The sequence below is a fragment of the Cellulomonas endometrii genome (assembly GCF_949769265.1).
Lineage (GTDB): Bacteria > Actinomycetota > Actinomycetes > Actinomycetales > Cellulomonadaceae > Cellulomonas > Cellulomonas endometrii.
Window position 1 is genome coordinate 1 of record NZ_CATKPC010000013.1, and the last position, 57671, is coordinate 57671.

47 protein-coding genes and 1 tRNA gene (1 of these 48 running past the window's edge) are annotated in these 57671 nt (G+C 75.9%); 20 read left to right on the forward strand and 28 right to left on the reverse strand.

Going from position 1 to position 57671, the window contains the following annotated elements; genetic code table 11:
* Both QNH85_RS13820 and QNH85_RS13825 read left to right on the forward strand, forming a co-directional pair.
* Nucleotides 1–1441 (forward strand): DHA2 family efflux MFS transporter permease subunit (locus tag QNH85_RS13820; RefSeq protein ID WP_346016324.1); only part of this gene is annotated, 1441 nt, incomplete at its 5' end.
* Between the two features lie 37 nt (nt 1442–1478).
* Complete coding sequence (locus QNH85_RS13825) at nt 1479–1727, forward strand: hypothetical protein (RefSeq protein ID WP_213280675.1); 249 nt, start codon at nt 1479–1481, stop codon at nt 1725–1727.
* 61 nt (nt 1728–1788) lie between these two features.
* On the opposite strand, the gene QNH85_RS13830 is transcribed toward QNH85_RS13825, so the two are convergent.
* On the reverse strand, nt 1789–2223 hold the full coding sequence (locus QNH85_RS13830) for a PspC domain-containing protein (protein WP_282947318.1): 435 nt from the start codon (nt 2221–2223) through the stop codon (nt 1789–1791).
* Nucleotides 2224–2344: 121 nt separating this feature from the next.
* On the reverse strand, nt 2345–3073 hold the full coding sequence (locus QNH85_RS13835) for an HAD-IA family hydrolase (protein WP_282947320.1): 729 nt from the start codon (nt 3071–3073) through the stop codon (nt 2345–2347).
* Between the two features lie 450 nt (nt 3074–3523).
* Here QNH85_RS13835 and QNH85_RS13840 point away from each other — a divergent pair, with 450 nt between their 5' ends.
* From QNH85_RS13840 to QNH85_RS13850, 3 genes are all read left to right on the forward strand, one after another.
* On the forward strand, nt 3524–6499 hold the full coding sequence (locus QNH85_RS13840; RefSeq protein ID WP_282947322.1) for a helix-turn-helix transcriptional regulator: 2976 nt from the start codon (nt 3524–3526) through the stop codon (nt 6497–6499).
* Nucleotides 6500–6638: 139 nt separating this feature from the next.
* Nucleotides 6639–7328, forward strand: a complete 690-nt coding sequence (locus tag QNH85_RS13845) for an alpha/beta fold hydrolase (RefSeq protein ID WP_282947324.1) — start codon at nt 6639–6641, stop codon at nt 7326–7328.
* Nucleotides 7329–7476: 148 nt separating this feature from the next.
* Complete coding sequence (locus QNH85_RS13850; protein WP_282947326.1) at nt 7477–8685, forward strand: cobalamin-independent methionine synthase II family protein; 1209 nt, start codon at nt 7477–7479, stop codon at nt 8683–8685.
* A 90-nt stretch (nt 8686–8775) separates the two neighbouring features.
* Here QNH85_RS13850 and QNH85_RS13855 read toward each other — a convergent pair whose 3' ends face one another.
* Nucleotides 8776–11451 (reverse strand): phosphoenolpyruvate carboxylase, encoded by a 2676-nt coding sequence (locus QNH85_RS13855; protein ID WP_282947328.1) that lies wholly within the window; start codon nt 11449–11451, stop codon nt 8776–8778.
* A gap of 221 nt (nt 11452–11672) precedes the next feature.
* On the opposite strand from QNH85_RS13855, the gene tkt reads away from it, so the two are divergent.
* The 3 genes from tkt to ligD all read left to right on the forward strand — a co-directional run bounded on the left by tkt (nt 11673) and on the right by ligD (nt 15660).
* On the forward strand, nt 11673–13838 hold the full coding sequence (tkt, locus tag QNH85_RS13860) for a transketolase (protein WP_282947330.1): 2166 nt from the start codon (nt 11673–11675) through the stop codon (nt 13836–13838).
* 225 nt (nt 13839–14063) lie between these two features.
* On the forward strand, nt 14064–14498 hold the full coding sequence (gene nrdI / locus QNH85_RS13865; protein ID WP_282947463.1) for a class Ib ribonucleoside-diphosphate reductase assembly flavoprotein NrdI: 435 nt from the start codon (nt 14064–14066) through the stop codon (nt 14496–14498).
* Between the two features lie 49 nt (nt 14499–14547).
* Complete coding sequence (gene ligD, locus QNH85_RS13870) at nt 14548–15660, forward strand: non-homologous end-joining DNA ligase (protein WP_282947332.1); 1113 nt, start codon at nt 14548–14550, stop codon at nt 15658–15660.
* 116 nt (nt 15661–15776) lie between these two features.
* On the opposite strand, the gene QNH85_RS13875 is transcribed toward ligD, so the two are convergent.
* A complete protein-coding gene (locus QNH85_RS13875) occupies nt 15777–16595 on the reverse strand; it encodes a sulfurtransferase (RefSeq protein WP_282947465.1) in 819 nt (272 codons plus the stop codon).
* A gap of 283 nt (nt 16596–16878) precedes the next feature.
* On the opposite strand from QNH85_RS13875, the gene QNH85_RS13880 reads away from it, so the two are divergent.
* From QNH85_RS13880 to QNH85_RS13890, 3 genes are read left to right on the forward strand one after another with little or no spacing between them, the layout of a single operon-like run.
* Nucleotides 16879–17901: a 3-oxoacyl-ACP synthase III gene (locus tag QNH85_RS13880; protein WP_282947334.1), complete on the forward strand. Its 1023-nt coding sequence runs from the start codon at nt 16879–16881 to the stop codon at nt 17899–17901.
* The gene (locus QNH85_RS13885; protein WP_282947336.1) at nt 17898–20558 is read left to right on the forward strand and encodes an alpha/beta fold hydrolase; all 2661 of its coding nucleotides are present in this window, start codon (nt 17898–17900) and stop codon (nt 20556–20558) included. The genes QNH85_RS13880 and QNH85_RS13885 overlap by 4 nt, the downstream gene beginning before the upstream one ends.
* Nucleotides 20555–21535 carry an NAD-dependent epimerase/dehydratase family protein gene (locus QNH85_RS13890; protein ID WP_282947337.1) on the forward strand — a complete coding sequence of 327 codons (981 nt, stop codon included), beginning with the start codon at nt 20555–20557 and terminating at the stop codon, nt 21533–21535. Before QNH85_RS13885 ends, QNH85_RS13890 begins: the two co-directional genes overlap by 4 nt.
* Here QNH85_RS13890 and QNH85_RS13895 read toward each other — a convergent pair.
* The 10 genes from QNH85_RS13895 to tmk form a co-directional block, all read right to left on the reverse strand.
* Nucleotides 21517–21837, reverse strand: a complete 321-nt coding sequence (locus QNH85_RS13895) for a hypothetical protein (RefSeq protein WP_282947338.1) — start codon at nt 21835–21837, stop codon at nt 21517–21519. The two genes, QNH85_RS13890 and QNH85_RS13895, sit on opposite strands and share 19 nt — an antisense overlap.
* Before the next feature lie 59 nt (nt 21838–21896).
* Entirely contained in the window at nt 21897–22277 is a 381-nt protein-coding gene (locus tag QNH85_RS13900) for a VOC family protein (protein ID WP_282947339.1), read from the reverse strand.
* A 146-nt stretch (nt 22278–22423) separates the two neighbouring features.
* Nucleotides 22424–22981 (reverse strand): GNAT family N-acetyltransferase, encoded by a 558-nt coding sequence (locus tag QNH85_RS13905; RefSeq protein ID WP_282947341.1) that lies wholly within the window; start codon nt 22979–22981, stop codon nt 22424–22426.
* A 79-nt stretch (nt 22982–23060) separates the two neighbouring features.
* Nucleotides 23061–23133: transfer RNA gene (locus QNH85_RS13910), tRNA-Thr, on the reverse strand.
* A gap of 110 nt (nt 23134–23243) precedes the next feature.
* Complete coding sequence (locus QNH85_RS13915) at nt 23244–23912, reverse strand: hypothetical protein (protein ID WP_213280689.1); 669 nt, start codon at nt 23910–23912, stop codon at nt 23244–23246.
* 159 nt (nt 23913–24071) lie between these two features.
* On the reverse strand, nt 24072–24752 hold the full coding sequence (locus tag QNH85_RS13920) for a hypothetical protein (RefSeq protein WP_213280690.1): 681 nt from the start codon (nt 24750–24752) through the stop codon (nt 24072–24074).
* Entirely contained in the window at nt 24749–28303 is a 3555-nt protein-coding gene (locus tag QNH85_RS13925) for a VWA domain-containing protein (RefSeq protein ID WP_346016325.1), read from the reverse strand. The genes QNH85_RS13920 and QNH85_RS13925 overlap by 4 nt, the downstream gene beginning before the upstream one ends.
* A gap of 113 nt (nt 28304–28416) precedes the next feature.
* Nucleotides 28417–29997, reverse strand: a complete 1581-nt coding sequence (locus QNH85_RS13930) for an alpha/beta hydrolase (protein WP_282947342.1) — start codon at nt 29995–29997, stop codon at nt 28417–28419.
* A gap of 79 nt (nt 29998–30076) precedes the next feature.
* Complete coding sequence (locus tag QNH85_RS13935) at nt 30077–31213, reverse strand: DNA polymerase III subunit delta' (protein WP_213280693.1); 1137 nt, start codon at nt 31211–31213, stop codon at nt 30077–30079.
* Nucleotides 31213–31905: a dTMP kinase gene (gene tmk / locus QNH85_RS13940; RefSeq protein ID WP_282947345.1), complete on the reverse strand. Its 693-nt coding sequence runs from the start codon at nt 31903–31905 to the stop codon at nt 31213–31215. Before tmk ends, QNH85_RS13935 begins: the two co-directional genes overlap by 1 nt.
* 67 nt (nt 31906–31972) lie before the next feature.
* Here tmk and QNH85_RS13945 point away from each other — a divergent pair, with 67 nt between their 5' ends.
* Entirely contained in the window at nt 31973–33757 is a 1785-nt protein-coding gene (locus QNH85_RS13945) for a SpoIIE family protein phosphatase (protein ID WP_282947347.1), read from the forward strand.
* A 42-nt stretch (nt 33758–33799) separates the two neighbouring features.
* Here QNH85_RS13945 and QNH85_RS13950 read toward each other — a convergent pair whose 3' ends face one another.
* Nucleotides 33800–34804, reverse strand: coding sequence for a Gfo/Idh/MocA family protein (locus tag QNH85_RS13950; RefSeq protein ID WP_282947349.1), 1005 nt, complete (start codon nt 34802–34804; stop codon nt 33800–33802).
* Between the two features lie 143 nt (nt 34805–34947).
* On the opposite strand from QNH85_RS13950, the gene QNH85_RS13955 reads away from it, so the two are divergent.
* Together QNH85_RS13955 and QNH85_RS13960 are read left to right on the forward strand one after the other, a co-directional pair.
* Entirely contained in the window at nt 34948–35409 is a 462-nt protein-coding gene (locus QNH85_RS13955; RefSeq protein ID WP_282947350.1) for a hypothetical protein, read from the forward strand.
* 41 nt (nt 35410–35450) lie between these two features.
* The gene (locus QNH85_RS13960; protein ID WP_282947352.1) at nt 35451–36809 is read left to right on the forward strand and encodes an alpha-amylase family protein; all 1359 of its coding nucleotides are present in this window, start codon (nt 35451–35453) and stop codon (nt 36807–36809) included.
* Between the two features lies 1 nt (nt 36810).
* Here QNH85_RS13960 and topA read toward each other — a convergent pair whose 3' ends face one another.
* The 3 genes from topA to QNH85_RS13975 form a co-directional block, all read right to left on the reverse strand.
* Nucleotides 36811–39600 carry a type I DNA topoisomerase gene (gene topA / locus QNH85_RS13965; RefSeq protein WP_282947354.1) on the reverse strand — a complete coding sequence of 930 codons (2790 nt, stop codon included), beginning with the start codon at nt 39598–39600 and terminating at the stop codon, nt 36811–36813.
* 72 nt (nt 39601–39672) lie between these two features.
* Entirely contained in the window at nt 39673–40695 is a 1023-nt protein-coding gene (locus QNH85_RS13970) for a phosphatase PAP2 family protein (RefSeq protein WP_282947356.1), read from the reverse strand.
* A gap of 98 nt (nt 40696–40793) precedes the next feature.
* Complete coding sequence (locus QNH85_RS13975; RefSeq protein ID WP_282947357.1) at nt 40794–41156, reverse strand: hypothetical protein; 363 nt, start codon at nt 41154–41156, stop codon at nt 40794–40796.
* A gap of 203 nt (nt 41157–41359) precedes the next feature.
* Here QNH85_RS13975 and QNH85_RS13980 point away from each other — a divergent pair, with 203 nt between their 5' ends.
* From QNH85_RS13980 to QNH85_RS13990, 3 genes are all read left to right on the forward strand, one after another.
* Nucleotides 41360–41746, forward strand: a complete 387-nt coding sequence (locus QNH85_RS13980) for a VOC family protein (protein WP_213280704.1) — start codon at nt 41360–41362, stop codon at nt 41744–41746.
* Nucleotides 41747–41830: 84 nt separating this feature from the next.
* Entirely contained in the window at nt 41831–42565 is a 735-nt protein-coding gene (locus QNH85_RS13985; RefSeq protein ID WP_282947358.1) for a response regulator transcription factor, read from the forward strand.
* Nucleotides 42562–44139 (forward strand): sensor histidine kinase, encoded by a 1578-nt coding sequence (locus QNH85_RS13990; protein WP_282947360.1) that lies wholly within the window; start codon nt 42562–42564, stop codon nt 44137–44139. The genes QNH85_RS13985 and QNH85_RS13990 overlap by 4 nt, the downstream gene beginning before the upstream one ends.
* Before the next feature lie 7 nt (nt 44140–44146).
* Here QNH85_RS13990 and QNH85_RS13995 read toward each other — a convergent pair whose 3' ends face one another.
* The 6 genes from QNH85_RS13995 to radA all read right to left on the reverse strand — a co-directional run bounded on the left by QNH85_RS13995 (nt 44147) and on the right by radA (nt 50911).
* On the reverse strand, nt 44147–45082 hold the full coding sequence (locus tag QNH85_RS13995) for an aldo/keto reductase (RefSeq protein WP_282947363.1): 936 nt from the start codon (nt 45080–45082) through the stop codon (nt 44147–44149).
* A gap of 29 nt (nt 45083–45111) precedes the next feature.
* The gene (locus QNH85_RS14000; RefSeq protein WP_282947365.1) at nt 45112–46062 is read right to left on the reverse strand and encodes a hypothetical protein; all 951 of its coding nucleotides are present in this window, start codon (nt 46060–46062) and stop codon (nt 45112–45114) included.
* A gap of 146 nt (nt 46063–46208) precedes the next feature.
* Nucleotides 46209–47864, reverse strand: a complete 1656-nt coding sequence (locus tag QNH85_RS14005; protein ID WP_282947367.1) for an ABC transporter permease — start codon at nt 47862–47864, stop codon at nt 46209–46211.
* On the reverse strand, nt 47861–48775 hold the full coding sequence (locus QNH85_RS14010) for an ABC transporter ATP-binding protein (protein ID WP_282947369.1): 915 nt from the start codon (nt 48773–48775) through the stop codon (nt 47861–47863). The genes QNH85_RS14005 and QNH85_RS14010 overlap by 4 nt, the downstream gene beginning before the upstream one ends.
* Nucleotides 48772–49428 carry a TetR/AcrR family transcriptional regulator gene (locus QNH85_RS14015; protein WP_282947371.1) on the reverse strand — a complete coding sequence of 219 codons (657 nt, stop codon included), beginning with the start codon at nt 49426–49428 and terminating at the stop codon, nt 48772–48774. Before QNH85_RS14015 ends, QNH85_RS14010 begins: the two co-directional genes overlap by 4 nt.
* Nucleotides 49429–49495: 67 nt before the next feature.
* Nucleotides 49496–50911 carry a DNA repair protein RadA gene (gene radA, locus QNH85_RS14020; protein ID WP_282947372.1) on the reverse strand — a complete coding sequence of 472 codons (1416 nt, stop codon included), beginning with the start codon at nt 50909–50911 and terminating at the stop codon, nt 49496–49498.
* Between the two features lie 196 nt (nt 50912–51107).
* Here radA and disA point away from each other — a divergent pair, with 196 nt between their 5' ends.
* Nucleotides 51108–52184: a DNA integrity scanning diadenylate cyclase DisA gene (gene disA / locus QNH85_RS14025; protein ID WP_213280709.1), complete on the forward strand. Its 1077-nt coding sequence runs from the start codon at nt 51108–51110 to the stop codon at nt 52182–52184.
* Nucleotides 52185–52227: 43 nt separating this feature from the next.
* Here the strand turns inward: disA and QNH85_RS14030 are convergent, their stop codons facing one another.
* Nucleotides 52228–52827 carry a hypothetical protein gene (locus tag QNH85_RS14030; protein ID WP_282947375.1) on the reverse strand — a complete coding sequence of 200 codons (600 nt, stop codon included), beginning with the start codon at nt 52825–52827 and terminating at the stop codon, nt 52228–52230.
* A gap of 139 nt (nt 52828–52966) precedes the next feature.
* Between QNH85_RS14030 and QNH85_RS14035 the strand changes: the two genes are divergently transcribed.
* On the forward strand, nt 52967–53890 hold the full coding sequence (locus QNH85_RS14035; RefSeq protein WP_282947376.1) for an HhH-GPD family protein: 924 nt from the start codon (nt 52967–52969) through the stop codon (nt 53888–53890).
* On the opposite strand, the gene QNH85_RS14040 is transcribed toward QNH85_RS14035, so the two are convergent.
* The 3 genes from QNH85_RS14040 to QNH85_RS14050 are packed head-to-tail and all read right to left on the reverse strand — an operon-like array spanning nt 53887 to nt 56101.
* Nucleotides 53887–54351, reverse strand: coding sequence for an amino-acid N-acetyltransferase (locus tag QNH85_RS14040; RefSeq protein WP_282947378.1), 465 nt, complete (start codon nt 54349–54351; stop codon nt 53887–53889). The two genes, QNH85_RS14035 and QNH85_RS14040, sit on opposite strands and share 4 nt — an antisense overlap.
* 57 nt (nt 54352–54408) lie before the next feature.
* Nucleotides 54409–55092 (reverse strand): TetR/AcrR family transcriptional regulator, encoded by a 684-nt coding sequence (locus QNH85_RS14045; RefSeq protein ID WP_282947380.1) that lies wholly within the window; start codon nt 55090–55092, stop codon nt 54409–54411.
* 46 nt (nt 55093–55138) lie between these two features.
* Nucleotides 55139–56101 (reverse strand): sugar-binding transcriptional regulator, encoded by a 963-nt coding sequence (locus QNH85_RS14050; RefSeq protein WP_213280717.1) that lies wholly within the window; start codon nt 56099–56101, stop codon nt 55139–55141.
* Between the two features lie 187 nt (nt 56102–56288).
* Here QNH85_RS14050 and QNH85_RS14055 point away from each other — a divergent pair, with 187 nt between their 5' ends.
* A protein-coding gene (locus QNH85_RS14055; protein ID WP_282947382.1) for a glycerol-3-phosphate dehydrogenase/oxidase crosses the window boundary here: on the forward strand, nt 56289–57671 show its 5' portion. The gene runs 435 nt beyond the window's last position; the window shows 1383 of its 1818 coding nt (coding positions 1–1383); it begins with the start codon at nt 56289–56291; its stop codon lies beyond the right edge, outside the window.

A 57671-nucleotide genomic window follows, 5' to 3' on the forward strand; every position in this document is an offset into this window, starting at 1 on the left:
CGCCGGTCCCGCGCCGGCAGCACCCGCCGTGCTGCGCCTCGGCACCCCCGCGGGCCGCGGCACGCTCCTCGCCACGGTGCTCGGGTCCGCGCTGGTGTTCCTCGACGGCACGGTGGTGGGCATCGCCCTGCCGGCCATCGCGGACGACCTCGGTGCGACCACCGCGGGCCTGCAGTGGACGGTCAACGGCTACGCGCTCACCCTCGCGGCGCTGCTGCTGCTCGGCGGTTCCCTGGGTGACCGGCTGGGCCGGCGGCGGATGTTCCTGGCCGGCACGGTCGCCTTCGCCGCGGCGTCGGTCCTGTGCGCCGTCGCCCCCACCGTGGGGCTGCTGGTGGCCGCGCGGGCGGTGCAGGGCGTCGGCGGCGCGCTGCTGACGCCGGGGTCGCTGGCGATCCTGCAGTCGTCGTTCCGGGAGGGCGACCGGGCGCGGGCGATCGGCGCCTGGTCGGGGCTCGCGGGCGCGGTGGGGGCGGTCGCGCCGTTCCTCGGCGGCTGGATCATCGAGCAGGCCGGGTGGCGCTGGGTGTTCGGGATCAACATCCCGCTGGCGGCGCTCGTGGTGGTGGTGGCGCTGCGCTGGGTCCCGGAGTCCCGGGACCCCGACGCCTCGGGCCCGCTCGACGTGCTGGGCACCGTGCTCGCGGCGATCGGGCTCGGCGCGCTGACGTGGTCGCTGACCGCGTGGTCGGAGCGCGGCGCCGTCGACGCCCTGGTGGCGGTCGTCGGCGCGGTCGGCCTGCTGGGGCTGGTCGCGTTCGTGGTGACCGAGGCGCGGACGCCGTACCCGACGCTGCCCCTGCGGCTGTTCCGGTGGCGGCCGTTCGCCGCGGTGAACCTGGCCACCCTGCTCGTCTACGCCGCGCTCACGGGCATCTTCTTCTTCCTGCCCGTCACGCTGCAGGTCGTCACGGGGTGGTCGCCGCTCGCCGCCGGCATCGCCTCGCTCCCGGCGACGGTCCTCATGCTCCTGCTCTCCGCGCGGGGCGGGGCCCTCGGCGCCCGGATCGGGCCGCGGATCCCGATGACGGTCGGGCCGCTGCTCGCCGGCGCCGGAGCGGCTCTGCTCGCCGGCATCGGCCCCGGCACCGACTACGTGACCGGGGTGCTGCCCGGCGTCCTGGCCGTCGGCGCGGGGTTGGTGCTGACGGTGGCCCCGCTGACCGCCACCGCGCTCGGCGCCGCACCGGACCACCTCGCGGGGACCGCCTCCGCCACGAACAACGCCGTCGCGCGCGTGGCCGGGCTGCTGGCCGTCGCGGTGCTGCCGCTGGTGGCCGGGGTCGGGACAGGCCTGTCCGACCCCCAGGTGCTGGCGGACGCGCACCCCGTCGCGATGCTCACCTGCGCGGGCCTGATGGCCGGCGGCGCGCTGGTCGCGGCGGTCGCCGTACCCGGCTCGACGGCGGGCGTGGCGCCCCCGCAGGGACGGGACGGCTGACGCGAGCGTGTCGGCGGTCTGCGGCACGATGGCCGCCATGCCCGACTACGTCGCCCACCTCACCGTCCCCGACGTGCCCGACGACGAGACCCGCGCCGGCATGGCGGACGCCCTCGGCGCGCTGCGCGACGACGCGCCGCCCGGGTTCGTCGGCCCGGCCCCCGTGACGTTCGACCTGCGGGGCGAGGCGCCCGACATGGACACCGCCGTGCGGACGGCGCACCTGCACGCGGCCGAGATCCTCGACGACCTCGCGTGGGAGGTCACCGTCGAGGTGCTCGGCTGAGCCGGGCGCGCGGCACCGGGACCCTCCTCCCGGTGCCGCGGACCGACGTGCCCGGTGACGGTCAGCGGGGACCGTCGGCCGGGGTCTGCGGGGCGGGCGGCTCGTCGCCCGCGGCGGGGTACGGCTGCGCGGCGGGATCGGGCTGCGCCGCGTACGGCTGCCCGGGGTAGGACTGCGCCGCGTACGACTGCGCCGGGTACGACGCGCCGGCGTACGGCTGGCTGGTCCGGGGGCCGCCCGGGTACGCCTGCCCGTACGCCGACGGCCCGTGCACCCGCGCGACCCAGTCCTCGCCCGGCATGAAGATCCACAGCAGGGGGTAGATCAGCAGCGGGCTGCCGGGCAGCACGATCAGCACGATGAGGAACAGCCAGCGCATCGGCCACGGGTCGATGCCGAAGCGCCGGGCCAGACCGGCGCAGACGCCGCCCAGCACCCGGCCGTCCAGCGGCCGGACCAGGCCGTTGCGCCACATGGACTCGTAGATGCCGGTCATCGCGGGGGTCTCCTGTCGGTCGTGCGGGTCGTCGCGATCGCGACAGGACCACGGTGCCCGGCCGCTGGGCACCGCCACATCCGGGACGGACCCTGGTCCGACCCTGACCGCACCCTGGTCCTCAGCGGGGACGGACCCGGACCCCGCCCTCGACCGCCACGAGCTCGACGCGGGACAGGTCCGCCACCACGAGGTCCGGGCCGCCGCCGGGTCCCTCGGGCGACGTGGTCCGCAGGCCGAGCGTGGCCGCGCCGGCCGCCCGGCCGGAGACGACCCCGGACTCCGCGTCCTCGACGACGAGGCAGCGGCGCACGTCCACGCCCAGGCGCGCCGCACCGGTGCGGTAGGGCTCGGGGTCCGGCTTGCCCCGGGTCACGTCGTCGGCGGTGACCACCTCGGCGGGGACCGCGAGGTCCACGGCGGCCAGGCGGGCCGCGGCGAGATCCGCGCCGCAGGACGTCACGATGGCCGCGCGCCCGGCCGGTGCCAGTGCCCCGAGGGCGTCGGCGGCCCCGGGCAGCACCTCGATCCCGTGCGTGTCGGCGATCTCGAGCTCGACGACCCGCGCCAGCGCGGCGGCCCGCTCGGCCGGGTCCCGGTCCGCGAGCAGCGTCTCGATGATGTCCCGGCCCGGCACGCCGTGGAACCGGAACGGCGCGAGGTCCCCGGCCGGCATCGCGAACTCCTCCGCGAGCTGCAGCCAGCACCGCTCCACCGCCCGGGTGGAGGAGATCAGCGTCCCGTCCATGTCGAACAGCACCGCGTCGAACGTCTCCCCCAGCACGTCGCGCACCGCCGGCGTGGTGGACGGGGTGGGGTCCGCCTCGGCGGCGCGGGTCTCGGTCGTCATGCCACGAGCGTCGCACGCGCTCCGCCTCAGGGGGTCCTCAGCGGCACCTCAGGCCCGCCTCAGGCCGGCCCCTACGCGGACCGGCGCGCAGGACGGCGCGGTCGACGGATCCGGCACCCGCCCCCTCAGCACCAGTGTGGGACGTGCCGGGGGACGCCCGGCCGGTCCCGCTCCCGGCGGGGCACCGACGAGGACGCAGGAGAGCGACATGGACACCATCTGGGGCCCGGCGCTGGACGCCGAGGTGGCCTACCGCCAGGAGCTGGTGCGTGCTGCGGTGCGCGGGTCCGGTCCCGGCTGGCGGTGGCGCCGCCGGCGCACGCGCTGACCGCACGACCTGCGCCGTCGCCGGCCCGGAGGGGACCGGCGGCGGCGTCCGCGCGCCGGGCGACGAGCGCCCCGCCGGGGCCGCCCGGGCCCGCCCGTCCCGCCCGAGAACGAGGGAGACGCATGTCGGTCCCGGCTGCCACCATCGACCTCATGACCCGGTCGGTGGCCCACGCACCGTTCGTCGCCCGCGACGAGCAGGTCGCCGCGCTGCTCGCCGCCGTGGACCGCGCGGCAGCGGGCGAGCCCGGCCTGGTGCTGCTCGGCGCCGACGCGGGCGTCGGCAAGACCCGGCTGCTCACGCACGTCGCGCGGCTCGCCGGCGAGCGCGGGGCGACGGTGGTCGTGAGCCACTGCATCGACCTCGGGGAGATCGGCCTGCCGTACCTCCCGTTCGCCGAGGCGCTGCACCAGCTGGTCGCGGACGACCGTCCGGGCGTGGCCGAGGTGGTCGCGGCGCGGCCGGCGCTCCGGCGGCTGCTGCCCGCGACCGGAGCGGAGCCCGCCGGCGCCGACGAGCAGACCGAGCGCCTGCAGCTGTTCGACGGCGTCGCGGCGGCGCTCGCGGCCGCCGCCCGCCCCGACGCCCCCCTGGTCCTCGTCGTCGAGGACCTGCACTGGGCCGACTCGTCCAGCCGCGACCTGCTCCGGTTCCTCGTGGCGCGCCTGCGTGCCGAGCCGGTGCTGGTGGTCGGCTCCTACCGCGCGGACGACCTGCACCGGCGGCACCCGCTGCGCCCCGTCCTGGCCGAGCTGGGCCGCCACCCCCGGGTCGAGCGGATCGACCTCCCGCCGTTCACGTCCGACGAGCTGCGCGCGTTCACCACCTCGCTCGCGGGGCGCCCGCTGCCCGAGGACGCCCTGCACCGGATCCAGCAGCGGTCGGAGGGCAACGCGTACTTCGCCGAGGAGCTCCTGGAGGCCCGCGGTGCCGGCACCGACCTGCCCGGGACGCTCGCGGACGTGCTGCGGGCGCGCCTCGAGCAGCTCGACCCCGAGGTGCAGCGGCTGGCGCGCGCGGCCTCCGCGGCGGGGCGGCGGGTCGACGAGCCCCTGCTGCGCGCGGTCGTCGCGGGAGCCGACGGCGACCCCGCCCGGCACGCCGCGTTCGACGCCGCGCTCCGGGACGCCGTCGCGCACCACGTGCTGGTCGGCGAGGACGGCCGGATCGCGTTCCGGCACGCCCTGCTCGCGGAGGCGGTGTACACCGACCTGCTGCCGGGCGAGCAGGTCGCCCTGCACCGCGACTACCTGCTCGCCGCCGCGGCGGACCCCGCCCTGGCCACCCCCGCCGAGCGCGCGCACCACGCCCTGCTGTCGCACGACAACCGGCTGGCGCTCGTCGCATCGCGGGACGCCGCCCGGGAGGCGGGCCGGGTCCTCGCCCCGGCCGAGGAGCTGCGCCACCTGGAGACGGTGCTGCGGCTGTGGCCGGGCGTGCCGACCGCCGCGGACGACCTGGGCGAGGCGCGCGTCGACGTGCTGCTCGCCGCCGCGGCCGCCGGCGGACGTGCCGGGCTCGGGGACCGGGCGGTGGCCATGGCCCGCGAGGCGGTCGCCGCGGTGGACCGGCAGGCCGGGGCCGTCGACGTCCCGGCGGGGCGCCGGGTCGCGGCGCTGCGCACCTCGCTGGCCCGGCACCTGCTGGCGGTCGAGCGCGTCGAGGAGGCGCTGCGCGAGACCGGCCGCGCGCTGGCGGACCTGGCCGAGGAGGAGGGCGTCCCGAGCGCCGACCGGGCCTGGGCGCTCGCCACGCACGCGCGCGCCGCGCTCAACGCCGACCTGGACGACCAGGCCGAGGTGTCCGCGAGCGCCGCCGTCGACGAGGCGCGCGCGGCCGGGGCGGCGGACGCGGAGGCCGACGCGCTGATCTCGCTGGCGGTGCTGGTGGTCGAGGACCGGGACCGGGCCGCCGACCTGCTGACCGGTGCGCTGCACCGCGCGCGGGACGCGGGCGACGTGCCGACCGAGCTGCGCTGCACCTACAACCTCGCGGCGAACCGGTTCTACGCCGGACGCCTGGACGAGGCCGCGGGCACGATCTCCGCGGGGCTGGAGCTCGCCGCGCGCTCGGGGCTCACGTGGAGCGCGTACGGCGTGGAGCTGCGGCTGTTCGCCGAGATCGTCCGGTACACCCGCGGCGACCTGTCCCGGCCCGCCCCGACCGCCGACCCCGGCCCGCCGCGCGCCGAGTCGGCCGTGGACGGGGTGCAGATGTACGCCGCCGTCGCCCGCGGGGACGCCGACGCCGTGGACCGCAGCCTCGCGCTGCTGCACGGCCGGCACGACGACACGATGATCACGCTGATCGCCGGGGGCTGCGCCGTGGACGCCCTGACGTGGGCGGGCCGGCCGGACGAGGCGGTCGCGCTCGCGCACGAGCTGATCGACGAGATCAGCCGGGTCTGGTCGGACTTCTTCCTGGGCGGCATCTGGCTGTCCGCGCTCGGCATCGCCGCCCTCGCGGACGAGGCGGCCGCCGACCGGCTGACCGGCCGTGACCCCGCGCCGCGGCTCGAGGCGGGCGCGCGGCTGCTGAACCGCGCCGTGGTGACGGCCGACCGGGGCCGCCCCCGCGGCGGGCAGCTCGGGCCGGAGGGCCGCGCCTGGCTGGCGCGCGCCCACGCCGAGCACGCCCGCCTGACCGGGACGCCGGACCCGACGGCGTGGCAGCGCGCGGCGGACGAGTTCGACTACGGCTACCGGTACGAGCTCGCCCGCACGCGGTGGCGGTGGGCCGAGGCGCTGCTCGGCACGGACGACCGGGACGCCGCCCGGGAGCAGGCGGCCGCCGCGCTGGCCGTGGCGCGGGAGATCGGCGCCGCGCCGCTCACGGGGGCGCTCACCGACCTGTCCCGCCGCGCGCGCCTCGACCTACCCGGCGTCCCCGCCACGTCGCCGGACGTCCTCACCGCGCGCGAGGCGGAGGTCCTCGCGCTCGTCGCTGAGGGGCTGAGCAACCGGCAGATCGGCGAGCGCCTGTTCATCAGCGGCAAGACGGTCTCCGTGCACGTCTCGCGGGTCCTCGACAAGCTCGGGGTCGGCGGGCGGGCCGAGGCCGTCGCCGTCGCGCACCGCCGGGGGCTGCTCGGGGCGTGACGCACGTCACCCCGCCGGGTGCCGGCTCCCCAGGCGCGGCCCAGGATCCCGGGCTACGCTCGCGGCCAGCCGCGGCAGGGACCACAGCCACGGCACTCGCCGGCCCTCCCCGCGCGGCGCCCCCTCCCCGGAAGCCCGAATGCCCGTCACCCCGCACCCGATCGTGCTCGTCCACGGCACCCGCACCTCCTCCGCGATCTGGGAGGACCAGGTCCGCGCCCTCACCGAGGGCGGTCACCCCACCGTGGCGATCGATCTGCCCGGCCACGGCGCCCGCGCCCACGAGCGCCTGACGTTCGCCGGCGGGCTCGCCGCCATCGACGAGGCCGTCCGCACCTGCGCGACGCCGCCGCTGCTGGTCGGCCTGTCGCTGGGCGGCTACATGTCCCTCGCGTACGCCGCCCGCCACGAGGACCGCCTGGCCGGCGTGGTGCTGGCCGGGTGCTCGACCGACCTGCGGGGCAAGCCCCTGCGCGCCTACCGCACCGCGTCGCGCGAGGTCGTCCGGGCGCTGGGCCTCGGCGGCGGCACGTGGCACGTCGTCACCGACATGCTCGCCGCCCTGCACGGCTACTCGCCGCTGAGGGACCTGCGCCGGATGGCGCTGCCCGTGTGGCTCGTGAACGGCTCCCGGGACCCGCTGCGGTTCGGCGCGCGCCGCTACCTCGACGCGCACCCGGGCGCCCGGCAGTGGGTCGTGCCCGGCGCGGGCCACGACGTCAACAGCCACGCGCCCGTCGCGTTCAACCGGATCCTGATGCACGTCCTGCGGGACCTCGCGCACAAGGCGCTGCCCGCGATGCCGCTCGGCGCGGCCCGCATCGGCTGAGCCGCGCCGCCGAGCCGCACTCCCGAACCGCGCCGCCGAGCCGCGCCCGAGCCGCCCGTCCCCTGCGACCGCCGGGTGGACGCTCCCCCGCCCAACCGGGACCGCGTGCCACGATGACGGCGCACGCCAGCGCCGACCGGGAGACCCGATGATCCGCAGCACCGACCACGTCCTCACGAGCCACGCGGGCAGCCTGCCCCGCACGCCCGAGCTGATCGCCGCGAACGCGGCCCGGGAGGCCGGCGAGGACGCCGCCGGGTACGAGGAGCTGCTCTCGGCCGCTGTCACGGACCTCGTGCGGCGCCAGGTCGACCTGGGCATCTCCGTGCCGGGCGACGGCGAGTTCGGCAAGTCCATGTCGAGCGCCATCGACTACGGCGCCTGGTGGTCCTACTCGTTCCAGCGGCTGGGCGGGCTGGAGCTGCGCGACGGTGCCAGCTGGATCCTCAAGGACGTGCAGTCGTCCCCGGGCGACGTCCGCGTCACCGGCTTCGGGCGCCGCCGCGACCGGGCGCGCTTCGAGGAGGCCTACGCCGACCCGAGCAGCGGCGTGTTCCACGGCGGGGCGCCGAAGCCGTTCCCGACGGCCGTCGCCCCCGTGACGTACACCGGGCAGGACGCGGTGGCGCAGGACGTCGCGAACCTCCGGGCCGCGCTGGACGCCACCGGCGCGCAGGAGGGGTTCATCACGTCGATCGCCCCCGGCAGCGCCGCCCGCATGGACAACGACTTCTACGCCACCGACGAGGAGTACGTCTGGGCGCTCGCGGACGCGCTGCGCGAGGAGTACCGGGCGATCATCGACGCCGGCCTGGTCCTGCAGATCGACGACCCGTCGATGGCGGAGAACTGGGACCAGATCACCCCGGAGCCGACCGTCGAGGACTACGTGAAGTTCACGGAGCTCCGCGTCGAGGCCCTCAACCACGCGCTGCGGGGCCTGCCTGAGGACCGCATCCGGTACCACCTGTGCTGGGGCTCCTGGCACGGCCCGCACACCACCGACCTGCCGATGCGGGACATCGTCCGCACCATGCTGAAGGTCGACGCGGGCGCCTACTCCTTCGAGGCCGCGAACGTCCGGCACGAGCACGAGTGGCGGGTGTGGGAGGACGTGACGCTCCCCGAGGGGAAGCTCCTTCTGCCGGGCGTGGTCGGCCACGCGACCAACGTCGTCGAGCACCCCGAGCTGGTCGCCGACCGGATCGAGCGGTTCGCGCGGCTCGTCGGCCGCGAGAACGTCGTCGCCGCGACGGACTGCGGCCTCGGCGGGCGGATCCACCACCAGATCGCGTGGGCGAAGCTCGAGGCGCTCGTCGAGGGCGCGCAGATCGCCAGCACGCGCCTCTGGTCCTGACGCCCGGAGCCCCGGCGGCTCCGGCACACGCGCCGACGGCCCGGCACCCGCGAGGGGTGCCGGGCCGTCGGCGCGTCCGGGCCGGGCCGGTCAGCCGGTGTTCTGCAGGCCCGCGGCCACGCCGTTGACGGTGAGCAGCAGCAGCCGCTTGTTCTCCTCGACCAGGTCGCCGGCGTCGCCCGTCCGCAGCGCGCGCAGCGCCCGGATCTGCAGCAGCGACAGCGCGTCCACGTAGGGGCTGCGCAGCTGCACCGCGCGGCCGAGGATCCGGCGGCGGGACAGGATGCGCTCGGAGCCGGTGATCGCCAGGACCCAGCGCTGGGTCAGCGCCATCTCCTCGAGCACCAGGGCGGCCAGGTCGTCGCGGTCCCCGAGGGCCAGGTACCGCTCGGCGAGCCGCTCGTCCGTCTTGGCCAGCGACATCTCGACGTTGTCGATCATGGTGCTGAACAGCGGCCAGTCGGCGTACGCCGCCTGCAGCTCCTCGAGGTCGCCGACCGACTCCAGCGCGGTACCCAGGCCGAACCAGCCGGCCAGGTTGGTGCGGGCCTGCGACCAGGAGAACACCCACGGGATCGCCCGCAGGTCGTCCAGCGACTCGACGGACAGCCCGCGGCGGGCGGGGCGCGAGCCGATGGGCAGCAGCCCGATCTCCTCCAGCGGGGTCACCTGGGCGAACCACTGCGGGAAGCCCGGGGCGCGGACCAGCTCGTAGAACCGGGTGCGCGACGCGGCGTCCAGGGACGACGCGAGGCCCGCGAACCGCTCCGTGGCGGCGGCGTTCCGCTCCTCCGTGGACGGCGCACCGGCCAGCAGGGTCGCGGCGGCGACCTGCTCGATGTGCCGCGCCCCGATGGTCGGGTTGCCGTACCGGGCGAAGATGACCTCGCCCTGCTCGGTCAGCTTGAACCGGCCGTCGACGGAGCCCGGCGGCTGGGCCAGCACGGCCCGGTTCGCGGGGCCGCCCCCACGGCCCAGGGCCCCGCCCCGGCCGTGGAACAGCGTGAGCCGCAGGTCGTGCTTGCGGCCCCACTGCGCGATGCGGCTCTGCGCGACGTCCAGGGCGAGCGTCGCGGCGACCGGCCCGACGTCCTTGGACGAGTCCGAGTAGCCGAGCATGACCTCGACGTGCCGGCCGTTCTGGGCCAGCCGCGCCTGCACCGCGGGGAGCGTCAGCATCTCCTCGAGGATGTCGACGCTCGCCTCCAGGTCGGCGAAGGTCTCGAACAGCGGGATCGCGTCGATGACGGGCCGCGTCGCCGGGTCCGGGAACACGAGCTCCGCGAGCTGGTAGACCGCGGCCAGGTGCTCGGGGGCCTGCGTGAAGGACACGATGTACCGGCGAGCCGCCGCGACGCCGTAGCGGCGCTGCACGGACCCGATCGCGCGGTAGGTCTCCAGCACCTCGACGGTGCGCGGCTGCAGCTCGCCGTCGATGCCGTTCTCGGCGATGTCGGCCAGCGCGGCGGCGTGCACCTGCGAGTGCTGCCGCACCTCGAGCTCCGCCAGGTGGAACCCGAAGGTCTGCACCTGCCAGACGAGCTTCTGCAGGTCGCCGTACCCGGCGCGCGTCGCCCCGGCGGCGACGAGCGAGCGCTGCACGACGTCGAGGTCGGCCAGCAGGTCCTCGGGGCCGGCGTAGGACAGGTCGGCGTCCCGGCGGCGCGTGGCCGCGATCCGCTCGGCGACCATCCGCAGCGCCCGGCGGTGCGGCTGGTGCCGGACCTCGGCCGCGGCCTTCGCGGCGGCGTCCTCCGAGAGGTCGCGCTGCCGCTGCCACAGCGCCGTGAGCTCCGCGCTGGCCGGGGTGCCGGTGTCGTCGAGCGTGATCTTCGCGGAGATCTTCCGCGCCGACTCCTCCAGCGCGGTGAGCACGTGCTCGCTCGCCAGCGCGGCGGCCGCGCGGGTCACCTCGGCCGTGACGTTGGGGTTGCCGTCGCGGTCGCCGCCGATCCACGAGCCGAGGCGGACGAACGGCCGGGCCAGCGGCTCCTCGCGGCCGGCGCCGTCGCCGTTCAGCCAGTCGTCGAGCCGGCGGTACACCGTCGGGAAGGTGTCGAAGAGCGTGGTGTCGAAGATGTTCATCACGGTGCGGACCTCGTCCAGCACCGTCGGCTTCTGCGACCGCAGCGGCGACGTGCGCCACAGGGTGTCGATCTCCTCCAGCACCCGGCGGTCGTTCTCCGCGCGGGAGGTGCCGCCGGCCGCGAGGGCGTCCCGCTCGGCCAGCAGGTCCGAGATGCGGCGGATCGCACGGGACACGGAGCGGCGGCGCGCCTCGGTCGGGTGCGCGGTCAGCACCGGGCGGAACTCGAGGTCCTGGAGCCGGCTCAGCGCCTCGTCCCGGCCGACCTCCTGCGCGAGGGCCTCGATCGCCGCGGGCAGCGAGTCGTCCTGCATGAGCTCCCCGGCCGGCAGCTCCGCCTCCCGGGCGCGCAGCACGCGCACCCGGTGGTGCTCCTCGGCCAGGTTGGCCAGGTGGAAGTAGCAGGTGAACGCTCGGGCCACCTGCTGCGCGCGCTCGATGGAGAAGGAGGCGACGAGCTCCTCCGCCTCGGCGAGCGCGGCGAGGTCCTGCTCGTCGTGCGCCCGGATGGTCAGCTCGCGGACGCGCTCGACGTCGTCGAACAGCTCGTCGCCGCCGGACTCCCTGATGACGCGGCCGAGGAACTCGCCGAGCATCCGGACGTCGTTGCGCAGCGGGTCGGGGACCTCGTGGCGCGCGAGGCCGCGGCGGGCCTCGCGAGAGGGCTGGGGGTCGGTCACCGGTCAAGCGTAGGTCAACGGTCCGACGCACGAGACGGTTGTCCGCCAGTCGGTTACCGGTCACGTACCCCGGACGCCGTCAGCGCGCCCGGGCCCTATGTCCTGCGGGCTGCGCGCAGGAGTCTAGGCTCGGAGGCAGTGCCCGCGCCCGATCCTCGCGACCGGGTGGGCAGAACCCCCGATGATCCGGGCCGCCGAGGTCCGGGCGGAAATGAGGTGCGGTGAACGCGAAGGCTCCCCTGGCCCAGCAGGTCGGTTGGACCGAGCTCGACCACAAGGCTGTCGACACGGTGCGTGTCCTGGCTGCGGACGCGGTGGAGAAGGTCGGCAACGGCCACCCCGGCACGGCGATCAGCCTGGCCCCGGCCGCGTACCTGCTCTACCAGAACGTCATGCGGCACGACCCCGCGGACCCGCAGTGGCTGGGCCGTGACCGGTTCGTCCTGTCCGCCGGGCACTCGTCGCTGACCCAGTACATCCAGCTGTACCTCGCCGGCTTCGGCCTGGAGCTCGAGGACATCGCCGCGCTGCGCACCTGGGGCTCCAAGACCCCGGGTCACCCGGAGTACAAGCACACCAAGGGCGTCGAGATCACGACCGGCCCCCTCGGCCAGGGCATCTCCTCGGCGGTCGGCTTCGCGATGGCGGCCCGCCGCGAGCGCGGCCTGCTCGACCCCGAGGCGGCCCCGGGCACCAGCCCGTTCGACCACTTCGTCTACGTGATCGCCTCCGACGGCGACCTGCAGGAGGGCGTCTCCTCCGAGGCCTCGTCCATCGCCGGCACGCAGAAGCTCGGCAACCTCATCGCGATCTGGGACGACAACCACATCTCGATCGAGGGCGACACCGAGATCGCGTTCACCGAGGACGTCGTCAAGCGCTACGAGGCGTACGGCTGGCACGTCCAGTTCGTCGACTGGACCGAGGGCGGCGAGTACACGGAGAACGTGGACGCGCTGCACGCCGCGATCGAGGCCGCCAAGGCCGTCACCGACCGCCCGTCGTTCATCGGCCTGCGCACGATCATCGCCTGGCCGTCGCCGACCAAGCAGAACACGCACGGCTCGCACGGCTCGAAGCTCGGCACCGACGAGGTGAAGGGCCTCAAGGAGGTCCTCGGCTTCGACCCCGAGAAGTCCTTCGACGTCGCCCCCGAGGTCATCGCGCACACCCGCAAGGCCCTCGAGCGCGGCGCCGCCGCCAAGGCCGAGTGGACCAAGGCGTTCGACGCCTGGCGCGACGCCAACCCGGAGCGCGCCGAGCTGCTCGAGCGCCTGCGGGCCGGCAAGCTCCCCGAGGGCTGGGCCGACGTGCTGCCGACGTTCCCCGCCGGCAAGGCCGTCGCGACCCGCGCCGCCTCCGGCGAGGTGCTGTCCGCCCTCGCGGCCGTGCTGCCCGAGCTGTGGGGCGGCTCCGCCGACCTCGCCGGCTCGAACAACACCACGATGAAGGGCGAGCCGTCCTTCATCCCGGCCGAGCGGTCCACGCACGAGTTCGCCGGCGACGAGTACGGCCGCACGCTGCACTTCGGCATCCGCGAGCACGGCATGGGCGCGATCCTGTCGGGCATCACGCTGCACGGCCTGACGCGCGCGTACGGCGGCACGTTCTTCACGTTCTCGGACTACATGCGCGGCTCGGTCCGGCTCGCCTCGCTCATGGGCGTCCCGGCGATCTACGTGTGGACGCACGACTCCATCGGCCTCGGCGAGGACGGCCCGACGCACCAGCCGGTCGAGCACCTCACGGCCGTCCGCGCGATCCCCGGCCTCGCCGTGGTCCGCCCGGCCGACGCCAACGAGACCGCCCAGGCGTGGAAGGCCATCCTCGAGCGCACCGACGGCCCCGCGGCCCTGATCCTCACGCGGCAGAACGTCCCGACGTTCCCGCGCGGCGAGGAGGGCTTCGCGTCCGCCGAGGGCGTCGCCCGCGGCGCGTACGTGCTGCTCGAGGGGTCGACCGGCACGCCGGAGGTCATCCTCATCGGCACCGGCTCCGAGGTGCAGCTGGCGGTCGCCGCCCGCGAGCAGCTCGAGGCCGCCGGCGTCCCGACCCGCGTGGTGTCCGCGCCGTCGCTGGAGTGGTTCGCCGAGCAGGACGAGGCGTACCGCGAGTCGGTGCTCCCGACCTCGGTGCGAGCCCGCGTCTCCGTCGAGGCCGGCATCGCACTGTCCTGGTGGAAGATCCTCGGCGACGCCGGCCGCGCCGTGTCGCTCGAGCACTACGGCGCCTCGGCGGCGTACGAGACGCTGTACGAGGAGTTCGGCATCACGGCGGACGCCGTCGTCGCCGCGGCCCGCGAGTCCATCGCGGCCGCCGCCGGCGACGCGGGGCCGAAGTCGGACGCCGACGCCCCGTCGACGACGGGCACGGGCGACCAGCTCTGACCCGGCGCTGACGCGCGGCGGACGGCCGGGCACCCCCCCGGGGTGCCCGGCGGTCGGCGTCTCCGCACCTCCCGCCGAGACGGCAGTACTCGGGCGGTTCGCGGGTCCGGAACCCCCCGAGTACTGCGGTCTCGACGAGCGCGACCGGAGGGAGACCGAGGGAGACCGGGCGGGGGACGTAGGTCCCCGGCGGGCGCCGGGGGTTCCGGGGAGGGTGGCAGGGTGATCCGGCAGACGCCCGTGTACTACTACTCCTCCGCGAGCGGGGTCGTGCGGTCGTTCGCGGAGCGGCTCGGCCGGCCCGCGTTCAACCTCGCCGAGCGGGAGCACCGGCTGGCCGAGGCCGACGGCCCGTGGGTGCTGCTGACCCCGTCGTACAAGACGGGCAACGACCGGAACGACACCATCCCCGAGGCGGTGCGGCGGTTCCTGCGGTCCCCGGTGAACCGGCGCCGCATGGTCGGCGTGATCGGCTCCGGCAACCGGAACTTCGGCCGGTACTACCAGATGGCCGCGCGCAGCATCGCGGCGCAGTCGCACCGGCCGGTGCTGTTCGAGTTCGAGATCGCCGGCACGCCGTGGGACGTCGAGGAGTGCCGGCGCATCCTCGCGGAGCTCGACGCGGCGCTGGCGCGGGACGGGGACGCCCCGGCCGCCTGACCGGCCGCGACGGGTGGGCAGGACCGAGCGCGCGCCCTACGGTGGGCAGATGAGCCCGTCGAAGGTGCCTGCCGAGGAGATCGACGTCCGGGGCCGCACCGTGCGGGTCTCCAACCCGGAGAAGGTGTACTTCCCCGACAGCGGGCTGACCAAGCTGGACGTGGTGCGGTACTTCGTCAGCGTGGGCGACGGCATCCTCGGCGCGCTGCGGGACCGCCCGACCACGCTGGAGCGGTGGCCGCGCGGCTGGTTCGAGGGCGCGAAGCTGTCGACCCGCGTGGACAACAAGGGCGACGCGTTCTTCCAGAAGCGCGTCCCGCAGGGCGCCCCGGACTACGTCGAGTCGACGACCATCACCTTCCCGTCCGGCCGCACCGCCGACGAGGTCACCCCCACCGAGCTGGCCGTCGTGGCGTGGGCCGCGAACCTCGGGACGCTGACGTTCCACCCCTGGCCGGTCACCCGCGCCGACGTCGAGGCGCCCGACCAGCTGCGCATCGACCTGGACCCGCAGCCCGGCACGACGTTCGACGACGCCGCCCGGGTCGCGCCGCACGTCCGGGAGGTCCTCGCCGAGCACGGGCTGAGGGGGTTCCCGAAGACCTCCGGCGGCCGCGGCATCCACATCTTCGTCCCGATCGAGCCCCGCTGGTCGTTCACGCAGTGCCGCCGGGCGACGATCGCCGTGGGCCGGGAGCTGGAGCGCCGGCTGCCGGGGCAGGTCACGACGAAGTGGTGGAAGGAGGAGCGGGGGGAGGCGATCTTCGTCGACTACAACCAGATGGCCCGCGACCGCACCATCGCCTCCGCGTACTCCGTGCGGCCGAACCGTCGGGCCACCGTCTCCGCGCCGCTGCGCTGGGAGGAGGTCGCGGACGTGCACCCGGACGACTTCGACGTGACGACGATGCCCGCGCGGTTCGCGGAGGTCGGCGACCTGTTCGCCCCGCTCGTCGCGCGCACCTCCCCCGCCCCGGGCACCGACGCCGTCCCGCCGGGGTCGCTGGAGGGCCTGCTGGAGCTCGCCGCGAAGGACGAGCGCGACCACGGCCTCACCGACCTGCCCTACCCGCCGGAGTACCCGAAGATGCCGGGCGAGCCGAAGCGCGTGCAGCCGAGCAAGGACCGGGACCGCCCGAAGGCCGCCGCGACGGAGGACTGACGCGCGGCGCGGTCCGGTGCGGCGCGGTCCGGTGCCGTCCGGTGCGGCGCGATCCGGTGCGGCTCAGACCGGTGGGGCGCGGACCGGTGCGGGGCCGTCCGGACGGCCGCGCGCGGTCACTCCCCCGTGGCGACCGGGCGGTCCGGGTCGTTCGACCACTGCGACCACGAGCCCGGGTACAGCACCGGCGTGCGGCCGGCCATCATCAGCGCCGCGGCCTGGTGCGCCGCGGTGACGCCCGACCCGCAGTACACGGCCACGTCCCCCTCGGGCACGCCGAGCGCGGCGAACCGGGCGGTCAGGTCGTCCACGGGGCGGAACCGGCCGTCGTCGCCCAGGTTCTCGGTGGTCGGGGCGCTCACCGAGCCCGGGATGTGCCCGGCGCGCGGGTCGACGGGCTCCACCTCGCCGCGGTAGCGCTCGGCGGCGCGGGCGTCGAGCAGCACGCCCTCGTCGGCCCAGCGGGCGGCGCCGTCGGCGTCGACCGTGGGCAGATGTCCCGCCGACAGCTCCACGTCGCCCGGCTCCACGGCGACGTCGCCGGTCTCGACGGCCCCGCCTGCGGTGGTCCACGCCGCGAGCCCGCCGTCGAGCAGGCGCACGTCCTCGACCCCCGCCCAGCGCAGGAGCCACCAGGCGCGGGACGCCGACATCGCGCCGGAGTCGTCGTAGACCACGACCGGCTCCCCGGCGCGCAGGCCCCAGCGCCGCGCGGCGGCCTGCAGATCCGCGACGTCGGGCAGCGGGTGCCGCCCGTCCGCGGCGCTGGGCGCGGCAGCGAGCTCGGCGTCGAGGTCCACGTACACGGCGTCGGGCAGGTGCCCGGCCCGGTAGGCGTCGACGCCGGGCGGGCCGCCGACCTGCCAGCGGCCGTCGAGCAGGCGGGGCCGGGGGGGGCCCCCCCGCGCGCCGGCGCGGTCGGCGGCGGAGACGATGACGTCGGGCCCCCGCCCACGGTACGACCGGCCGGGCGCGCCCGGCGAGCGAAGCCCCAGCCCAGGCGCCCCGTAGCGGGTCCCGGAGTGGCGCACGCCACGCCCGCCGCGCGGAACGGCGGGGAGGTCCCGGCCGTTCCCCCGGTGGTGCCCGGCCACCGGAGGGAGCCCCGCCCCGCGTCGTACCTGCACCGTCATGGGGCGCGACGGGCCCGGGTGCTTCATGCTGCTGTCCTCGGGACCGGCGCGCGCCGCGCCCGCCGTCCGTCCGTCTGGAGCCTGTGTGTCCGGTAACGCCACCACCCGGTTCGGGAACGTCTCGCTGCTCTCCGTGGCCAGCCGGCTCCCCTCCCGCATCACGTCGTCCGCGGACATCCAGCAGCGGCTGGGGTCGGCGCTGCACCGGCTGCGGCTCCCGCGGACGCTGCTGGAGCGGGTCGCGGGCGTGCAGGAGCGACGCAACTGGGCGCCCGGCGAGGACGCGGACAGCGCGACCGTCGCCGCCGGGAAGCAGGCGCTGCGCGACGCCGGCGTCAACCCCGCCGACGTCGGCCTGCTCATCAACACGTCGGTGACGCGCAAGCACCTGGAGCCCTCCGTCGCCGTGCGGCTGCACCACGGCCTGGGCCTGGGCAGCGACGCGATCAACTTCGACATCGCGAACGCGTGCCTCGGGTTCATCAACGGCATGAGCCTGGCGGCCGGGATGATCGAGTCGGGCCAGATCCGGTACGCGGTGATCGTCAACGGCGAGGACGCCGACGACATCCAGGACGCGACGATCGACCGGCTGCTGCGGACCGACGTCCGGCGCGAGGACTTCATGCAGGAGTTCGCGACCCTGACGCTGGGCTCGGGCTCGGCGGCGGCGGTGCTCGGCCGCACGGACGAGAACCCGGGCGGCCACCGCGTCCTCGGCGGGGTGACCCGGGCGGCGACGAGGTTCCACGACCTGTGCGTCGGGTCCGCCGACGGCATGTTCACCGACGCCCGCGCGCTGCTGCAGGGCGGGCTGGACCTGGTCGTCGACGCGTGGCACGAGGCCTCGACGGAGTGGGACTGGGCGGGCATGGACCGGTACATCACGCACCAGGTCTCCCGCGTGCACACCGACGCGATCGTCAAGGCCGTCGGCCTCGACCGCAAGCGCGTCCCGACCACGTACCCGCACCTCGGCAACGTCGGCCCCGCGTCCGTCCCGATCACCCTGGTCGAGGAGCAGGACTCCCTGCGCGCGGGCGACCGGGTGCTGCTCATGGGCGTCGGCTCCGGCATCAACACGGCGATGATGGAGCTCGCCTGGTGAGCCGTCCGACCACCCGGCCCGCCACCCACGCACCGGCGGACCTCCCGGGCCTCGACGCGCGGTTCAGCCGGGTGCTGGCGGTGCCGCCGGCGTCGGGCACCGGCCCCGGCAGCCCCGGCGACCCCGGCTGGCACTACCTCGACACCGGCCCGGAGCTCGACGCGCGGGGCCTCACCGCCGTGGGGACCGTCCTGGCGGTGCACGGCAACCCCACGTGGTCGTACCTGTGGCGGCGGCTGCTGACCGCCTCGCTCGACGCCGCGGCGGCCGGTGCACCGGTCTGGCGCGTCGTCGCCGTCGACCAGCTCGAGATGGGGTTCTCGGCCCGGAGCGGCCGGCACCGCGCGCTGCCGGAGCGGGTGCGGGACCTGGGCGCGTTCACCGAGGCGCTGGGGCTCACGGGCCCCGTCGTCACGCTCGGCCACGACTGGGGCGGCGTGGTGAGCCTCGGCTGGGCGGTCGACCACCCCGGGCAGCTCGCGGGCGTCGCCCTGCTGAACACGGCCGTCGCCCACCCGGCGGACGAGCCGATCCCGGCGCCGCTGCGAGCCGCGGGCGCCGGGCCCGTGCTCCGGTTCGCGACGCGCACGACCCCGGCGTTCCTCGAGACGACGCTCGCGCTCGCGCACCCGTCGCTGCCCCGCGACGTCGCGGACGCGTACCGCGCGCCGTACCCGCGGGCCACGGACCGCGACGGCATCGAGGGGTTCGTCGCGGACATCCCCGCCGATCCCTCGCACCCCTCGCACGCGGAGCTGTCGCGGATCGCCGCGGGGGTCGCGGGCCTCGAGGTGCCGGCGCTGCTGCTCTGGGGGCCGCGCGACCCGGTGTTCGGCGACCGGTACCTGGACGACCTGGTCGACCGGCTGCCGCAGGCGCGGGTGCACCGGTTCGAGGGCGCGGGGCACCTGGTCGCCGAGGACGTGGACTGGCCGCCGGCGGTGCTGGACTGGCTGCGCGAGTCGGTCGGCGCGGGCCGTCCCGCCGACCGCCCCGCCGCGGAGCCGCCCGCCGACGTCGCGCCGTTCACCCCGCTGTGGTCGCGCCTCGACGCCCGCGCGGACGACCCGGGTCCGGCGGTCCTCGACATGGCCGCGGGCGACCCGCCCCGCACGGTGTCCTGGCGGCTGCTCGCCCGGCAGGTCCGGCGGATCGCCGCGGGCCTCCACGCGCTGGGTGTCCGCCCGGGCGACCGCGTGTCGCTGCTCGTCCAGCCCGGCCCGACGCTGACGGCGCTCGTCTACGCGTGCCTGCGGATCGGCGCGGTGGTCGTCGTCGCCGACGCGGGGCTCGGTGCGCGCGGCCTCACCCGGGCGCAGCGCGGCGCCCAGCCCGACTACCTGGTCGGGCAGACGAAGGCGCTCGTCGCCGCGCGCGCCCTGGGCTGGCCCGGCGTGCGGATCGCGACCGACGCGCTGACCCCGGCGGAGCGCCGCGTCCTCGGCGTCGCGCACCAGCTGACCGACGTCGCCGACGCCGGCCGGGACGAGGTGCTGCCGCCCGAGCCCGGCCCGGCCGACGAGGCCGCCGTGCTGTTCACCTCGGGCTCCACCGGCCCCGCCAAGGGCGTCGTCTACACGCATGCGCAGCTCTCGGCCCTGCGGGACGTGCTCGGCGCGCACTTCGACGTGCACCCCGACAGCGGGCTGGTCACCGGCTTCGCGCCGTTCGCGCTGCTGGGCCCGGCCCTCGGGACGCGGTCCGTGACCCCCGACATGGACGTGTCGTCGCCCCGCACGCTGACGGCACGGGCGGTCGCGGACGCGGTCCGGGCGTCCGACGCGGCGATCGTGTTCCTGTCCCCCGCGGCGATCCTCAACGTCGTGGCCACGGCGGACGACCTGGGCACCGACGACCGCGAGGCGCTCGCGCGCGTCCGGACGTTCCTGTCGACGGGCGCGCCGATCAGCGCGGACCTGCTCGGCTCCGCAGCGGACCTCATGCCCGCCGCCCGTGCGCACACCCCCTACGGGATGACCGAGTGCCTGCTGGTCACGGACATCGACCTGGACGGCATCCGCGCCGCCGCGTCGGCCCCGGACGCGGGCGTGTGCGTCGGCACGCCCGTCGGGCCCGGCGAGGTGCTCATCAGCGCGCTCGACGCCGACGGGGCCGCCTCCGGCGACCCGGGCACGGCGCCGGGGGTCCTCGGCGAGGTGCTCATCCGCGCACCGCACCTCAAGCAGCGCTACGACCGGCTCTGGCTGACCGACCGCGCGGCGGCCCGCGACACGCCGCCCGGGCGCTGGCACCGGACCGGGGACGTCGGGCACCTGGACGACCAGGGCCGGCTGTGGATCGAGGGCAGGCTCGCGCACGTGCTGACCACCCCGGACGGGCCGCTCGCCCCCGTGGGCCCGGAGCAGCACGTCGAGCGGGTGCCGGAGGTCCGGCGCGCGGCGGTGGTCGGCGTCGGTCCCGCGGGCGTCCAGCAGGCGGTGGCGGTCGTCGAGACGCGGGCCGGCGTCCGGCGTCCGGGTCTCGCGCCGGAGCGGCTGACCGCGGCCGTGCGGGCCGCCTCGCCCGTCCCGCTCGCCGCCGTGCTGGTGCTCCCGATGATGCCGACCGACGTGCGGCACAACTCCAAGCTCGACCGGGCGCGCCTGGCCGGGTGGGCGACGCGGGTGCTGGCCGGCGGCCGGGTGGGGGCGCCGTGACCGTCCTCGTCACCGGGGCGTCCGGCCTGCTCGGCGGCGCCGTGGCGCGCGTCCTCGTCGCGCGCGGGGAGGACGTCCGGACCCTCCAGCGCCGGCCGTCGGGTGTCCCCGGCGCGTCGGACCTCGCCGGCTCCGTCACGGACCCCGCCGCGGTGGCCCGGGCGGTCGAGGGCGTCGACGCGGTCGTGCACCTCGCGGCGCGGGTCTCGCTGGCCGGGGCGCGCTCCGAGTTCGACGCCGTCAACATCGGCGGCACCACGACGCTGCTCGACGCGGCGGAGCGCGCGGGCGTGCGGCGGTTCGTGCAGGTGTCGTCCCCCTCCGTCGCCCACGCGGGGGCCGCGCTCGTCGGGGTCGGCGCGTCGCCCGCCGACCCGGCCCGCGCCCGCGGGGACTACGCCCGCACGAAGGCCGCCGCGGAGCTGCTCGCGCTGGACCGGGACGGCGGCTCCGGCGGCCTCGCGGTCGTCGCTGTCCGCCCGCACCTGGTCTGGGGGCCGGGCGACACCCAGCTCGTCGAGCGGGTGCTGGACCGCGCCGCCCGCGGCCGCCTCCCGCTGCTCGACCGGGGCGCGGCCCTGATCGACACCACCTACGTGGACAACGCCGCCGACGGCATCGCGGCCGCCCTGGACCGCGCCGACGCCGTCCACGGCCGCGCGTACGTCCTCACCAACGGCGAGCCGCGCACCGTCGCGGACCTGCTGACCGGCATCTGCCGCGCCGGCGGCGTCCGGCCGCCGGCGTGGCACGTGCCCGCGCGGGTGGCCCGCACGGCCGGCGGCCTGGTCGAGGCCGTCTGGCGGCTGCGGCCCGGCACCGACGAGCCGCCGATGACCCGGTTCCTCGCCGAGCAGCTGTCCACCGCGCACTGGTTCGACCAGCGGGCCACGCGCGCGGACCTGCGGTGGCGGCCGGCCGTCGGCATCGACGAGGGGTTCGACCGCCTCGCCGCGCACTACCGCGCGCGGGGCTGACCCGGCCGTCGCCCGTCGACCGGCGTCCACCGCGGGCCGTCGCGCCGGTCGACAGCGGCGCGCCGGACCTCCGCGAGGTCGCGGACCCGCTCGGTGACGCGGCGCCCGATGGTGGTCGCGCCCGGGTCCCCCAGGGCCAGGTACCGCACGACCACCCGCGCCTCGCCCGCCACCACCGCGACGTCCTGCGCCTCGACCTTCGTCAGCTCGCGGGCGGCGTCGGCGGCGGCCGGCAGGACCGCCGCTGGGTCGACGCCCGGGTGCAGGAGGCCCACGGCGAGGGTCACGCGGTACGACGGCACGGCCCCATCCTCCCGGCTGCGCGGCACCCTCGGCGCACCGGACGCACAGGGCGTCGCGGTCAGCCCTCGCCGGGCCGCTCGGTGACCACCAGACGGTTGCCCCACGGGTCGCGGACGTGCGCGAACCGCTCGCCCGGGTCCCCGACAGGCGCGCCGACGACCTCGCTCCCCAGACCCGCGAGCCGGTCGACCACGGCGTCGAGCTCGTCGGTGTAGAGCACGAACGCGGGGTGCCCGGTGTCGGGGCGCGGCTCCCCCGCGGAGCCCGCGAGCAGCCACAGACCCGCCTCAGCGAGGGCGGGGCCGACGTGCAGCAGCCGCACGTCGGGCTCGAGCCGCGAGTCGTGGAGCACGCGCCAGCCGAACGCGCTCACGTAGAAGTCCCGGGCGGCATCCTGGTCGGGCACGAGGAGCGCGAGGCGTCCGATCGTCGTCGTCACGGGGCCCAGCATGCCGGGTGACACCCGCACGCCGCCATGGCCTGCCCGGTCCTGTCCCGGACCTCGGGCCGGCGTGCTCGGGCCGGCGTGCTCGGGCTGGCGTGCTCGGTCGGCGGGCCCGACCGGCCGAGAACGGCGAAGGCGCCTCAGAGGGCCGACCCGTCACCCCGCCGTCCTGCTCCCCGGTGGACGAGCTCGCGCTCCCACGTGGCCGTCGAGCTCTGCACCTCTCCCGACACGTACTCCGTCACCTCGCCCGTCGGGCGGTACCCGAGCGCGCGCCAGAACGGTTCCGCCGCGTCCGCGTTGGTCGCGACGATCCCGAGCCGCAGCCGGTCGACGTCCCCCCACCCGAGCGCCTGCTCGACGACGCGGTCGTGCAGCAGCCGGCCGAGCCCACGACCACGCCGCTGCTCGTGCACCACCAGCAGGCCGACGTGCGCGACGCCGGCCCGGGGCCAGCCGTGCAGGACGTCCGCGAACGCGAGGAGCCCGCCCGACCCGGGATCGGCCCACAGCCCGAGCCCGGTCTTCCTCGCGCGCTCGAGGCCCGGCGGCAGGGCGGTCAGCACGTCCCCGGCGTCCGTCGGGCGGGGCGGGCGGCCCAGGACCCGCCGCGAGTAGTCCGGTGCGGCCTCCAGCAGCTCCTGGAGCGCTCGGACGTCATCCGCGTCCTCGGGGCTCAGCGGTCGGACGTGGGGCACGCGCCCATCATGTCAGCGGCCTGCGGTGGCGCGACACGACAGAGGCCCAGGATCGTGATGATCCTGGGCCTCTGGTCTGAGCCGCCTAAGAGAATCGAACTCTTGACCTTCTCATTACGAGTGAGACGCTCTGCCGACTGAGCTAAGGCGGCGCGCCCGCGCCACTGGTGGACGGGCACGGACACTGTACCTGGCGCACGGCCCAGCGACCAAAGCGGTCCGCCACCGCGAGGCGGTGCCCCGCGCGCTGCCCGGCCACCTGCTACCCAGGCGCCTGCGCCAGCGATCGACGGGCCGAGCGCCCGGTCGGCGCCGCCTGCCATCGGGGCGCATGGGCAGCCAGACGCTCCGCACGGGTGTCGAGGGCCGCCCGGATCGCGTCACGCATGGTGGTCGCGTCCGCGTGGTAGCCGTCGTCGCCTGGTCTCGCACGCGTCACCCAGGCGGCGACGACGTCGGCGTTGGCGCAGGCAAGCACGTCAACGGGACGCGACGGGTCTCCGACGTCGATGACGGGCTTGCCGTTCTTGATGTCCCTCGGGTTCCGCGCACGCCAGCACACCCAGCGTGCTCCCGGGACCTGCGCCATCACGACGTCGCCGACGTGGACCGCCACCTGCTCCCAGAGCAGGAGGAGCCAGCCGGGCGCCTGGCGTGGTCCGTCCGGGGTGGGGACGAAGCCAGGGTTCCCCGGGCCCGCCCATCCCGGCCGGAAGTCGACCTCGGCATGCTCCTGCGGCCCCAGGACTGCCTCGATGTACCACTCGTTCAGGGGGACGAGGCCGTCGACGGACACGTCCAGCGCCAGACCGTCGGCAGCGAGGCGCTCCGCGAGCTCGGACCGCCGCAGTGACAGATTCGAGGTGAGCTCGTCGACGTGCGCGTCCGCCTCGTCCCAGGAGGCCGCGGCGTGGATGTACACGTCGGTCATGGGAATGAACGTCCCGGCCCGCGCCTCACCTCACGTGCGCCGTCCAGCATGGCGACCACGTGCTGGGGGCGCTCTCACGGCGGGCGAACACCACCGCGTTCTCCTGCGACAGACCCGGTCCCTTCACCGCCGTCGCTGCGTTGTCCTCGAGCCCCGTGATCATGACTGAGGCGCCGGCACGCGCAGTGACCGAGCGCCCTTCGGGCCCGTGGGAGCGGCCTGCCACCGCGGTGGGTGCGCCGCCAGGTAGAGCGAACGGTCCTCCAGCACCTTCTGGACCTCGTCGCGCATGCGCGTGGGGTGCGCCTGGTACCGGTCGCTGCCGGGCACCGCGCGGCTGACCCACGCGGCGACCACTCCCGCGTTCGCGAGCGAGATGACGTCAGCCGGCCACACCGGTACACCGACGTCGACCGACGGCATGCCGTTGTAGGCGTCGCGAGGATTCCGAGCGCGCCAGCACACCCACCGGGAGCCCGTGACCTCGGCCATCACGACGTCGGCGACGTAGATCGCCACCTGCTCCCAGAGGAGCAGCAGCCACCCAGGCGCCGCACGAGGTCCGTCCGGCCGGGGTCTGAACCGGGGACTCGGGGCGGGGAACCACTCGGGCCTGTAGTCCACGGCGTCATCCCGCTCTGCCTCGTCCAGCACGGCGTGGAGGTACCACTCGCCGAGGGGGACGAGGCTCTCGACCGATCGATCGAGTGACGGTCCACCGGCGGCCGTGACCCGCTGCGCGAGCTGCACTCTCCGCGTCGACGACACCGCCATGAGCGACTCGAAATGCGCGTCCGCCTCCTCCCATGAATCAGCCATGTGGAAGTACATGGTGCTCATGGTAGATGAATGACATAAGGGATGCCGAGGCTCGTCATCCGGGCCAGGAGGTCTTCGTCGGGACCCACGACACTTCGTCCATTCGCGAAGAAGTGCCATTCGATCTCGGTCAGCGGCCCGCGGCCACCAGCGAGATAGTCGGCGTCGCGGCCCACCTGGCGCCCGGCTCTCCCGGCGCCGTGAACCTTGCCGAGCTTCACCTCGTACCCGATGCGGTTCGCAAGGTCGGTGACGTCGAGGTACCGATCGATCTGCGCACCTGTCGAGCTGTGACCCGGTCGTCCAGGGAGGGCTGCGGGGGTCTCGTCGCGGAGCAGTCGTTCGGCATCGATCTCCCGTGTGAACGTCCCGGTCCCCCGCCTCACGTCGCGTGCGCCGTCCAGCATGGCGACCACATGCTTCGGGCTCATTCCCCGGCGGGCGAAAGCGAGCACGTTCTCCTCCGACAGACCCCGTCCCTTCAGCACGGTCGCGGCGTTGTCGAACGCCTCGTCGAGCACCTTGATCCGGAGCCCCGCGGGAATGCTGTCCGCCCTCCCCACGTACCTCAGCGCCGGCCCGACGTCCGCGAGCACGTTGTCGAGGTGCTTGACGAGCTTGGTGACGATCGACGCCGAGTCACCGACGTACGGGACGAGCGCGGCGAGGCTGAGGCCGGTCGAGACCAGGTCGCCCTTGGCGAGGCCGGCGAGCGCGTCCCGCACGTCGCCGACCCCGACGAACCCCGCCGCGAGCGCGCCGGAGACGAAGGCGAGGGACGTGCTCTCGCAGAACGCCCAGAAGTCCGCGTCACCGCAGAGTGCCCCGCGGGAGAAGTCGCCCGCGTACTCCCACCACTCCATCCGGACGTCGACGACGTCCGGGGAGAAGCCCGCGTCGGCAGCGTCGATCTCCCAGTCGTCGGTGAACCCGTCCCCGTCCGTGTCGTTCGACAACGGCTCGGTCTCGTGGACCATCAGCTCGGCGTAGTCGCTCAGACCGTCGCGGTCGTAGTCCCGCTGGAACGCGCGGCTGACATTGGCGACCTCGAACCAGTCGTCGAGCCCGTCGAAGTCGGAGTCCACGCGCGTCGGGTTCGACACGGCTCGGTAGTAGGTACTCGCCCCGAACTGGCCCTGGTCGCAGAGCGCCCCCATCTCGGCACCGTCCGGCAGACCGTCGCCGTCCGTGTCCGCGACCGCCGGGTCGGTGCGGTAGACCGCACCCGTTCCCGTGCGCAGACCGGAGGACTCGGCCTGGTCCGCCAGGCCGTCACCGTCCGCGTCCGGAATCGCCTGGTCGTCGTCCAGGGCGGTCCCGACCTCGCTCGAGATGTCGCCGAATGCGTCGCTGAGCGCCTCAGGCTCCAGAACCTGGTACGACTTGCCCCCCGTCGCCGAGGCGATGCCTCCCAGGAGCCCCGTGTCCGCGCTCGCGCCGAGAGCGACGGTGTAGATGAGGGTGTCCGTCTCGACGGCGCGTTCCGTGAGGGTGTCCCAGTACGGCCCCTCGCCGTCAGTGAGCATGACGATGACACGCTGATGCGCTGGGGAGCCGTTCTCGCTGAGCTCCCCGAGAGCGGCCTGCACCGCGTATCCGAGGTGGGTGCCACCCGAGTCGTCGATCGTCCCGATCGCTGCGCGGACGGCTTCCCGGTCCTCGGTGAGGCCCTGGACGACCGTCGCCCAGTCGTCGAAGTCCACGACCGCCGCACGGTCACCCGCGAGCAGTGCGTCGACGTACGCGATCGCCGCGTCGCGGCGTGCCCCCTGAGGATCGTTGTCCAGCATGGAGCCCGAGGAGTCCAGGGTGAGCACCACGTCGACGTTGTCGTACTTGGCCCGCGGGGTCGGCATCTCGCTCTGCCAGATCGCCTCGAACTCCGCGACGTCGACCACCACGTAGGTCGTCGGGTGCAACGCGGTCGGCGGCTCGAGCGGCGTACACGTCTCGACGGCGGATGCGGCCCGGGCAAGGGTGGGAACCGGCCCGCCGGACCGGACGCCGACGTGGACCTGCCCGGTCTCGAGGTCCGTCCAGTGCGCGGTCGGCTCGAACGCACCGGTCGTCTCGTCCAGGCTGAGCGCCATGACGTCGTCCTCGTCCGCGACGTCCGAGGCGTCGAAGGGGATCGACAGCGTGCCCCATGCGCCGTCGGGCAGCACGAGGTCCACCGGCGAGGACAGGAGCCCCAGGCCCTGCTCCTCGAGGCGCACGTCCTCGGTGGGAGCCAGGCGGACGGGGAGAATCGCGTCGACAGCACCCGAGACCTCGACCTCGGCGCCGCTGCTCTCGAGCGCGACGGTCCGGTGGAAGACATCCCACCGGTCCTCGACTCCGTTGTCGTCGGAGTCCGTGCGGAGCGGGTCGGCGCCGACGAGCTGCTCGTCGTGGTCGCCGACCGAGTCGCCGTCGGTGTCGGCGCGGAGCGGGTCGGTCCCGCCTGCGCTCTCGGCACCGTCCTCCAGCCCGTCACCATCCGTGTCCGAGCGGCCGGGGTGCGTCCCCGCACGGATCTCGTCGGCGTCCGCGACACCGTCGCCGTCGGCGTCGTCGAGGCCGTCCGCCACGCCGTCGGCGTCCGTGTCGGCGGTCAGCGGGTCCGTGCCGGTGAGGAACTCGTCCGCGTCAGCCAGACCGTCGCCGTCGCTGTCGGCGCCGGTGGGCGAGGTGCCGAGCGCGAGCTCCAGCGCGTCAGGTACACCGTCACCGTCGGTGTCCGCCTCGGGATCGACGGGCGTCTCGGGGGTCGGGTCCTGCTGCGTCGTCTCGCACGCGACGAACGTGTTCGTGCCCGTCGACCCGTCGCACACGTCCTGATCGGGGCCGCCGTCGAGCGCGTCGTCCCCGGCACCCCCGTCCAGTCGGTCGGCGCCGTGCCCGGCACCCAGGGCGTCGGCCCCAGGCCCGCCCAGGAGGGTGTCGGCGTCGTTGCCACCGTCCAGCGCATCAGCGCCGGCGCCCCCGTCCAGCACGTCCTGCCCTGTGGCACCGGTGAGGACGTCGTCGCCGTCGCCACCGGCGACGGCATCGTGATCGTTCTCTCCTGCGAGGACGTCGTTGCCGGGACCGCCGTCGATCTCGTCGTCGCCGGTGCCCCCGAACGCCAGGTCCGCGCCGGCCTCACCGCGCAGGACGTCGTTCTCGTTGCCGCCTCGCAGGGTGTCGTCGCCGTCGCCACCGTCGAGCGTGTCGTGCCCGACGCCGCCGTCGAGCGTGTCCCGTCCCGGTCCGCCGACCAGCGCGTCGTTCTCGTTGCCGCCGTCGAGCGTGTCGTCCCCGTCACCGCCTTCGAGCCGGTCGGCACCCGTCCCTGCCACCAGGAGGTCGTTCCCCCCGAGGCCGAGGAGGACGTCATCGCCGTTGCCACCGCACAGGACGTCGTCGCCCGGGGTCCCCGTCAGCGTGTCGGGACCATCGGTCCCACGGACGGTGCACGACGGCGTCACTGCTGCCGGTGCAGCGGACGCCAGAGCCGACGGAGCGGCTGCTTGCGTCGCCGCCGCAACCGCCAGCGCGACGAGGACGCCGACCGTCCGCCCGCGACGACGGGTGATCCACCTGGTGCTCACGTGCGCTCCCCTGCTCCGACCGGTACCTGGTCGGAACCTAGGGAAGCGTCAGCGCCGCCGGGGCCGGTTCCCGCGCGGTTCACCCGGTCGGCCCCGCACGGCATCCGGATGCGTCAGCAGCGGGTGCCCTCCTCGGGCACGGTGCCGTCGAGCAGGTACGCGTCGACGGCGTCCGCGATGCAGGAGTTCGACCGCCCGTACGCGGTGTGCCCCTCGCCCTCGTAGGTCAGGAGCGTGCCGGACTCCAGGGTCTTGGCGAGGCTCTCGGCCCAGGCGTAGGGCGTGGCCGGGTCGTTGGTCGTGCCGATGACGAGGATCGGGTCGGCGCCCTGGGCGGAGTAGTCGTCGAGGCCACCGGCCTCGGGCACGGGCCACTGGGCGCAGATGACGCCGCCGTAGCTGAAGAAGTACCCGACGGTCGGCGCGGCCTGCTCGATGGCGGCGGCCTGGGCGCGCATCTCGGCGACGTCGGTGGTGCCGCGGTCGTCGGCGCAGCCGATGGACCAGAACGCCGGCGTGGAGTTGCTGGCGTAGGTGCCGTCGGCGTTCCGGTCGTAGTAGAGGTCCGCGAGCTGGAGCAGGACGGCGCCGTTGCCCTCGGTCAGCGCGGCGTCGAGCCCCATCGTGAGGTACTGCCAGGAGCCCTCGTCGTACAGGGGCAGCGCGATCCCGCTGAACGCCAGGGCCCCGGTGAGCGGGCGGTCGGTGCCGGTGGGCAGCGGCGAGCGCCGGGCGCGGTCGAGCAGCGCCTTGATCTGGGCGAGGCCGTCGTCGACGGAGCCGGTCAGCGGGCAGTCGGCGCCGGCCTGGCAGTCCGCGACGTAGGCGCGCAGCGCGGACTCGAACCCCGCGGCCTGGCCCTCGGACAGCTCCTGCGGGCTGAGGGTCGGGTCGAGGGCGCCGTCCAGCACCAGGCGCCCGACCTGCTCCGGGAACAGCGCGGCGTAGGTGGCGCCGAGCTGGGTGCCGTAGGAGTAGCCGACGTAGCTCAGGGTCTCGTCGCCGAGCACCGCGCGCAGCACGTCCATGTCCTTGGCGGCGCTGACGGTGTCGACGTGCTCCAGCACCGGGCCGGAGTTCGCGAGGCACGCCGCGCCGAAGGCCCCGTACGCGGCCTCGGCCTCGGCGATGCCCGCGTCGGACGAGAAGTCGAAGTCGGTGGACACGAGCTCGTCCATGGTGGGGCCGTCGACACAGGTCACCGGGGTGGACGAGGCGACGCCGCGCGGGTCGAACCCGACGAGGTCGTACCGCTCGACGACCTGCTTGCCGAACCGCGGCAGGGCGATGCTGGACAGGGCGTCGATGCCGGAGGAGCCCGGACCGCCCGGGTTGATCAGCAGGGACCCGATCCGGTCCCCGGTGGCGACGTGCCGGCTGACGGCGATCTCGATGGTGTCGCCGTCGGGCTCGCCGTAGTCGAGCGGGACGACGAGGGTCGCGCACTCGAGGTCCCCGCACGGCTGCCAGTCGAGCTGCTGCGCGTAGATCGCGTCGAGCCCCCGGACGTCCGCGGCGGTCGGCTCGGGCTCCTGGGTGACCGAGGTCTGCTCCTTGGGCGCGACGCAGCCGGCCAGCGCGAGCGCCAGGACCGCGACGAGGGCGGCCACGCGGCCGGCGACCGCGCGCCGACGGGGCACGGCGTCGCCGGGGCGCGCGGGCAGGGGGCGAGGGGCTCTCGACGCGGGAGTCACCGAACCACGGTAACCGCCGCACGAGCCCGCCGCGGCACGGTCCGCAGGCCGCACCGGCGGCCTCCCGGGACGGGCGCGGTCAGGCCTGCGGCCGCAGCGCGATCATCATCGCCTCGACCGCCAGCAGCGGCGCGACGTTGCCCTCGAGCCGCGTGCGGGCCTCCCCGATGGCGTCCATCCGGCGCACGGTCTGCTCGGGCGTCGAGGACTCCGCGAGCGCCCGCGCCGACTCCTCGTGCTCCGCGTTCACCAGGTGCACGTCGGCACCCAGCTGCAGCACCAGGACGTCCCGGTAGTACGACAGCAGGTCGACCATCGCCCGGTCGAGGACGTCCCGCTGGGCGCGGGTGGCGCGGCGCTTCTGCTCCTCCTCCAGCTGGCGGACCTGCCCGCGCAGGGCCGGCGGGATGGTCGTGAGCCCGTCCGCGCCGAGCGAGTGCAGGAGCGCCTGCCGCTCGGCGGCGTCACGCTCCTCGGTCGCGGCCTTCGCGTCGGCCTGCGCCGTCTCGACCAGCTCGCCGGCGGCCAGCACCGCGTCGCCGACGCCGCGCACCCGCGGGGCGATCCGCAGCACCGCGGAACGGCGGGCCCGGGCCTCCGGGTCGCGCGCCAGCCGGCGGGCGACCCCGACGTGGGACTGCGCGGCGCGGGCGGCGACCAGCGCGACCTCCGGGTCGATGCCGTCCCGGCGCACCAGCAGCTCGGCGACCGCCTCGACCGGCGGGACCCGCAGCGCGACCGACCGGCTCCGCGAGCGCAGCGTGACCAGCACGTCCTGCGGGCTCGGGGCGCAGAGCAGCCACACGGTGCGCGGCGGGGGCTCCTCGATGGCCTTGAGCAGCACGTTGCCCGACGTCTCGTTCAGGCGGTCGGCGTCCTCGACCACGATGACGCGCCAGCGGCCCTGCGACGGCGCCCGCTGCGCGAGCTCGACCAGCGGCCGGACGGTGTCCGCGCGGATGACGACGCCCTCGGTGTTCACGAACGTCACGTCCGGGTGCGTGCCGGCCAGCACGGTCGCGCAGCCGGGGCTCCGCGGGTCGCCGCTCGGGTCCTGCAGGGCTGCGGCAAACGCCCGCGCGGCGTTGGAGCGTCCCGAGCCCGGCGGCCCGGTCAGGAGCCACGCGTGGGTCATCTTCGACGGGTCCGCCGCGGCGTCCCGCAGCACGGCGACGGCCGGCTCCTGCCCGACCACGTCGTCCCAGACGGTCGCCATCACGCGCCCCCGGCGGACGCGTCGACGCCGATGAGCGCCGCGACCCGCGCCCGCACGTCCGCGGCGATCTGCTCGACCGGGCGCGCCGCGTCGAGCACCAGCCACCGGCCGGGGTCGGCGGCGGCACGCGCCAGGAAGGCCTCGCGGGTGCGGCGGTGGAAGTCCTCGCCGGCGCTCTCCAGCCGGTCCGGCTGGTCGGGGCGACCCTGCAGCCGGCCGAGCCCGGTGGCGGCGTCGAGGTCGAGCAGCACGGTCAGCGCCGGGAGCAGGCCACCGGTCGCCCACAGCGACAGCCGCTCGACCTCGGCCGCCCCGAGGTCGCGGCCGGAGCCCTGGTACGCCACGGACGAGTCGAGGTAGCGGTCGGTGACGACCACGGCGCCGGAGGCGAGCGCGGGCCGGACCAGCGACGCGACGTGGTGCGCGCGGTCCGCGGCGTAGATCAGCGCCTCGGTGCGCGGGTCGAGGTGCTCGCCGTGGAGGACCTCGCGGCGCAGCACCCGGCCCAGCTCCGTGCCGCCGGGCTCGCGCGTCAGCACGACGGTGCGCCCGAGGCCGGTGAGCCACTCGCCGAGCAGGCGGGACTGCGTCGACTTGCCGCTGCCGTCGCCGCCCTCGAACGAGACGAACAGGCCCGCGGGCACGTCGGGGGCGGAGGTCGCAGGCGGCGCGGGCGGCTCGGGCAGGGTCACGGGCGCCAGGGTATCCACGCCGGCCGACACTCTCCCCACGCGGCCACCCGGTGCGCCACACTGGACCGTGACCTCGCCGCGGGTCGAGACCGACCTCTCGCTCCCGGCCGTCCCCTGCCCGGGCGCCGACCCGGAGCTCGAGCGGTTCGGCCGGCTCGCCGCCGCGCACCTGGGCGTCCCCGTGGCGCTCGTGTCCGTCCTCACCGAGACCGAGCAGCTGATCCTCGGGGCGGTCGGCCTCCCGCCGGAGCTCGACGCGACGCGGCGGCTGCCCCTGTCCCACGCGCTGTGCCTGGACGTGGTGCGGCGCAAGGACGCGGTCGTGGTCGGCGACGCCCGCACGGACCCGTCGCTCGCCGGGCACGGCGCGGTCACGGACCTCGACGTCGTGGCGTACGCCGGCTTCCCGCTGCGGGACGACTCCGACGAGGTCGTCGGCGCGCTGTGCGCCATCGACACCGTGCCGCGGGTGTGGACGCCCGCGGACCTGGCCTACCTCGCGGACCTGGCGGCTGCGTGCAGCAGCGAGCTGCGGCTGCGCGGCGAGCGGGAGCGGGCCCGCCGCTCGCAGCGCCAGGCGACCGAGGCGCACCGGCACAGCCGCCTGCTGCTGATGATGGCCGAGGCGTTCACCGCGGCGACCACGGTGCGGGAGGTCACCCGCGCGGTCTCCCGGGTCGCCGCGATCGGGCTGGGCGCGCCGATGAGCGGGATCGCCTTGCTGGACGCCGACGGCGAGGGGCTGACGTACACGTCGATGGACGCCTTCGACGGGCACGGCGTCGAGGCGCTGCGGCACGCGCGGATCACCGACGACCGGCCCGTGTCGTACGTCGCGCGCACCCGCAACCCCGTGTACTTCCGGGACCACACCTCGATGGTCGCGCGGTTCCCGGACGTGGGGCGCCCCGACGCCGACCGCGACAGGCCGCTGCCCGACGGCGGCCGCGCCGTCCTGCCGCTCGTGTCGCGCGGCCGGCTGCTGGGCGTGCTCACGCTCGGGTGGCCGGTGCCCCGGCAGTTCCGGCAGGAGAACCGCGAGATCAAGAGCGCGCTGGCCGGGTACACCGCCCAGGCCCTCGAGCGTGCCCTCCTGCTCGACCAGCGCCGCGACGTCGCCCGCACGCTCCAGGACGCCATGCTGACCGCGCTGCCGGAGCACGCGAGCTTCCGGCTGGCCGCGTACTACCTGCCGTCGGCCCAGGCGGACCAGGTGGGCGGCGACTGGTACGACGGCGTCGTGCTGCCGGGCGGCGACCTGGCGGTGATGGTCGGGGACGTCACGGGCCACGACATGGACGCCGCCGCGCGGATGGGCCAGCTGCGCTCGATGCTGCGCGCGTTCGCCTGGGACCGGCCGGGCGCGGCCCCCTCCTCGTGGCTCGCGCGGCTGGACCGGGCGGACGACGGGCTCGCGATCGGGACGGTCGCCAGCGCGGTGGCCGCGCGGTTCTCGCCGGGCCGCCCGGGCGACCCCTCCACCCCCGCACGGGTGCGCTGGTCCGACGCCGGCCACCCCCCGCCGGTGCTGGTCCGGCCGGGCGAGGGCGGCCGCGTGCTGGACCCCGGCAGCGACCTGCTGCTCGGCGTCGACCCCGACGCGCACCGCCGCGACCACACCCTCGACCTGCTGCCCGGCGACACGTTCCTGCTCTACACCGACGGGCTCGTCGAGCGGCGCGACGTGTCCCTGGACCACGCGCTGGACCGGCTCGCGCGGGAGGCCGGGCGGCTGGCCGCCAAGGAGCCCGAGCGGTTCGTGCGGGAGCTCACCGCGGCGCTGGTGGACGGGCGGCCGGCGGACGACGTCGCGGTGCTCGCGGTGCGGGTGCTGCGCCCGCTGCCCGCCTGACACGACGCGCCCGGCACCGGCCCCTCGACGCCGCCCGGCGCGTCACTCCCCGGGGTAGACGACGCCCACCTGCGCGCGGACCTCGTCCATCGTCCGCATGACCGCGAGCGTGTCCGCCCAGGTCAGCCGCGGGCTCTCGGTCGCGCCCTCGGCGACCCGGCGCGCGACCTCGGCGGCCTCGTACTGCAGGCCCCGCTCGGTCGGCTGCTCGAACACCCAGGACCGCCCGTCGCGGCGCTGCACCCGGAACGACGTCGGCGCGTAGAACGAGCCCTCGACGGTGATGCTGCCCTCGGTCCCGGAGATCGCGGCGGTCGTCGGGGTCTTGGCCCACAGCGTCGTGGTGAGCAGCGCCTGCGCGCGGTCGCCGTAGGACAGGGCCATGCCGATCTGCCCGTCGACGCCGGTCTCGGTGAGCCGCCCGACGGCGCGGACCTCGTCCGGGACGCCCAGCAGGTCGTGCGCGAACGACACGGGGTAGACGCCGAGGTCCAGCAGCGCCCCGCCCGCGAGCGCCGGGTCGTACAGCCGGTGCGCCGGGTCGAACGGGAAGTACTGCCCGTGGTCGGCCTGCACGGTGATGATCTGCCCGATCTCCCCCGAGTCGATCACCTGGTGCAGCGCGGCGACGTGCGGCAGGAACCGCGTCCACATCGCCTCCATGACGAACACCCCGGCGGCCCGCGCGGCCGCGAGGACCTCCTCGGCCTCGCCCGCGTTGCGCGTGAACGCCTTCTCGACCAGCACGTGCTTGCCGGCGGCGATGGCCAGCAGGGCGTGCTCGCGGTGCTCGGAGTGGGGGGTGGCGACGTAGACGACGTCCACCTGCGGGTCCTCCACCAGGTCCCGGTACCCCAGGTGCGTGGTGGGGATGCCGTGCGCGGTGGCGAACCGCTCGGCGCGGACGTGGTCCCGCGAGCCGACGGCGACGAGCTGCGCCCGGGTGCTGCTGCGGACCGCGTCGGCGAACGCGCCGGCGATGCCGCCGGCGCCCAGGATCCCCCAGCGGATCGGCGGGGCGGTGCGCGGGTCTTCGGTGAGTGCCATGCCGCCGACCCTAGTGCGGCGCCGCCCGCGGCGGGATGCCGCCGACCGGGTGGCCGGAACCCGCCCCGCGGCGGGCCGGTCCGCGCCATCATGGCCGTGGGCACCGGCCTGGCGCGGTGCGGGACCGAGCGGGAGGCGCGTCGATGCGCGAGGTGCTGGCCACGTCGAAGCGCGTGCCGCCCTGGTGGTGGACCAACCTCGCCGTCCAGGCGCTGCTGCTCGGGCTGTGGGCGTGGCGGCTCGCCCAGGGCGAACGCGGTGCGGCCGTGGTCCTGACGGTGGGCTTCGCCCTCGTCGTGGTGCTGGGAGTCCTCGGCGGGCTCGTCGACAGGAGCAGCGCGCTGGTGCTGACGGACGAGGCCCTGCTCGTCGAGCGGCCCTGGCGCCCGCGGCGGATCCCGCGCGCCGAGATCCGCGCGGTCGACGGCGACGTCCACGGGCGGCCGGGGTGGTCCGACGCGGTCGTCCTCACGGTCGGGCACCGCACCGTCAAGCTCGGGGGCTTCGACGCGCACCCCCGCGTCCTGATCCCCCGGCTGCAGGAGTGGGCGGGGGTCGGCGAGACGCCCGCCGGCGACCCCGACGAGGTGACACCCCGCCCCTGACCTGCGAGGGTCGACGGGTCGGCCGAGGTGGAGGAGACCCGATGGCGCCCTCGTGGGTGGAGCACGCGATGTGGTGGCACGTGTACCCGCTGGGGTTCACGGGCGCGGAGCGCACCGCCGACGGCAGCACCCCCGTGACTCACCGGCTGCGGCACCTGGAGCAGTGGCTGGACTACGTCGTCGACCTCGGGCTGAACGGCCTCGCCCTCGGCCCGGTGTTCGCGTCGAGCACCCACGGCTACGACACCACCGACCACCTCGCCGTGGACCCGCGGCTCGGCGACCGCGCGGACCTGGACCACCTGATCGCCGCCGCGCACGACCGCGGCGTGCGGGTGCTGCTGGACGGGGTGTTCAACCACGTCGGCGACGAGCACCCGCTGTTCCGTGCGGCGCTCGCCGGCGGGCCCGGCTCCCCGGAGGCCGAGCTGTTCCGGATCACCTGGGCCGACGACGGCCCGACGTGGGACTGCTTCGAGGGGCACCGCGCGCTCGTCACCCTGAACCACGACTCCCCGCGGGTGGTGGACCTGGTCGCCGACGCCATGACGCACTGGCTCGACGCGGGCGCGGACGGCTGGCGCCTCGACGCGGCCTACGCAGTGCCGACGTCCTTCTGGGCGCAGGTCACCGCGCGCGTCCGCGAGCGGCACCCCGACGCGTACCTCATGGGCGAGGTCATCCACGGCGACTACCCGGCGTTCGTCGCGGAGTCCGGGGTCGACGCCGTCACCCAGTACGAGCTGTGGAAGGCGACCTGGAGCGCGATCCGCGACACCAACTGGCACGAGCTCGCGTGGACGCTCGGCCGGCACGACGCGTTCCTCGACGCCTTCGTGCCGTACACGTTCGTCGGGAACCACGACGTCACCCGCATCACCAGCCAGGTGGGCGACGCGACGCTGGCCGGTCACGCCCTCGTGGTGCTGGCGACGGTCGGCGGCACCCCCGCGGTCTACTACGGCGACGAGCAGGCGTACCGCGGCGTGAAGGAGGACCGCGCGGGCGGGGACGACGAGATCCGCCCGCCCTACCCCGCGACGCCCGACGCCCTGGCCGGGCCGGACGTCGCGCCCGACGGGTGGGCGACGTACCGCCGGCACACCGAGCTCCTGGGGCTGCGCCGACGGCACCCGTGGCTGCACACCGCCCGCACCCGGGTGGTCGAGGTGACGAACGCCCACCTCGCGTACGAGGCGCGGCCGGCGGGGGACGACGCCGGCGCCGGGCTGCTCGTGGCGCTCAACCTCGACGCCACCGCGTGGGGACTGACCGTGCCGGCCGGTGCCCGCACCGTCGCGCACAGCACGCCCGGTCCGCGCCCGGAGCCGCCGGACGCAGCGACGCGGGAGCACGTCGTCGACGTGCCCCCGCGCGGCTGGGTCGTGCTGGAGGTCTGACCTACTTCTTGGCGGCCGCGGCCTTCTTGCGCGGCGCGGCCTTGCGGGCGGCGGGCTTCTTCTTGGGCGCCGACGCGCGCTTCTCCGCCAGCAGCTCGACGGCCTGCTCCCGGGTGATCGTCTCCGGCGTGACGTCCCGCGGCAGGGTCCGGTTGGTCTCCCCGTCCGTGACGTACGCGCCGAACCGGCCGTCCTTGACCACGATCGGCTTCCCGGACGTCGGGTCCTCGCCGAGCTCGCGCAGCGGCGGCGTCGCGGTCGCCCCGCGACCCCGCTTCGGCTGGGCGTAGATCGCCAGCGCCTCCTCGAGCGTGACGGTGAACATCGCCTCCTCGGACGGCAGGGTCCGGGAGTCGGTGCCGCGCTTGAGGTAGGGCCCGTACCGGCCGTTCTGCGCCGTGATCTCGACGCCGGTCTCCGGGTCGGTGCCGACCACCCGCGGCAGGCTCAGCAGCTGCAGCGCGTCGTCGAGCGTGATCGTCTGCAGGGACTGGGTCTTCAGCAGCGAGCCGGTGCGCGGCTTCGGCGCGGCGGCCAGCGCCCGCTTCTTGGCCGCGGCCGACAGCCCCGGGTCGAGCTCGGGCTCCGGCAGCAGCTCGGTGACGTACGGCCCGTAGCGCCCGTTCTTCGCGACGATGGTCGTCCCGGTCGACGGGTCCGTGCCGAGCACCAGGTCGCCCTCGGGCTGGGTCTCCAGCAGCTCGCGGGCCTTCTCGACCGTCAGCTCGTCCGGCGCCAGGTCGTCGGGAACCGAGGCGCGCCGCGGGTTGCCGTCCTCGCCCGGCTCGCCCCCGGTCTCCTCGATGTACGGGCCGTACCGGCCGACGCGCAGGGTGATGCCGTCGCCGATGTCGATCGAGTTCACCTCGCGGGCGTCGATCTCCCCGAGGTTCGCGACGAGCTCCCGCAGGCCGTCGCCGTCCGGGCCCTCGACCGCCTCGGAGCCGAAGTAGAACCGGGTCAGCCACTCGACGCGGTCCTTCTGCCCCGCGGCGATGGCGTCGAGGTCCTCCTCCATCGCGGCCGTGAAGTCGTAGTCGACGAGCTTGTCGAAGTTCTCCTCCAGCAGCCGCGTGACGGCGAACGCCAGCCACGTCGGCACGAGCGCCTGCCCCCGGCTGATGACGTAGCCGCGGTCCTGGATGACGGAGATCGTGGCGGCGTAGGTGGACGGGCGGCCGATGCCGCGCTCCTCCAGCGCCTTGACCAGGCTCGCCTCGGTGAACCGCGGCGGCGGGGAGGTCCGGTGCCCGTCGGCGGTCAGGTCGGACGCGGACACCGCGTCGCCCTCGGCCATCTGCGGCAGCCGCGCGTCCTTGGCCGCGTCACCCGCAGCGGCCTCGGCGTCGCCCGAGTAGCGGTCGACGTCACGGCCCTCCTCGTACGCCGCGAGGAACCCGCGGAACGTGATGACCGTGCCGCTGGCGGCGAACACCGCGGGGGTCGGGGCGCCGGCCGCGGGGCCGTCCGCCGCGGTGCTGCCCTCGGGCAGGGCCGGGGCCGGCACCGTCGCGGCGATCCGCACCGAGGCGGTGGAGCCGCGGGCGTCGGCCATCTGCGAGGCGACGGTGCGCTTCCAGATCAGCTCGTACAGCCGGAACTGGTCGCCGGACAGCTCGCGGGCCACCTGCGCCGGCGTGCGGAAGTTGTCGCCCGCGGGGCGGATGGCCTCGTGGGCCTCCTGCGCGCCCTTGCTCTTCGACGCGTAGACGCGCGGCTTGTCGGGCACGTGGTCCGACCCGTACAGCTCCGCGGCCTGGCGGCGGGCGGCGTCGATCGCCTGCGTGCTCAGCACGGGCGAGTCGGTCCGCATGTAGGTGATGTAGCCGTTCTCGTACAGCGTCTGCGCGGTGCGCATGGTCTGCCGGGACGCCATCCGCAGCTTGCGGCTCGCCTCCTGCTGCAGCGTCGACGTGGTGAACGGCGCGGCCGGGCGGCGGGTGTACGGCTTGGTCTCCAGGGAGCGCACCGCGAAGTCCGCCCCGTCGAGCGCGGACACCCAGGCGTGCGCCGCGCCCTCGTCCAGGTGCACCGGGCGGCTCGACGCGCCGCCCTTGAGCACGCCGTCGTCGCCGAAGTCGCGGCCGGACGCCACGCGGCGCTCGCCGAGCTGCAGCAGCCGCGCGTCGAACGTCGGCTCCGCGGAGTCCTCGACGGCGAACGTGGCGGTCAGGTCCCAGTAGTCCGCGGCGCGGAACGCCATGCGCTCGCGCTCGCGCTCCACCACCAGGCGGGTCGCCACCGACTGCACGCGGCCGGCGGACAGGCCCTGGCGCACCTTGCGCCACAGCACCGGGCTGACCTCGTAGCCGTACAGGCGGTCGAGGATGCGCCGGGTCTCCTGGGCGTCCACCAGCCGGTCGTCGAGCTCGCGGGTGTTCTCCAGCGCGCGGGTGATCGCCTCGCGGGTGATCTCGTGGAACACCATCCGCTTGACCGGCACCTTGGGCTTGAGCTCCTGCAGCAGGTGCCAGGCGATGGCCTCGCCCTCGCGGTCCTCGTCGGTGGCGAGGTAGAGCTCGTCGGACTCCTTGAGCAGCCGCTTGAGCTCCGCGACCTTCTTCTTCTTGTCGGAGTCGACGACGTAGTACGGCTCGAAGCCGTTGTCCACGTCCACCGCGAACTTCCCGAACGGGCCCTTCTTCATGTCCGCGGGGAGCTCGCTGGGCTGCGGCAGGTCACGGATGTGCCCGACGCTCGCCTCGACCTCGTAGTCGTCGCCGAGGTACCCGGCGATCGTGCGCGCCTTCGCCGGCGACTCCACGATGACCAGCTTGCGACCTGACGACATGCGCTCCTGCTTCCTCGAACTGCGGCGGACCCGCGTGCGCGTGCCCGGTTGACCCGCCTGTGCGGGGTGACTCTACGACCTCGGTCCCACGCCGGCCGACCCCGATGTCGCGGACCGTCGCAGGACGAGCAGCGCGCCGGACGCCGCGGCGGCGACCGCCACGATGCCGAGCGCCCCGCCACCGTACGACGTGAGGAGCGCCGCCGTGCTGCCGACCGGGTCGTCGGACAGCCAGGTGCGCCGCAGCGCGACCGCCGCCGCGGCGCCCGCCACCACGGCCACGCCGGCGAGCAGCAGCACCGCGACGCGGGTGCCCGTCGTGCCGCCGCCCCGGCTGACGGCCCGCAGCGCCGCGGTCGGCGGGTGCCGGTCGGCGGACGTGTCGACGCCCAGGGCCAGGACCGCGCACGCGAGCGCGCCCCAGACCAGGACCACGAGCAGGCCGGCCACCACGTCGGACGGGCGGTGCCACTGCCCGACGAGTGTGCTCACGCCCGTCGCCGCCGCGTACGCGCCGCCCAGCACCGCGGCCCACGGCCGGGCCCGCGGCGGCACGACGAGCAGGACAGCCGCGGCGACGGAGGCCGCCGCGGTCGTGTGCCCGCTGGGCAGCGTGTTGAACTCCGGGCCGTGGCCGAGCTGCGGCCGGTCCAGCACCCCCTGCTTGAGCAGCTGCGTCGTGACGTTCGAGCCGGCCAGGACCGCGGCCGCCACCAGGGCGAGGCCCCACCGTCGCCGCACGAACGCGATCACCGCGCACGCCACGACGGCTGCGGCGATGAACCCGACGGAGACCACGTCCAGCACCGGCTCCGCGAGCTCCCACAGGCGGTTCTGGCCGATGTGCGCCCCGTCGAGGGACGACTGGTCGACCGCCTGGCCGTGCTCCGTCCCGACGAACACCCGCCACACGACGCCGATCCCGACGGCCGCGACGAGGGCGACCAGCAGGGCGCCGGTCACCTTGCGGGCCGTCGCGGCGGACGTCCGCCACGGGCGCCGCACGCCGCCGTCGGCACCGGCCCCGGGCACGACGCCGTTGCTCGGGTCGGGGCCGCGCCGGGAGGTCGGCGGGGCGGACGCGGGGCGGGGCATGGGGTCCACGGTAGGCGAGCCGGTCGCCGTGCGAAGCGGGGCACGGGCCGCCCACACCATTCCTCCACCGACGTGCCCGGGGTCGTCCCCGGGCGGGCTCACGGGCGCGTCACGCCGGGGCGGGGCCCCGGAGCGCCCGCGCCGGGCGCCGGGTCGGGCTCGCCGTCCAGGACCACCGCGTGCGGCCCCGCGCCCGCGAGGTGCGCCCGGCTCTCGGCGTCGGCGTGCACGCACAGCAGGCAGCCGCCCCGCTGCTCGAGCAGCAGCGCGGCGTCGTCCACGACCTCGGCGGCGCGCCTGCTGCGGAGCCGCGCGGACGCCAGGTCCAGCACGACGATCGACGCGCACGCCGACACCGCGTCGAGCGGCGCGCGCAGCCGGTCGGCGTCCGCGCGGCCGAACGAGCCCGCGGGCCGCAGCGTCACGGTGATCCAGGGGGCGGGTGCGTCCAGGACGGTCATGGCTGACTCCCTCCGTCGCGCCCCGGTGCGGGGCGACGTGATCAGCGAAGCCCCGCACCCTGGGGACCGGCTGGGCGTCCTCCCCCGACCTCCTGTGGGTGCCCCGTCCCGCCCCGCCGACCGGCCCGACGTGCGCCGGACCTTCACGCGGCGGCCCCCGCGGGTGCACGCTGGTCCCACCGGACGACGACGAGGGGGCCGTCATGCTCGACCTCAGCCAGGGCTTCAGCGGGTACTCGGTGGCCGACGTGCCGGCCGCCCGCGCGTTCTACGCCGACGTGCTCGGCCTCGACGCGCAGGAGCGGGACGGGATGCTGTGGCTGCACCTGTCCGGCGGCCGCGACGTCCTGCTCTACCCGAAGGGCGACGCCCACACGCCCGCCACCTACACGGTGCTCAACTTCCCCGTGGCCGACGTCCCGGCGGCCGTGGCGGAGCTGCGCGGGCGCGGGGTGCGGTTCGAGCGGTACGAGGGCACCCCGCTGCAGACCGACGAGGACGGGGTGTTCCGCGGCGGCGGGCCGCTCATCGCGTGGTTCACCGACCCGTCGGGGAACGTCCTGTCGGTGATCGAGGACGACGAGCCCTGACCCCCGCGCCGGACCCGCGGGGCGCACAGGGAACCCACAGGGTCGCGTCAGCATCGGCTCAGGTCACGGCGCGATGCTCGGCGCATGACCGCCTCGACGCTCCACCGCGACTCCCTCACCCGAGCGGACGGCCAGCCCGTCCGCGCCCTCGTCGTGGACGACGAGGCCACCCTCGCCGAGCTGCTCTCGACCGCCCTGCGGTACGAGGGCTGGCAGGTGGAGCACGCCCTGACGGGCCAGGCCGCGATCAAGCAGGCGCGGAGCCTCGACCCCGACGTCATCCTGCTCGACGTGATGCTGCCCGACCTGTCCGGGCTCGACGTGCTGCGCCGGATCCGCGCCACCCACCCGCACGTCCCGGTGCTGTTCCTCACCGCCAAGGACGCCGTGGAGGACCGGATCGCCGGCCTCACCGCGGGCGGCGACGACTACGTGACCAAGCCGTTCAGCCTGGAGGAGGTCGTCGCCCGGCTGCGCGCCCTGCTCCGCCGCGCGGGCGCCGTCTCCGAGCGTGAGGAGGCCGTCCTGGTGGTCGGGGACCTGCGCATGGACGAGGACTCCCACGAGGTCTCCCGCGGCGGCGACGACATCCGCCTGACCGCCACCGAGTTCGAGCTGCTGCGGTACTTCATGCGCAACCCGAAGCGGGTGCTGTCCAAGGCGCAGATCCTCGACCGCGTCTGGCAGTACGACTTCGGCGGGCAGGCGAACATCGTCGAGCTGTACGTGTCGTACCTGCGCCGCAAGATCGACAAGGGCCGCGAGCCGATGCTGCACACGCTGCGCGGCGTCGGGTACGTGCTCAAGCCCGCCGCGTGAGCCGCCCCGGCCGCCGCTGGACGCTGCGGCGCCGGCTGGTCGCCGTCGTCGTGGTGCTGCTCGCCACGGTCGCCGCGGTCATGGGGCTGGTGTCCACGCTCGCGCTGCGGACCTCGCTGCTCGACCAGATCGACGACCGGCTCGACTCGGCCAGCCGCCGGGCGGTCGCCGCCCCCGACCGGCTGGACCGCGGGGAGGAGCCGCGCCCGGAGCCCTCCGACGCGCTCGACGGCTCCGCCCAGGGCCAGGGCGACACGGGTGAGCAGATCCCGCCCGCGTTCGGCCTGCCCGGCCAGGACGTCGGCACCGTGAGCGTGTTCGAGCGGTCCGACGGCAGCGCCCTGCAGTCGGGGTACCTCGACGACTCCGGCGAGGTGCAGCAGCTCACCGACGACCAGCTCGCCACCCTGCTGAGCCTGACGCCCGACGGCACCCCGGACACGGTCGACCTCCCGGGGCTGGGCACCTACCGCGTGATCTCCGTGGTGTCCGACGACGGCGACACCTCGGTGACCGCGATCCCGGTGGCGGGCGTGACCGCCACCGTCGAGGACTTCCTCGTGGTCGAGGTCGTCGTCGCGGTGGTCGGCCTGCTCGTGGCGGCCGCGCTCGCGACGCTCCTGGTGCGCCGGGAGCTGCGGCCGCTCGACCGCGTCGCGGCCACCGCGAGCCGCGTGTCGGAGATGCCGCTGTCCCGCGGCGAGGTCGACATCCGCGAGCGCGTGCCCGCGCAGGACACCGACCCGGCCACGGAGGTCGGCCAGGTGGGCGCCGCCCTCAACCGGATGCTCGGCCACGTGGAGTCGGCGCTGACGTCCCGCCACGAGTCCGAGACGCAGGTGCGCCGGTTCGTCGCCGACGCCAGCCACGAGCTCCGGACCCCGCTCGCGTCGATCCGCGGGTACGCGGAGCTCGTGCAGCGCCTGCCCGGGGAGCTGCCGCCCGACGCGCTCCGCGCCATGGACCGCGTGGGGTCCGAGGCGCGCCGGATGACGACGCTCGTCGAGGACATGCTGCTGCTCGCGCGCCTCGACGCCGGCCGCGACCTGGACGTCGAGGAGGTCGACCTCGCCGCGCTGGCGGTCGACGCCGTCTCGGACGCGCACGTCGCCGGGCCGGACCACGCGTGGCGGCTCGACCTCGACGCCCCGGACGACGACCTGGACCTCGAGCCCCCGCTCGTGCTCGGCGACGAGCACCGGCTGCGGCAGGTCCTGGTGAACCTGCTGTCGAACGCCCGCGTGCACACCCCGGCCGGGACGACCGTCGTGGTCGGGGTCGCGCAGGACGGCGACGAGGTCGTGCTCCGCGTGCGGGACGACGGGCCCGGCATCCCCGAGCCGCTCCGGTCGCGGCTGTTCGAGCGGTTCGCGCGCGGGGACGCGTCCCGCAACCGCGCCGCGGGGTCGACCGGGCTCGGCCTGGCGATCGTCCACGCCGTGGTGACCGCCCACGGCGGGACGATCGGCGTGGACGGGACACCCGGCGGGACGACGTTCACCGTGCGGCTGCCCCGGGCGGGCGGTGGCGTCCGCCCCGACGGTGCCGACGCGGGAGCGGTCGCGTCCGGCTGAGGCGGCGTCAGGCCGAGACGGCGTCGAGCGCGTTCAGCTCGTCGACGGTCAGGTCCAGGCGCGCGCCCGCCAGCAGGTCGGGCAGCTGGTCCAGGGAGCGCGCGCTGGCGATCGGCGCGACCACCCCCGGCTGCACGCGCAGCCAGGCGAGCGACACCGCCGTCACGGAGGTCCCGTGCGCGGCCGCGACCTCGTCCAGCACCGCGAGGACCCGGCGGCCGCGGTCGTCGAGGTACCGCGCCGCGCCCCCGGCCCGCGGGCTGTCGACCGCCGGCGCGCCGTCCCGGTACTTGCCGGTGAGGAAGCCGCCGGCCAGCGACGAGTACGGCAGCACGCCGAGGCCCTCGCGGACGGCGAGCTCCTGCAGCGGTCCCTCGTACTCGTCGCGGTGCACCAGGTTGTAGTGCGGCTGCAGCGCCACGAACCGCGCGACCCCGAGGTCGTCCGCGATCCGCAGCGCCTCCGCCAGCCGCTCCGTGCTGACGTTCGACGCCGCGACGTACCGCGCCTTGCCCTCCGCGACGACCTCGCCGAGCGCGGCGACGGTCTCCTCCAGCGGGGTCTCCGGGTCGTCCGCGTGCGCGTAGTACAGGTCGACGTAGTCGGTCTGCAGCCGCTTCAGGGACTGCTCGACCGCCGAGCGGACGGTCGCCCGCGAGGTCCCGAGGTAGCCGTCGAGCTTGCCGACCTTGGTCGCGACCACGACGTCCGACCGGTTCTGCCGGGACGCCATCCAGCGCCCGAGGATCTCCTCGGACTCGCCGCCCTCGTGCCCGGGCGCCCACTGCGAGTACACGTCGGCGGTGTCGACGAGGCTGCCGCCCTCCGCGGTGAACGCGTCGAGGACGGCGAACGACGCGTCCTCGTCCGCGGTCCAGCCGAACACGTTGCCGCCGAGGTTCAGCGGCAGGACGTCCAGGTCGGTGGTGCCGATGCGGGTCATGGTCCTCCTCGGTCGGACGGTGCCGCGTGTCAGAGCGGGTACGCGGCGTACAGGTTCCGGATGTCGGCGGCCGGGCCGGCGACGCGGAAGACCGTCGTCCCGTTGCTCCACGCCGCGACCCCGGTGCCGTCGCCGACGTCCACGACCGTCACGGTGCCGGTCGGCTGCCCGCCCACCAGCACCTCGTCCTGCAGGAGCACGGTCGGCGCACCGGCGGCCGGGGTGGCGGCGGGGTCGGTGGTCGCCGCGGGATCGGCCGCCGGGGCGGCGGGCAGCGCCGCGGTGACCCCCGCGAGCGCGGCGGCGGCCTCCTCCGGCGTCTCGAACTGGGCGGCCTGGACGGTCACGGTGCCGGACGCGCCGTCGGTGTACGTCTCGGCGTAGGCCTCCAGGGCGTCCGGGCCGAGCGGGGCCGGGTCCTCCGCGCTGCTCGCCAGGGCGTACTGCAGCACGGTCGCCGGGAGGCTGGTCGCGAACGGCGTGGTCGCCGCGCGGGCGACCGGGGCGACGGTGGCGGTCGGGGACGGGAGCACCACGTCGTCGGGCGCCGCGACGGTCGTGTCGCCGTCCCGGAGCAGGAGGAACGCGGTGATCCCGCCGCCGACGAGGACGACGGCCGCCACGATCGCGGCGATCATCCGGCCGCGACGGCGCCGGGGGCGCGCGGCGGGCGCGGGCTCGGCCGGCGTCCCGCCCGCCGGAGTGCCGCCCGCCGGAGTGCCGGGCGCCGGAGCGCCGGCCGCCGGAGTGCCGCCCGCGGCCGGAGCCGCGGGCGCGGCCGGTGGCGGGACGACCGCGTACGAGCCCGTCCTGCGCGACACGGGGGCCGCCGGCTCCGGCTCAGCGGCGGCCGCCACGCGCTGGTCGCGTCGGGACGGGGCGCTCGCCGGCTCGGGGCGCAGCGACGGCCAGCGGGGCGCGCTGCCGCCGGTCCCGGCGCCCGGTCCGGGCTGCGCCTGTCGGCCGTCGCTGTCACTCATGCACGAACTCCCCTGCCGCCTGCGTGGTCCCGGGCGCACCGCGTCACGGTCCGGTCCCGGAGGTTCCGCGGCAGCCTACTGGCCGTTCCGAGGCGGACCCGGGACCCGCCGCGTCGCGCGGCGCGGACCCGGGGGCGCGCCGCGGCTCACGCCACCAGGTCGCGCCGCCGGAACGCCAGCACCCCGCCCGCGAGCGACGCCACCGCCAGGCCGCCGAGCACGAGCACCGCGGGCCAGTCCATCGGCTCGGCGGGCAGGGCAGGGGTGTACCGGAGCGGCGAGGCCGCGTCGGCCCCCTCGGGCAGGACCCCGCCCAGCATCGCGGTCAGCGCGGCGTAGCCGAGGTACGCCCACGCCAGCCCGAACGCGCGGGGCGCCACCCCCACGACCAGCACCGCCACCCCGGTGAGCGCCCACAGGGCGGGCAGCTGCGCCAGAGCGGCCCCGACCAGCCCCGCGACGAGGCCGGGCCGGTCGAGCGTCGCCGCGGCCGTCACGCCCATGACCAGGCCCCCGAGCAGCACCATCGCGCTCACCGCGCCGAGCACCACGGCGACCTGGGCGAGCAGCCACCGCTCACGGCTGACCGGGCCGGCGAGCACGTGCGCCCCCCTGCCCGCGAGCTCCTCGGCGCGCACAGCCGCGACGCCCTGCACGCCGGCCGCCGCGGCGACGGCGACCGCCACCAGCAGGTACCGGGCGAGCGCGGCGTCCGCCGCACCGCCCGACCCCTCGGGGAAGAACGACGCCAGACCCGGCTCCTGCTCGATGAAGTCCACGACCTCGCGCGCCAGCACCCCGACCAGCGCGCAGATCGCCGCGACGCCGACCGCCCACCCGGCGAGCGCCCCCGCCGACCGCCGGAGCGTCACGGCCGCCACCCCGGACAGCCGCGGGGAGGCCTGCGCCCGCCCGGCGCGGTCCGGGAGCAGCCCGGTGCCGAGGTCCCGGCGCTCGGCCAGGACGGCGGCGGCGGCGAACAGCGCGGCTGCCACCAGCACCGGCAGGACGAGCGGCCACCAGCGCTCGTCCACCCAGGCGCGGGTGGCCTGCGACCAGCCGAACGGGGACAGCCGGCTGAGGAGGCTGCCGCTCTCGGGCGCGCGCACGTCCCCCGCCGCCCGCAGGACGAAGCCGACGCCGATGCCGAGCAGGCCGAGCATCGAGGCGGTGCGCGCGTGCGTGACGAGCTGGGCGGCGACGGCGGCGACCCCGCCGAAGACGAGGCCGACCAGCGCGCACCCGACCCCGAACGCCACGGCCCCCGCCGCGGGCAGCCCCGCGGCGACCATCGCGACCGCGAGCGCCACCCCCGTCGCGACGTCCGCGATCGTCACCACGGCGACCGCCGCCAGCACCGGGGCACCCCGTCCGACGGGCGTCGAGCGCACCACCTCCAGCAGGCCCGACTCCTCGGCCCCGCGCAGGTGCCGGACGACGACGAGCACGGACATCACCGCGAGCGCGAAGGCGACCCACGACCCGAGCTCGTTCGCGACCATCGCGCCGATCGTGTAGTCGTCGAGGCCGTACCCGGGCCCGCCGAGCGCGACGGCCGCGGGCGAGCGCATGAGCTCCGCGCGGGCGGCGCGCGACTCCGCCGTCGGGAACAGGTCGGCCTCCGACACCGCCGAGGCGTACGTGAGCCCGACCACGGCGACGAGCCAGACCGGCAGGCGGACCCGCTCGACGCGCAGCGCCACCCGCACCAGCGCCCCGCTCCCGGACCACCGGTCGGACGCACGGCTGCGCAGCGCCCCGGGGGCCGCCCCGGGCGCCGCACCGGCGACGACGGCGGTCACCGCCCGCTCCCGACGGGCTCCCCGTACTCCCGCAGGAACAGGTCCTCCAGCGTCGGCGGGTGGGCCGTGACCGCCCGCACCCCGAACGCCGGCAGCAGCGCGAGCACGTCGCCCAGCGCGGCGGCGTCGACGTCCAGGCGCGCGTGCCCGTCCGACCGCCGCGCGTCGTGCACCCCGGCGCGGCCGGCCAGCGCGGCGAGCGCGGCGTCCTCGTCCGCCAGCCGGACCACCACGGAGGTCCGCGTCAGCCCGCGGAGCTCGTCGAGCGTGCCGGACCGCACCGCGCGCCCGCCGCGGATGATCGTGACCCGCTCGCACAGCGCCTCCACCTCCGCGAGGATGTGGCTGGACAGCAGGACGGTCCGGCCCTCGGCCGCGGCCTCCCGGACGCACTCCTGGAACACCGCCTCCATGAGCGGGTCCAGCCCGCTGGTCGGCTCGTCGAGGACGAGCAGCCGGACGTCGGCGGCGAGGGCGGCGACCAGCGCGACCTTCTGCCGGTTGCCCTTCGAGTACGCCCGGACGCGCACGGTGGGGTCGAGCTCGAACCGCTCGACCAGCGCCGACCGCCGCCGCGGGTCGAGCCCGCCGCGGAGCCGCCCGAGCAGGTCGATCGCCTCGCCGCCGGACAGGTTCGGCCACAGGTCCACCTCCCCCGGCACGTACGCGAGGTGGTGGTGCAGGGCGACGGCGTCCCGCCACGGGTCCGCGCCGAGCACCCGCACCCGTCCCGCGTCCGCGCGGAGCATGCCCAGCAGCACGCGGATGGTCGTGGACTTCCCGGCACCGTTGGGGCCGAGGAACCCGTGCACCTCCCCCGTGCGCACGGCGAGATCGAGCCCGTCGAGCGCGCGGCGGCGGCCGAACGTCTTCACCAGGCCGCTGACGGAGACGGCGTCGGACGTGGTCATGACTCCTCCTGGACGATCCCGGCGAGGTAGACGTCGAGCAGAGCGCGGTCGGTGAGCAGCGGTTCGGTGTAGATCTCCAGGGCCGGTCCGGTCGCCCAGCGCGAGAGCTCGGTGAACGCGGCGACCGGGTCGAGCACCGGGGACGGGGCGCGCCCCGCCTCGCCCTCGATGAGGGCCATCTGCAGCAGCCCCACGGAGTGCGCGACGACGTACCGGGCGCGCGCCAGCGGGTCCCGGGACGGGCGGACGGTCCCCGCGGCGACGCCGGCGGCCAGGTAGTCCGCGGTCGCGGTGACCATGTCCTCGACGAACCGCGCGGCGAGCGGGCCGCCCGCCGCGAGCGAGCGGATGACGTAGCCGAAGACGGGGCCGTACCCGGCGAGGTCGGCGAGGTGCGCCATCACCTCCCGGGGCGTCTCGGTGGTGAGCGACGCCTCCTTCTGCGACCGGATCCGGTCGAGGACGTGGGCGTCGCACGCCGCCCGCAGGCCGTCCTTGGAGCGGAAGTGGTGGATGACCAGCGCGGGGCTGACCTCGGCGTCCGCGGCGATCGCCCGCAGCCCGACGCCGAACCCGTCGCGGGCGAACCGCAGCATCGCCGCGTCGCGGATCCGGGCGCGGGCCGTCAGGTCGTCGAGCTGCTCTGAACGCACGTTCAGCAGACTAAACGCGCGTTCAGCCGTGTCGCAAGACCCGCCGCCGGACGTCGGGAGAGGGCGGTCAGGCCTCCGGCGCGGGCCGCACGCGAGCGGTGTCGGCGCGGGTGAGCCGGATGGCCTCGCCGAGGTCGGCCGCCTGGGCCACCCGCATGCCGTCGGGCTCCTGCCCCGCCTCCAGCGCGCCGGCGGGGACGACCGCGTGGGTGAACCCGAGCCGCGCGGCCTCGGCCAGCCGCCGCGCGGTCCCGGTGACCGGCCGGATCTCCCCCGCCAGCCCGACCTCCCCGATCGCGACGAGGCGCGGCGGCAGCGCCACGTTCTCCCGGCTGCTGACCGTCGCGAGCGCGAGCGCGAGGTCGGCCGCGGGCTCGACGACGCGCGCCCCGCCGACGGTCGACACGTACACGTCCTGGTCCCCGACCTTGAGGCCCGCGCGCCGCTGGAGCACCGCGAGCACCATCGCGAGCCGGCTGCCGTCGACGCCGCTCGTGGTGCGCCGCGGGTTCGCGAGCATGCTCGGCGCGACCAGCGCCTGGACCTCGGTCGCCAGCGGGCGCCGGCCCTCCAGCGTGACGGTGACGCAGGTGCCGGGGACGTGGTGCCGCTCGTGCGAGACGAACAGCCCCGACGGGTCCGCGAGCCCGACGATGCCGGACTCGGTGAGGTCGAAGCAGCCCACCTCGTCCGTCGGCCCGTAGCGGTTCTTGGTGGCCCGCAGCAGCCGCAGCCGCGAGTGCCGGTCGCCCTCGAACTGGCACACCACGTCGACCAGGTGCTCCAGCGTGCGCGGCCCCGCGACCGCGCCGTCCTTCGTCACGTGCCCGACCAGCACGACCGGCAGGGCCCGCTCCTTCGCCGCCGCGATGAGGGACGCCGCGACCTCCCGGACCTGCGCGACGCCGCCGGGCGACCCCTCGACGGCCGCCGAGGCGACGGTCTGCACGGAGTCGAGGACCAGCAGGTCGGGCTCCGTCTGCGCGAGGTGCCCGAGGATCGTGCCCAGGTCGGTCTCGGCGGTGAGCAGCAGCGTCGCGGCGAGCGCCCCGATCCGCTCGGCGCGCAGCCGCACCTGCCCGGCCGACTCCTCGCCCGTCACGTACAGCACGGTCCGCCCGCCGGACGCGACGCGGCTCGCGACGTCGAGCAGCAGCGTCGACTTGCCGACGCCCGGCTCCCCGGCGAGCAGCACCACCGCGCCCGGGACGAGCCCGCCGCCGAGCACCCGGTCCAGCTCGCCGACCCCCGTGGGGCGGGACCGGCTCGCCTCGACGTCGATCTCCGCGATCGGCCGCGCCGACCCCCGCACCGGCACCTGCACGGCCGTGCGCGGCGCCGCGCCGCCGGGGCCCGTGTCCTCCGAGACCGAGCCCCACGTCTGGCACTCCCCGCACCGGCCCACCCACTTGGAGGTGGTCCAACCGCACTCGGAGCAGCGGAACGCGGGGCGGGCGGCCCGGGCGGAGGTGGTCGTCGTCACCCGCGTCACGCTAGCCGCCGGCACCCACACTCCCGCGCGACGCAGGCACGGGCGGACGAGGGCGGACGAGGGCGGACGAGGGCGGGCTGAGCCGGGCGCCCACCCGGGCGTGCGGCCGGCGACCGTGACCGCATCGCAACGTTCCGACCCCGCGAGGGGACCGACCCGCGGGCGCCCCGCCCCGTAGGATCGCGCCGTGCCCACCACCACGCCGCCCGACGACCTGCTGCGGCACACGCTGGCCGCGGTCGCGCCCGGCACCGAGCTGCGCGACGGCCTGGAGCGCATCCTGCGCGGCCGCACGGGCGCGCTCATCGTCCTGGGCCTGGACGCCGTCGTGGAGAGCATCTGCTCCGGCGGGTTCGAGCTCGACGTGGAGTTCTCCGCGACGCGCCTGCGGGAGCTCGCGAAGATGGACGGCGCGATCGTCATGGACCCCGCCATCGGCCGGATCGTGCGCGCGGCCGTCCAGCTGCTGCCCGACCCGAGCATCTCGACGTCCGAGTCCGGCACCCGGCACCGCACCGCCGAGCGCGTCGCCAAGCAGACCGGCCTGCCGGTCATCTCGGTGTCCGCGTCGATGCGGATCATCGCCCTCTACGTCGGCCAGCAGCGGCACGTGCTGGAGAACGCGGACGCGATCATGTCCCGCGCGAACCAGGCCCTCGCGACCCTGGAGCGGTACAAGTCCCGCCTCGACGAGGTCAGCGGCACCCTGTCCGCCCTCGAGATCGAGGACCTCGTGACGGTCCGCGACGTCTGCGTCGTCGTGCAGCGCCAGGAGATGGTGCGGCGCATCTCGGAGGAGATCGCGGGCTACGTCGTCGAGCTCGGCACCGACGGCCGCCTCCTGTCGCTGCAGCTCGACGAGCTCACCGGCGGCATCGGCACCGACAACGAGCTGGTCATCCGCGACTACCTGGACTCCGCCCGCCGGGACGTGGACGCGATCCAGGCGTCGCTCGCCGCGCTGGACTCCACCGAGCTGCTGGACCTGGGGCTCATCGCGCGCGAGCTCGGCCTGCCCTCGGGCGTGGAGATGCTGGACGCGGCGACCGGCCCGCGCGGCTACCGGCTCATGTCGAAGGTGCCGCGGCTGCCCGCCGCGATCGTCGACCGGCTGGTGGGCCACTTCAGCGGCCTGCAGAAGCTGCTCGCGGCGAACATCGACGACCTCATGGCGGTCGACGGGGTCGGCGAGCAGCGCGCGCGTGCCGTGCGCGAGGGGCTGTCGCGGCTCGCGGAGTCGAGCATCCTCGAGCGGTACGTCTGAGCGGTACGTCCGGCCGGGCGCGCCGCCACGACGCGGGCTCGGCTCAGTCCAGGCCGAAGACGACCGGCTCGGTGCTGACGCCCGCGAGCGTGAGCACCGCCTGGTACGTGCCGGACAGCGCCGACGACTGGCCCGCGGCGCAGCCCTCGACCGAGCGCACCCGGTCCCACTGCACCTGGCGCTCGTCCGCCTGGCCCGGGCCGAGCAGGAGCTGCAGCGGCTCCCCGGCGGCGCAGTCGGTGCTGGCCCAGATCCGGTCGCTGCCGGAGGTGATGAGCAGCTGGCGCTGCGCGTCGCCGGCGTCGACCAGGCAGGCGGCCTCCCCGGTGTTGGTGAGCCGCACCGTGAACAGCGGCTGCGCCCCCTCGGGGTAGGTCGCGGCGTCGGCGGCGAGCTCGACGGTGAGCGCCGCCGGGTCGCACGCGGGCGTGCCGGCGTCCTCGGACTCCTCGGGCGCCGGCGTCTGCTGGGTGGGCGCGGGGTCCGGGTCGGGCGTGTCGGCGTTCGCGTCCCCGCCGCCGGTGAGCGCCCGGAGCCCGAGCACGAGGAGCAGCACCACGGCCGCGAGGAGCACCAGCACCACGCCGCGGCGCACCCAGTAGACCCGCGCCGGGAGGGATCCCGTCGGCCGCACCACACCCATGTCCCGGCCCCTTCCGCCTCGGTCGCCGCGTTCACCGTAGCCCGGAGCCGCCCCGGTTCCGGCGCACCCACGCCGGACACGCGGGCCCGTTCCGGAACCGGATTCGGCCGTGCGGCGGGGCCCGGGTGAGGATGGGCCGGTGCCGCCCGACCCGACCGCCGCCGCCGTCCGCGAGGCGGTCGTCGCCTGGTTCGGCGAGCACGCCCGTGACCTGCCGTGGCGCGCACCGGACCGCACCCCGTGGGGCGTCCTCGTCAGCGAGGTGATGCTCCAGCAGACCCCGGTCGTGCGGGTGGAGCCGGCGTGGCGCGCGTGGCTGGACCGCTGGCCGGAGCCCGCGGACCTGGCCGCCGCGAGCCCCGCGGACGTGCTCCGCGCCTGGGACCGGCTGGGCTACCCGCGCCGCGCCCTGCGGCTCCAGGAGTGCGCCCGGGCCGTGGTGGAGCGGCACGGCGGCCGGGTGCCGTCCGACGAGGCGGCGCTGCTCGCCCTGCCGGGCGTCGGCGAGTACACGGCCGCTGCGGTCCGGGCGTTCGCGTTCGGGCTCCGGTCGGTCGTGCTGGACACGAACGTGCGCCGGGTGCTCGCGCGCGTCGCGGACGGTGCGGCCCTGCCGGCCCCCGCGCTGACCGTCGGCGAGCGCCGGCTCGCGCAGGCGTTCGTGCCGGCGGACGACGCCGGCGCGGCCCGCTGGGCGGCGGCCTCCATGGAGCTCGGCGCGGTGGTCTGCACCGCGCGGGGCCCGCGGTGCGACGCCTGCCCGGTGCGGGACCTCTGCGCGTGGCGGCTCGCCGGCGGGCCCCCGGACGCGCACGCCCTGCGGCGGCGCACGCAGGCGTGGGCGGGCACCGACCGCCAGGTGCGCGGGCGGATCATGGCGCTGCTGCGCGAGGCGCTCGAGCCCGCGCCCGCCCACGCCGTCGCCGCGGTGTGGCCGGACGCCGCGCAGCGCGACCGGTGCCTGGCGTCGCTCCTGGCGGACGGCCTGGTGGAGCGGGTGCCCGGGGCCGAGACGGAGGACGGGCCGCGGTACCGGCTGCCGGCGGGCGCCGCGACGGCCTAGAGGTCGACGATCATCCGGGTGTTGCCGAGCGTGTTCGGCTTCACCCGGGCGAGGTCCAGGAACTCCGCGACGCCGTCGTCGTGCGACCGCAGCAGCTCCGCGAACACCTCCGGCGCGACCGCCGGGCCGTCGACCGTCCCCCACCCGTGCGCGGCGAAGAAGTCGACCTCGAACGTCAGGCAGAACAATCTGCTGAGCCGCAGGTCGCGGGCGCGCGCGGTGAGCGCCTCGAGCAGCGCGTGCCCGACGCCCCGCCCGCGCCACTCGCGCGCGACGGCGAGCGTGCGGATCTCCGCGAGGTCCTGCCACATGACGTGCAGGGCGCCGCAGCCGATCAGCGTGCCGTCCGCGGCCTCGGCGACCTGGAACTCCTGCACCGCCTCGTAGTAGCCGACCCACTCCTTGGCGAGCAGGATCCGCTCCTCCGCGTACGGCTGCACCAGCTCGCGGATCCCGCGCACGTCGGCGGCAGCGCGGGGCGGACCCGGTAGGCGGGCGAGGGGGCGCGGCGGGGTCGGTCACGCCCTCAACCTACGTCCTGACCTGCTCGGGGGCGGGGCGTCCACGGCGGGAGGGCCCCGGCGCGTCGGCGGCGGCGCGCGCCCGGGCCAGCGCCCGTCGTCGAGGCCCAACACCCCCCGCGCCGCGTCGGCGACGAGCGGGGCGACGGCCCGCGCCGCGGCGGTGCCGCCCGTGCGGCGTGCGGCGATCACGCCCTCGACGAGCCCGAACACCAGCGTGGCCTCCCCCGGCGCCGACGTGCCCAGCACCGCCGCCACGAGCTCGTCGTACCGGGACCTCAGCCGGGCGCGCGCCTCCGCGAACTCCGCGAACGGGGCGGTCTCCACCTCCGGCAGCTGCATCAGCCGCCCGATGTTGACGGGGCCGTCCGCGAGCCACCGCGCGTCGCCGTCGCACAGCACCCACAGCCGCGCCGCCGGGTCGCCGGGTGCCGCGACCAGCCGGTCCGCCAGGGCCAGCGACGGCGCGATCGTCTCCATGAGCAGGGTCCGCAGCAGCACGTCCTTGCCGCGGAAGTGGTGGTAGATCGACGCCTGCCTGACGCCCGCCCGCTCCGCGATCGCGTACGTCGACGTCGCGGTGTACCCGACGCTGCTGAACAGCGCGGCGGCTGCCGCGAGCACGTCGCCGCGGGTGTCGCGCTCGGCGGCGGACCGCGGTCGTCCCGGTCGTCCGGTCATGCCGGCGGACGGTAGCAGCCGCTGGTCACGGGCACGTTTCCGCGCGTCACACCGGCCGCTTCGCGACCTCCAGCAGCCGCGCGGCCGTCCGCTCGTCCACGACCAGGTCCGTCATCGTCCCCGCGCGGAGCGCCGCGAGCAGCGGCACCGCCTTGTTGTCCCCCGCGACCGCGCAGAGCCGCCGCGGGATCCGCCGGAGCTGGTCCGGGGACGGCCCGGTGGCGCGGGCGTTCAGCGGGACGTCCCGCCAGGACCCGTCGGCGCGCAGGAACACCGTGCACACGTCACCCACGACCTTCTGGTCGTGCAGGAGCTCGACGTCGTCGTCGTCGAGGTAGCCGGCGGAGTACACGTGGCTGGGGACGGAGCCGGCGACGGAGCCCACGGAGAACAGCGCGATGTCGGCCCGGGACTGCTCGTCGAGGACGCGGCGCACCGACCGCTCGCGCCACATGGCCTGCTTGGTCTCGGGGTAGTCGAAGAACGCGGGGACCGGGAAGTGGTGCACGGTCGCCCCGAACGCGCTGCCGAACGACGCGATCAGGTCGCTCGCGTACTCGATGCCGGAGGTCCGGGTGTTCGCGGCCCCGTTGAGCTGGACGACCACGCTGCCGTGGGTGACCTTGGGCTGCAGCCGCCGGGACACGGCGGCCAGCGTGGTGCCCCAGGCGACGCCGAGGATCATGTCGGAGTCGAACCAGGAGGCGAGCAGCCGGGCGGTGGCGCGGGCCACCTGGTCGAGCGTGTCGACCTGCTCCCCGGAGTCCGGGACGGGGACGACGTAGGTGTCGATGCCGAACGCGGCGGAGATGGTGCGCCCGAGGCCGGGAGCCCGGGTGGTCGACGGCCGGAGCGTGATCTCGACCATGCCGGTCTCGCGGGCGCGCTTCAGGAGCCGGGAGACGGTGGACCGGGAGGTCCCGAGGTGCCGGGCGATGACCTCCATCTTGACGTCCTGCAGGTAGTACATGGACGCGGCGCGCAGCACGTCCTGCTCCCGGTCGACCATCGCCCACGACCTCCTTGTCGTCACCCCATCTGGGACCACAGTCCTGCACATACGTGCACAGCGGTTGCGCGTCTGTTCGCGACGTGGCGACGATAGCGGACAGACAGGACCGAGGTCCCAGTCTGCGAGTCCGGACCCGGCTCGCGGCAGGGGGTCGGCCGAGAGCAAGACCGCGATGGAGTGGGACATGAGGACCGCAGCACTGACCCCCCGCCTGCGTGACGACGCGCTGGCGGCACTTCGAGCGACCACGGAGGGCGGGCCGGAGCTCGACGTCCTCGTCATCGGCGGCGGCGTGACCGGCGCCGGCATCGCGCTGGACTCCGTGACCCGCGGCCTGTCGACGGCCGTGATCGACGCCCAGGACTGGGCCTCCGGCACGTCGAGCCGGTCGAGCAAGCTCGTGCACGGCGGCCTGCGCTACCTGCAGATGCTCGACTTCCACCTGGTCCGCGAGGCGCTGACGGAACGGGACCTGCTGATCAGCAGCCTGGCCCCGCACCTGGTGAAGCCGGTGCCGTTCCTGTACCCGCTGGAGAACCGCGTGTGGGAGCGGGCGTACGTCGGTGCGGGCATCGCCCTGTACGACACGCTCGCCAGCGTCAACGGCCGGCACCGCGCGATGCCGCTGCACCAGCACGTCTCCCGCAAGGGCCTCGAGCGCAAGTTCCCCGACCTGCGCCACGACGCCGCGGTCGGCGCCATCCAGTACTGGGACGCCAACGTCGACGACGCCCGCCTGGTCTCGACCCTGATCCGCACGGCCGCGTCCTACGGCGCGCACGCCGCGTCCCGCACCCAGGTGGTCGGCCTGACCACGACCTCCGGCGGCGCCGTGACCGGCGCGGAGCTCGTCGACCTGGAGACCGGCGACCGGTTCACGGTGAAGGCCCGGTCGGTCATCAACGCCACCGGCGTCTGGACCGAGGAGACCGAGTCGCTCGCGGGCACCGAGGGCGGCCTGCGCGTCCTGGCGTCCAAGGGCATCCACATCGTGGTGCCGCGCGACCGGATCGCCGGTCACACCGGCCTGATCCTGCAGACCGAGAAGTCGGTGCTGTTCATCATCCCGTGGTCCCGCTACTGGGTGATCGGCACCACCGACACCCCGTACGAGCAGGACCTCACGCACCCGGTGGCCACGAGCGAGGACATCGACTACGTCATCGACCACGCGAACGCCGTCCTGTCCCGGCCGATCTCCCGCGAGGACATCATCGGCGCCTGGGCGGGCCTGCGGCCGCTGCTGCAGCCCGGCACCAAGGAGGGCACGTCGTCCTCGAAGGTGTCCCGCGAGCACACCGTGGCCTCCCCGACCCCGGGCCTGACGGTCATCGCGGGCGGCAAGCTGACGACCTACCGCGTGATGGCCAAGGACGCCGTCGACTTCGCGATCGGCTCCCGCGCCACCACCCTGCCGTCGATCACCGAGCGCATCCCGCTGGTCGGCGCCGAGGGCCTCGAGGTCCTGCAGCGGCAGTCCCGCGACATCGGCAGCCGGTACGGCTGGGACCGGGGCCGCATGGACCACCTGCTGCACCGGTACGGCTCCCTGCTGGGCGAGCTGCTG

Coding starts and splice junctions, on each gene's coding strand:
- QNH85_RS13825 (WP_213280675.1), top strand. CDS start 1,479: ATGCCCGACTACGTCGCCCACCTCACCGTCCCCGACGTGCCCGACGAC.
- QNH85_RS13830 (WP_282947318.1), bottom strand. CDS start 2,223: ATGACCGGCATCTACGAGTCCATGTGGCGCAACGGCCTGGTCCGGCCG.
- QNH85_RS13835 (WP_282947320.1), bottom strand. CDS start 3,073: ATGACGACCGAGACCCGCGCCGCCGAGGCGGACCCCACCCCGTCCACC.
- QNH85_RS13840 (WP_282947322.1), top strand. CDS start 3,524: ATGTCGGTCCCGGCTGCCACCATCGACCTCATGACCCGGTCGGTGGCC.
- QNH85_RS13845 (WP_282947324.1), top strand. CDS start 6,639: ATGCCCGTCACCCCGCACCCGATCGTGCTCGTCCACGGCACCCGCACC.
- QNH85_RS13850 (WP_282947326.1), top strand. CDS start 7,477: ATGATCCGCAGCACCGACCACGTCCTCACGAGCCACGCGGGCAGCCTG.
- ligD (WP_282947332.1), top strand. CDS start 14,548: ATGAGCCCGTCGAAGGTGCCTGCCGAGGAGATCGACGTCCGGGGCCGC.
- QNH85_RS13915 (WP_213280689.1), bottom strand. CDS start 23,912: ATGACCGACGTGTACATCCACGCCGCGGCCTCCTGGGACGAGGCGGAC.
- QNH85_RS13920 (WP_213280690.1), bottom strand. CDS start 24,752: ATGAGCACCATGTACTTCCACATGGCTGATTCATGGGAGGAGGCGGAC.
- QNH85_RS13935 (WP_213280693.1), bottom strand. CDS start 31,213: ATGGCGACCGTCTGGGACGACGTGGTCGGGCAGGAGCCGGCCGTCGCC.
- QNH85_RS13950 (WP_282947349.1), bottom strand. CDS start 34,804: ATGGCACTCACCGAAGACCCGCGCACCGCCCCGCCGATCCGCTGGGGG.
- QNH85_RS13955 (WP_282947350.1), top strand. CDS start 34,948: ATGCGCGAGGTGCTGGCCACGTCGAAGCGCGTGCCGCCCTGGTGGTGG.
- QNH85_RS13960 (WP_282947352.1), top strand. CDS start 35,451: ATGGCGCCCTCGTGGGTGGAGCACGCGATGTGGTGGCACGTGTACCCG.
- topA (WP_282947354.1), bottom strand. CDS start 39,600: ATGTCGTCAGGTCGCAAGCTGGTCATCGTGGAGTCGCCGGCGAAGGCG.
- QNH85_RS13970 (WP_282947356.1), bottom strand. CDS start 40,695: ATGCCCCGCCCCGCGTCCGCCCCGCCGACCTCCCGGCGCGGCCCCGAC.
- QNH85_RS13975 (WP_282947357.1), bottom strand. CDS start 41,156: ATGACCGTCCTGGACGCACCCGCCCCCTGGATCACCGTGACGCTGCGG.
- QNH85_RS13980 (WP_213280704.1), top strand. CDS start 41,360: ATGCTCGACCTCAGCCAGGGCTTCAGCGGGTACTCGGTGGCCGACGTG.
- QNH85_RS13985 (WP_282947358.1), top strand. CDS start 41,831: ATGACCGCCTCGACGCTCCACCGCGACTCCCTCACCCGAGCGGACGGC.
- QNH85_RS13995 (WP_282947363.1), bottom strand. CDS start 45,082: ATGACCCGCATCGGCACCACCGACCTGGACGTCCTGCCGCTGAACCTC.
- QNH85_RS14000 (WP_282947365.1), bottom strand. CDS start 46,062: ATGAGTGACAGCGACGGCCGACAGGCGCAGCCCGGACCGGGCGCCGGG.
- QNH85_RS14010 (WP_282947369.1), bottom strand. CDS start 48,775: ATGACCACGTCCGACGCCGTCTCCGTCAGCGGCCTGGTGAAGACGTTC.
- QNH85_RS14030 (WP_282947375.1), bottom strand. CDS start 52,827: ATGGGTGTGGTGCGGCCGACGGGATCCCTCCCGGCGCGGGTCTACTGG.
- QNH85_RS14045 (WP_282947380.1), bottom strand. CDS start 55,092: ATGACCGGACGACCGGGACGACCGCGGTCCGCCGCCGAGCGCGACACC.
- QNH85_RS14050 (WP_213280717.1), bottom strand. CDS start 56,101: ATGGTCGACCGGGAGCAGGACGTGCTGCGCGCCGCGTCCATGTACTAC.